This window comes from Ewingella sp. C233, assembly GCF_055407225.1.
Map to the genome: position 1 here is coordinate 57,672 of NZ_JBUZRI010000006.1, position 56,031 is coordinate 113,702.

At 53.4% G+C, this 56,031-nt stretch carries 58 protein-coding genes (2 of these 58 running past the window's edge); 35 read left to right on the plus strand and 23 right to left on the minus strand.

Annotated features, from left to right (window positions below; translation table 11 throughout):
• Together rarD and ACZRKO_RS20575 are read right to left on the minus strand one after the other, a co-directional pair.
• On the minus strand, positions 1–105 hold the 5' end (the start) of the coding sequence (gene rarD / locus ACZRKO_RS20570; protein WP_463739096.1) for an EamA family transporter RarD. 786 nt of this gene lie to the left of the window's left edge; only the first 105 of its 891 coding nucleotides appear in the window; it begins with the start codon at positions 103–105; its stop codon lies beyond the left edge, outside the window.
• A gap of 88 nt (positions 106–193) precedes the next feature.
• On the minus strand, positions 194–676 hold the full coding sequence (locus ACZRKO_RS20575) for a thioesterase family protein (RefSeq protein WP_463739097.1): 483 nt from the start codon (positions 674–676) through the stop codon (positions 194–196).
• Between the two features lie 205 nt (positions 677–881).
• Between ACZRKO_RS20575 and pldA the strand changes: the two genes are divergently transcribed.
• The 3 genes from pldA to rhtC all read left to right on the plus strand — a co-directional run bounded on the left by pldA (position 882) and on the right by rhtC (position 4,340).
• Positions 882–1,760, plus strand: a complete 879-nt coding sequence (gene pldA, locus ACZRKO_RS20580; RefSeq protein ID WP_463739098.1) for a phospholipase A — start codon at positions 882–884, stop codon at positions 1,758–1,760.
• 81 nt (positions 1,761–1,841) lie between these two features.
• A complete protein-coding gene (gene recQ / locus ACZRKO_RS20585; RefSeq protein WP_463739099.1) occupies positions 1,842–3,674 on the plus strand; it encodes an ATP-dependent DNA helicase RecQ in 1,833 nt (610 codons plus the stop codon).
• A gap of 36 nt (positions 3,675–3,710) precedes the next feature.
• On the plus strand, positions 3,711–4,340 hold the full coding sequence (gene rhtC / locus ACZRKO_RS20590) for a threonine export protein RhtC (protein WP_463739100.1): 630 nt from the start codon (positions 3,711–3,713) through the stop codon (positions 4,338–4,340).
• A 65-nt stretch (positions 4,341–4,405) separates the two neighbouring features.
• Here rhtC and rhtB read toward each other — a convergent pair whose 3' ends face one another.
• On the minus strand, positions 4,406–5,026 hold the full coding sequence (gene rhtB / locus ACZRKO_RS20595; RefSeq protein ID WP_463739101.1) for a homoserine/homoserine lactone efflux protein: 621 nt from the start codon (positions 5,024–5,026) through the stop codon (positions 4,406–4,408).
• A 104-nt stretch (positions 5,027–5,130) separates the two neighbouring features.
• On the opposite strand from rhtB, the gene pldB reads away from it, so the two are divergent.
• Both pldB and yigL read left to right on the plus strand, forming a co-directional pair.
• Positions 5,131–6,120: a lysophospholipase L2 gene (gene pldB, locus ACZRKO_RS20600; RefSeq protein ID WP_463739102.1), complete on the plus strand. Its 990-nt coding sequence runs from the start codon at positions 5,131–5,133 to the stop codon at positions 6,118–6,120.
• Between the two features lie 51 nt (positions 6,121–6,171).
• A complete protein-coding gene (yigL, locus tag ACZRKO_RS20605; RefSeq protein WP_463739103.1) occupies positions 6,172–6,981 on the plus strand; it encodes a sugar/pyridoxal phosphate phosphatase YigL in 810 nt (269 codons plus the stop codon).
• Positions 6,982–7,065: 84 nt separating this feature from the next.
• On the opposite strand, the gene glpQ is transcribed toward yigL, so the two are convergent.
• The 4 genes from glpQ to ACZRKO_RS20625 form a co-directional block, all read right to left on the minus strand.
• Positions 7,066–8,151 (minus strand): glycerophosphodiester phosphodiesterase, encoded by a 1,086-nt coding sequence (gene glpQ / locus ACZRKO_RS20610; protein ID WP_463739104.1) that lies wholly within the window; start codon positions 8,149–8,151, stop codon positions 7,066–7,068.
• Positions 8,152–8,153: 2 nt separating this feature from the next.
• On the minus strand, positions 8,154–9,506 hold the full coding sequence (glpT, locus tag ACZRKO_RS20615) for a glycerol-3-phosphate transporter (protein ID WP_463739105.1): 1,353 nt from the start codon (positions 9,504–9,506) through the stop codon (positions 8,154–8,156).
• Positions 9,507–9,890: 384 nt separating this feature from the next.
• A complete protein-coding gene (locus ACZRKO_RS20620; RefSeq protein ID WP_463739106.1) occupies positions 9,891–10,457 on the minus strand; it encodes a DcrB family lipoprotein in 567 nt (188 codons plus the stop codon).
• A gap of 167 nt (positions 10,458–10,624) precedes the next feature.
• Positions 10,625–11,296: a 7-cyano-7-deazaguanine/7-aminomethyl-7-deazaguanine transporter gene (locus tag ACZRKO_RS20625; protein WP_463739107.1), complete on the minus strand. Its 672-nt coding sequence runs from the start codon at positions 11,294–11,296 to the stop codon at positions 10,625–10,627.
• Between the two features lie 210 nt (positions 11,297–11,506).
• Here ACZRKO_RS20625 and tusA point away from each other — a divergent pair, with 210 nt between their 5' ends.
• Entirely contained in the window at positions 11,507–11,764 is a 258-nt protein-coding gene (gene tusA, locus ACZRKO_RS20630) for a sulfurtransferase TusA (protein WP_463739108.1), read from the plus strand.
• A gap of 4 nt (positions 11,765–11,768) precedes the next feature.
• Here the strand turns inward: tusA and ACZRKO_RS20635 are convergent, their stop codons facing one another.
• Positions 11,769–14,132, minus strand: coding sequence for a zinc/cadmium/mercury/lead-transporting ATPase (locus ACZRKO_RS20635; RefSeq protein WP_463739109.1), 2,364 nt, complete (start codon positions 14,130–14,132; stop codon positions 11,769–11,771).
• 143 nt (positions 14,133–14,275) lie between these two features.
• Positions 14,276–14,902, minus strand: coding sequence for a lysoplasmalogenase (locus ACZRKO_RS20640; protein WP_463739110.1), 627 nt, complete (start codon positions 14,900–14,902; stop codon positions 14,276–14,278).
• Between the two features lie 145 nt (positions 14,903–15,047).
• On the opposite strand from ACZRKO_RS20640, the gene ACZRKO_RS20645 reads away from it, so the two are divergent.
• A complete protein-coding gene (locus ACZRKO_RS20645) occupies positions 15,048–15,419 on the plus strand; it encodes a DUF2500 domain-containing protein (protein ID WP_463739111.1) in 372 nt (123 codons plus the stop codon).
• A 21-nt stretch (positions 15,420–15,440) separates the two neighbouring features.
• On the opposite strand, the gene ACZRKO_RS20650 is transcribed toward ACZRKO_RS20645, so the two are convergent.
• Complete coding sequence (locus tag ACZRKO_RS20650; RefSeq protein WP_463739112.1) at positions 15,441–15,719, minus strand: DUF1145 family protein; 279 nt, start codon at positions 15,717–15,719, stop codon at positions 15,441–15,443.
• Positions 15,709–16,338 (minus strand): 16S rRNA (guanine(966)-N(2))-methyltransferase, encoded by a 630-nt coding sequence (gene rsmD / locus ACZRKO_RS20655; protein WP_463739113.1) that lies wholly within the window; start codon positions 16,336–16,338, stop codon positions 15,709–15,711. Before rsmD ends, ACZRKO_RS20650 begins: the two co-directional genes overlap by 11 nt.
• A gap of 225 nt (positions 16,339–16,563) precedes the next feature.
• Here rsmD and ftsY point away from each other — a divergent pair, with 225 nt between their 5' ends.
• The 8 genes from ftsY (at position 16,564) to ACZRKO_RS20695 (ending at position 25,501) form a co-directional block, all read left to right on the plus strand.
• Complete coding sequence (ftsY, locus tag ACZRKO_RS20660) at positions 16,564–18,048, plus strand: signal recognition particle-docking protein FtsY (protein ID WP_463739114.1); 1,485 nt, start codon at positions 16,564–16,566, stop codon at positions 18,046–18,048.
• Positions 18,049–18,053: 5 nt separating this feature from the next.
• On the plus strand, positions 18,054–18,725 hold the full coding sequence (gene ftsE / locus ACZRKO_RS20665) for a cell division ATP-binding protein FtsE (protein ID WP_463739115.1): 672 nt from the start codon (positions 18,054–18,056) through the stop codon (positions 18,723–18,725).
• Complete coding sequence (ftsX, locus tag ACZRKO_RS20670; RefSeq protein ID WP_463739116.1) at positions 18,715–19,695, plus strand: permease-like cell division protein FtsX; 981 nt, start codon at positions 18,715–18,717, stop codon at positions 19,693–19,695. The genes ftsE and ftsX overlap by 11 nt, the downstream gene beginning before the upstream one ends.
• A 377-nt stretch (positions 19,696–20,072) precedes the next feature.
• A complete protein-coding gene (gene rpoH / locus ACZRKO_RS20675; protein ID WP_463739117.1) occupies positions 20,073–20,930 on the plus strand; it encodes an RNA polymerase sigma factor RpoH in 858 nt (285 codons plus the stop codon).
• A gap of 257 nt (positions 20,931–21,187) precedes the next feature.
• On the plus strand, positions 21,188–21,958 hold the full coding sequence (locus ACZRKO_RS20680) for an IclR family transcriptional regulator (protein ID WP_463739118.1): 771 nt from the start codon (positions 21,188–21,190) through the stop codon (positions 21,956–21,958).
• Between the two features lie 10 nt (positions 21,959–21,968).
• Positions 21,969–22,871, plus strand: coding sequence for a dihydrodipicolinate synthase family protein (locus ACZRKO_RS20685; protein WP_463739119.1), 903 nt, complete (start codon positions 21,969–21,971; stop codon positions 22,869–22,871).
• A 17-nt stretch (positions 22,872–22,888) separates the two neighbouring features.
• Positions 22,889–24,103, plus strand: coding sequence for an L-rhamnonate dehydratase (gene rhmD, locus ACZRKO_RS20690; RefSeq protein WP_463739173.1), 1,215 nt, complete (start codon positions 22,889–22,891; stop codon positions 24,101–24,103).
• A 96-nt stretch (positions 24,104–24,199) separates the two neighbouring features.
• The gene (locus tag ACZRKO_RS20695) at positions 24,200–25,501 is read left to right on the plus strand and encodes an MFS transporter (RefSeq protein ID WP_463739120.1); all 1,302 of its coding nucleotides are present in this window, start codon (positions 24,200–24,202) and stop codon (positions 25,499–25,501) included.
• Between the two features lie 42 nt (positions 25,502–25,543).
• Here the strand turns inward: ACZRKO_RS20695 and panM are convergent, their stop codons facing one another.
• On the minus strand, positions 25,544–25,921 hold the full coding sequence (gene panM / locus ACZRKO_RS20700; protein WP_463739121.1) for an aspartate 1-decarboxylase autocleavage activator PanM: 378 nt from the start codon (positions 25,919–25,921) through the stop codon (positions 25,544–25,546).
• Between the two features lie 403 nt (positions 25,922–26,324).
• On the opposite strand from panM, the gene ACZRKO_RS20705 reads away from it, so the two are divergent.
• From ACZRKO_RS20705 to ugpQ, 11 genes are all read left to right on the plus strand, one after another.
• The gene (locus ACZRKO_RS20705) at positions 26,325–27,437 is read left to right on the plus strand and encodes a branched-chain amino acid ABC transporter substrate-binding protein (RefSeq protein ID WP_463739122.1); all 1,113 of its coding nucleotides are present in this window, start codon (positions 26,325–26,327) and stop codon (positions 27,435–27,437) included.
• Between the two features lie 85 nt (positions 27,438–27,522).
• Positions 27,523–28,449, plus strand: a complete 927-nt coding sequence (gene livH / locus ACZRKO_RS20710) for a high-affinity branched-chain amino acid ABC transporter permease LivH (protein ID WP_463739123.1) — start codon at positions 27,523–27,525, stop codon at positions 28,447–28,449.
• Positions 28,446–29,735, plus strand: coding sequence for a high-affinity branched-chain amino acid ABC transporter permease LivM (locus ACZRKO_RS20715; protein WP_463739124.1), 1,290 nt, complete (start codon positions 28,446–28,448; stop codon positions 29,733–29,735). Before livH ends, ACZRKO_RS20715 begins: the two co-directional genes overlap by 4 nt.
• A complete protein-coding gene (gene livG, locus ACZRKO_RS20720; RefSeq protein ID WP_463739125.1) occupies positions 29,732–30,502 on the plus strand; it encodes a high-affinity branched-chain amino acid ABC transporter ATP-binding protein LivG in 771 nt (256 codons plus the stop codon). Before ACZRKO_RS20715 ends, livG begins: the two co-directional genes overlap by 4 nt.
• 27 nt (positions 30,503–30,529) lie before the next feature.
• Positions 30,530–31,231 carry a high-affinity branched-chain amino acid ABC transporter ATP-binding protein LivF gene (livF, locus tag ACZRKO_RS20725; protein ID WP_463739126.1) on the plus strand — a complete coding sequence of 234 codons (702 nt, stop codon included), beginning with the start codon at positions 30,530–30,532 and terminating at the stop codon, positions 31,229–31,231.
• A gap of 131 nt (positions 31,232–31,362) precedes the next feature.
• Positions 31,363–32,550, plus strand: coding sequence for an aminotransferase-like domain-containing protein (locus ACZRKO_RS20730; RefSeq protein ID WP_463739127.1), 1,188 nt, complete (start codon positions 31,363–31,365; stop codon positions 32,548–32,550).
• 203 nt (positions 32,551–32,753) lie between these two features.
• The gene (gene ugpB / locus ACZRKO_RS20735; RefSeq protein ID WP_463739128.1) at positions 32,754–34,070 is read left to right on the plus strand and encodes a sn-glycerol-3-phosphate ABC transporter substrate-binding protein UgpB; all 1,317 of its coding nucleotides are present in this window, start codon (positions 32,754–32,756) and stop codon (positions 34,068–34,070) included.
• 96 nt (positions 34,071–34,166) lie between these two features.
• Positions 34,167–35,054, plus strand: coding sequence for a sn-glycerol-3-phosphate ABC transporter permease UgpA (ugpA, locus tag ACZRKO_RS20740; RefSeq protein WP_463739129.1), 888 nt, complete (start codon positions 34,167–34,169; stop codon positions 35,052–35,054).
• On the plus strand, positions 35,051–35,896 hold the full coding sequence (ugpE, locus tag ACZRKO_RS20745) for a sn-glycerol-3-phosphate ABC transporter permease UgpE (protein ID WP_463739130.1): 846 nt from the start codon (positions 35,051–35,053) through the stop codon (positions 35,894–35,896). Before ugpA ends, ugpE begins: the two co-directional genes overlap by 4 nt.
• A 6-nt stretch (positions 35,897–35,902) precedes the next feature.
• A complete protein-coding gene (locus tag ACZRKO_RS20750; RefSeq protein ID WP_463739131.1) occupies positions 35,903–36,976 on the plus strand; it encodes a sn-glycerol-3-phosphate import ATP-binding protein UgpC in 1,074 nt (357 codons plus the stop codon).
• Positions 36,977–36,979: 3 nt separating this feature from the next.
• Entirely contained in the window at positions 36,980–37,720 is a 741-nt protein-coding gene (gene ugpQ / locus ACZRKO_RS20755) for a glycerophosphodiester phosphodiesterase (protein ID WP_463739132.1), read from the plus strand.
• Between the two features lie 74 nt (positions 37,721–37,794).
• On the opposite strand, the gene ACZRKO_RS20760 is transcribed toward ugpQ, so the two are convergent.
• Positions 37,795–38,109 carry a DUF2756 domain-containing protein gene (locus ACZRKO_RS20760; protein WP_463739133.1) on the minus strand — a complete coding sequence of 105 codons (315 nt, stop codon included), beginning with the start codon at positions 38,107–38,109 and terminating at the stop codon, positions 37,795–37,797.
• 199 nt (positions 38,110–38,308) lie between these two features.
• On the opposite strand from ACZRKO_RS20760, the gene ACZRKO_RS20765 reads away from it, so the two are divergent.
• The gene (locus tag ACZRKO_RS20765) at positions 38,309–39,208 is read left to right on the plus strand and encodes a carboxylate/amino acid/amine transporter (protein WP_463739134.1); all 900 of its coding nucleotides are present in this window, start codon (positions 38,309–38,311) and stop codon (positions 39,206–39,208) included.
• Here ACZRKO_RS20765 and metR read toward each other — a convergent pair.
• Positions 39,093–40,049 (minus strand): HTH-type transcriptional regulator MetR, encoded by a 957-nt coding sequence (gene metR, locus ACZRKO_RS20770; RefSeq protein ID WP_463739135.1) that lies wholly within the window; start codon positions 40,047–40,049, stop codon positions 39,093–39,095. The genes ACZRKO_RS20765 and metR overlap by 116 nt on opposite strands.
• 103 nt (positions 40,050–40,152) lie before the next feature.
• Between metR and metE the strand changes: the two genes are divergently transcribed.
• Both metE and ACZRKO_RS20780 read left to right on the plus strand, forming a co-directional pair.
• Positions 40,153–42,429: a 5-methyltetrahydropteroyltriglutamate--homocysteine S-methyltransferase gene (gene metE / locus ACZRKO_RS20775; RefSeq protein ID WP_463739136.1), complete on the plus strand. Its 2,277-nt coding sequence runs from the start codon at positions 40,153–40,155 to the stop codon at positions 42,427–42,429.
• A 226-nt stretch (positions 42,430–42,655) separates the two neighbouring features.
• Positions 42,656–43,255 (plus strand): helix-turn-helix transcriptional regulator, encoded by a 600-nt coding sequence (locus tag ACZRKO_RS20780; RefSeq protein WP_463739137.1) that lies wholly within the window; start codon positions 42,656–42,658, stop codon positions 43,253–43,255.
• 81 nt (positions 43,256–43,336) lie between these two features.
• Here ACZRKO_RS20780 and ACZRKO_RS20785 read toward each other — a convergent pair whose 3' ends face one another.
• The 7 genes from ACZRKO_RS20785 to ACZRKO_RS20815 all read right to left on the minus strand — a co-directional run bounded on the left by ACZRKO_RS20785 (position 43,337) and on the right by ACZRKO_RS20815 (position 47,206).
• Positions 43,337–43,678: a hypothetical protein gene (locus tag ACZRKO_RS20785; protein ID WP_463739138.1), complete on the minus strand. Its 342-nt coding sequence runs from the start codon at positions 43,676–43,678 to the stop codon at positions 43,337–43,339.
• Entirely contained in the window at positions 43,668–44,105 is a 438-nt protein-coding gene (locus ACZRKO_RS20790) for a hypothetical protein (protein WP_463739139.1), read from the minus strand. The genes ACZRKO_RS20785 and ACZRKO_RS20790 overlap by 11 nt, the downstream gene beginning before the upstream one ends.
• 86 nt (positions 44,106–44,191) lie before the next feature.
• Complete coding sequence (locus tag ACZRKO_RS20795; protein ID WP_463739140.1) at positions 44,192–44,758, minus strand: hypothetical protein; 567 nt, start codon at positions 44,756–44,758, stop codon at positions 44,192–44,194.
• A gap of 101 nt (positions 44,759–44,859) precedes the next feature.
• On the minus strand, positions 44,860–45,381 hold the full coding sequence (locus ACZRKO_RS20800; protein WP_463739141.1) for a ribonuclease: 522 nt from the start codon (positions 45,379–45,381) through the stop codon (positions 44,860–44,862).
• 33 nt (positions 45,382–45,414) lie between these two features.
• Positions 45,415–45,864, minus strand: coding sequence for a lysozyme (locus ACZRKO_RS20805; RefSeq protein ID WP_463739142.1), 450 nt, complete (start codon positions 45,862–45,864; stop codon positions 45,415–45,417).
• Complete coding sequence (locus ACZRKO_RS20810) at positions 45,857–46,474, minus strand: DUF2589 domain-containing protein (protein ID WP_463739143.1); 618 nt, start codon at positions 46,472–46,474, stop codon at positions 45,857–45,859. The genes ACZRKO_RS20805 and ACZRKO_RS20810 overlap by 8 nt, the downstream gene beginning before the upstream one ends.
• Positions 46,475–46,546: 72 nt before the next feature.
• A complete protein-coding gene (locus ACZRKO_RS20815) occupies positions 46,547–47,206 on the minus strand; it encodes a DUF2589 domain-containing protein (protein ID WP_463739144.1) in 660 nt (219 codons plus the stop codon).
• Between the two features lie 326 nt (positions 47,207–47,532).
• On the opposite strand from ACZRKO_RS20815, the gene budC reads away from it, so the two are divergent.
• Entirely contained in the window at positions 47,533–48,297 is a 765-nt protein-coding gene (gene budC / locus ACZRKO_RS20820; RefSeq protein ID WP_463739145.1) for a meso-2,3-butanediol dehydrogenase, read from the plus strand.
• Between the two features lie 173 nt (positions 48,298–48,470).
• Positions 48,471–49,328, plus strand: coding sequence for a helix-turn-helix domain-containing protein (locus ACZRKO_RS20825; protein WP_463739146.1), 858 nt, complete (start codon positions 48,471–48,473; stop codon positions 49,326–49,328).
• A gap of 17 nt (positions 49,329–49,345) precedes the next feature.
• Here ACZRKO_RS20825 and ACZRKO_RS20830 read toward each other — a convergent pair whose 3' ends face one another.
• Positions 49,346–49,690, minus strand: coding sequence for a PTS fructose-like transporter subunit IIB (locus ACZRKO_RS20830; RefSeq protein WP_463739147.1), 345 nt, complete (start codon positions 49,688–49,690; stop codon positions 49,346–49,348).
• Positions 49,691–50,158: 468 nt separating this feature from the next.
• Here ACZRKO_RS20830 and ptsP point away from each other — a divergent pair, with 468 nt between their 5' ends.
• A complete protein-coding gene (ptsP, locus tag ACZRKO_RS20835) occupies positions 50,159–52,663 on the plus strand; it encodes a phosphoenolpyruvate--protein phosphotransferase (RefSeq protein ID WP_463739148.1) in 2,505 nt (834 codons plus the stop codon).
• A 68-nt stretch (positions 52,664–52,731) separates the two neighbouring features.
• On the opposite strand, the gene ACZRKO_RS20840 is transcribed toward ptsP, so the two are convergent.
• Positions 52,732–53,571: a dienelactone hydrolase family protein gene (locus ACZRKO_RS20840; RefSeq protein WP_463739149.1), complete on the minus strand. Its 840-nt coding sequence runs from the start codon at positions 53,569–53,571 to the stop codon at positions 52,732–52,734.
• A gap of 429 nt (positions 53,572–54,000) precedes the next feature.
• Between ACZRKO_RS20840 and udp the strand changes: the two genes are divergently transcribed.
• The 3 genes from udp to ACZRKO_RS20855 all read left to right on the plus strand — a co-directional run.
• Positions 54,001–54,756, plus strand: a complete 756-nt coding sequence (gene udp, locus ACZRKO_RS20845) for a uridine phosphorylase (RefSeq protein WP_463739150.1) — start codon at positions 54,001–54,003, stop codon at positions 54,754–54,756.
• A gap of 117 nt (positions 54,757–54,873) precedes the next feature.
• Complete coding sequence (locus ACZRKO_RS20850) at positions 54,874–55,656, plus strand: tyrosine-protein phosphatase (RefSeq protein WP_463739151.1); 783 nt, start codon at positions 54,874–54,876, stop codon at positions 55,654–55,656.
• A gap of 75 nt (positions 55,657–55,731) precedes the next feature.
• Positions 55,732–56,031, plus strand: the 5' portion of a protein-coding gene (locus ACZRKO_RS20855; protein WP_463739152.1) for a DedA family protein. 228 nt of this gene lie beyond the right edge of the window; the window shows 300 of its 528 coding nt (coding positions 1–300); it begins with the start codon at positions 55,732–55,734; its stop codon lies off the right edge, out of view.

Below are 56,031 nucleotides of genomic sequence, written 5' to 3' on the forward strand. Positions count from 1 at the left end.
CGCCGGAACCTGCTTAATCAGTTTAAAATAAACCGGAGCAATGCCCCAGATAAGGTAGGCGACGAAGGCAAAAATAATGCCCTGCCGGGTGCGTTGTGCGTCCATGTTCATGCCTGATATCAGAAGAAGAGGGCGAGTTTACCTGATACTTGTCTGCGGTGTTTTGCTTTGTGATCGGTTTACTCCAGCCGGGTTATCCCACCAGATAGGTGGCGTTGGCGGTCGCAATATGCACGCCGCTGTCGTTGTGCAAATCAACGCGCGCCACAGATACTTTATTGCCTGCGCGGATCAGACGGGCATCAGCCGTAAAAACCTCACCACGTCCCGGACGCAGATAATCAACCCGTAAATCGATAGTCCCCATTTTCGCCAGACGCTGGCGCATTTCAGCTTCCAGCAGCGGGTGATCTGGCTTATCGCGGCGGATTAACGAACTGGTGACGCAGACCAGACCGGCGGCAACATCCAGCACTGCGGCGATCACGCCACCGTGCAGAATTTTTTGTGCCGCATTCCCGACCAAGCGGGTCTGATGCGTAAAGGTCAGCTCGGCTTGGTCAGTATCTAAGCGTTTGAGCTCAAGACCCAACTCGCGGTTAAACGGCATATCGTAAACGAAAATACCGCCGATCAGTTGGAGGGCGGCATCGTGGCTCATCGGTGTGGCAGACATGAGAAATTTCCTGAAGTGCAGATAAAATGTTAATAAAATGTAGATATTAGGCCGAGGAAATATTGATTTCCAGAGTACAAATGATAAATCTAGTCAATACTCAGACAGAGCACATTTTGTGTGTAAAATGTCCTGTTTTCTAAATTCGATAACTAAATAAAATCTAAGCCGTTCATGCGGCATTAAACTTTTGGGTGGACAAATAATGCGTAACAACTGGGCTGTTGGGGCAACCTTACTGGCAATGCCGGTGCTGAGCTATGCCGCAGAAGCGACAATCGAAGAAGTGCATGATCAGCCTAGTGTGCGGGGCAGCGTCATTGCCAACCTGCTGCAAGAGCATGACAACCCGTTTACGCTCTATCCTTACGACACTAACTATTTGGTCTACACCGATACCAGCGGTGTTAACAAAGACGCCATCAAGTCTTATAGCTGGGCAGACAACGCCCGTCACGACGAAGTGGAATTCCAGTTAAGCCTCGGTTTTCCTATCTGGCGTGGTATCGCCGGTGACAACTCTTTGCTCGGGGCATCTTATACGCAAAAAGCGTTCTGGCAATTATCGAACCGCGCCGAGTCTTCGCCATTTCGTGAAACCAACTATGAGCCGCAGCTGTTCATCGCCTGGGCGACAGATTACAACGTCCTTGGCTGGACCTTGCGTGAGGCCGAATATGGCGTTAACCACGATTCCAATGGTCGCTCTGACCCGACATCGCGCAGCTGGAACCGCGTCTATGCGCGCTTTATGGCACAAAACGGCAATTGGCAGGTGGATCTCAAGCCCTGGTACCGCATTCCCGAAAGCGACAAAAATGATGATAACCCGGATATCACTAAATACATGGGTTACTACCGTCTGAAAGTCGGTTATGCGCTGGGTGAAAGCGTGATCAGCGTAGAAAGCCGTTACAACTGGAACACCGGCTACGGCGGTGCTGACGTCGGCGTCAGCTACCCGATCACCAAGCATATGCGCTTCTACACCAAAGTGTTCAGCGGATACGGCGAGTCATTGATTGACTACAACTACAAGCAGACTCGCGTCGGTGTTGGTATCATGCTCAACGACATCATGTAATCGTCCGCCTGCGGGCGACGATGTACACAGCCCCGGCGGCCTTTTCAGGCCGTCGGGCGGTTTGAACAGTTGGGGAATTGAGTGTCTACGGCGGCAGTGTTAAACAAAGAAGAGCTGGCTCATCAGGTATTACGCGATACCTTCGGCTATCAGCAATTCCGACCGGGTCAGCAAACGATCATTAATACCGCCATTTCTGGGCGGGATTGTCTGGTGGTAATGCCGACCGGTGGTGGTAAATCGCTGTGCTATCAAATTCCCGCTCTGGTGATGGATGGCCTGACGCTGGTTGTTTCGCCCCTCATCTCCCTGATGAAAGATCAGGTCGATCAGTTGATGGCGGCGGGCGTTGAAGCCGGTTGCCTGAATTCGACCCAAACCCGCGAACAGCAACAGGATGTGATAGCCGGTTGCCGCACGGGCCGCATTAAGATGCTGTATATCGCACCAGAACGCCTGATGATGGGCGACTTCCTCGAACAGCTGCAACAGTGGAATCCGGCCATGCTGGCTGTGGATGAAGCCCACTGTATCTCCCAATGGGGCCACGATTTCCGCCCTGAATACCGCGCGCTCGGCCAGCTGAAACTGCGTTATCCGCAGTTGCCAGTGATTGCGCTGACCGCCACCGCCGATGAAGCGACCCGCAACGACATTGTCCGTCTGCTGGAGCTTAACGATCCGCTGATTCAGGTCAGCAGTTTTGACCGCCCGAACATCCGTTACACGCTGGTGGAGAAGTTTAAACCCCTCGACCAGTTGATCCGGTTCGTGCAGGACCAGCGCGGCAAAAGCGGTATTATTTACTGTAACAGCCGCGCTAAAGTCGAAGACACAGCCGCCCGTTTGCAAAGCCGCGGAATGAGCGTGGGCGCCTATCACGCTGGTCTGGACAACGACACCCGTGCCCGCGTGCAGGAAGGCTTTCAGCGTGACGATTTACAAATTGTTGTCGCTACCGTGGCCTTCGGCATGGGCATCAACAAGCCCAACGTGCGCTTTGTGGTGCACTTTGATATCCCGCGCACCATCGAGTCCTACTATCAGGAAACCGGTCGTGCCGGGCGTGATGGCCTGCCAGCCGAAGCCGTATTACTTTACGATCCGGCCGATATGGCCTGGCTGCGCCGCTGTCTGGAAGAAAAACCAGCGGGTGCGCAGCAGGATGTTGAGCGGCATAAGCTGAATGCGATGAATGCCTTCGCCGAAGCGCAAACCTGCCGCCGTCTGGTGCTGCTCAACTATTTTGGCGAAGGTAAACAGAACGCCTGCGGTAACTGCGATGTCTGCCTTGATCCGCCAAAACGCTATGACGGTCTGCTCGATGCGCAAAAAGCGCTGTCGGTGGTGGCACGCGTCGGGCAACGTTTTGGTCTGGGTTACGTGGTGGAAGTGCTGCGCGGATCGAACAACCAGCGTATCCGTGAATACGGCCACGACAAGCTGTCGGTGTACGGTATCGGCAAAGAGCAGAGTAACGAACACTGGACCAGCGTGGTGCGTCAGCTGATCCATCTCGGCATGATTATGCAGAACATCGCCATGCACTCTGCGCTGCAACTGACCGAAGCGGCGCGTCCGGTGCTGCGGGGTGAAATTCCGCTGCAACTGGCGGTGCCACGCATTCAGACGCTGAAGATTAAAAGCAGTGCCAGCCAGAAAAGCTATGGCGGCAACTATGATCGTAAGCTGTTTGCCAAGTTGCGTAAGCTGCGTAAAACTCTGGCAGATGACAACAACGTTCCGCCTTACGTGGTCTTTAACGACACGACGCTGCTGGAAATGGCCGAACATTTACCGATAAGCCCGAGCGATCTGCTGGACATCACCGGTGTCGGCCAGCGTAAGCTGGAGAAATTCGGACGACCCTTTATGGCGATGATCCGAGATCATATCGACAACGGCGACGAATAAACGCCGGTTCCTGAAGATAAACAGAGAGAAAAACCCATGCTGATTTTATTCCTAACCGTTGCCCTGATGCATATGATCGCGCTGGTAAGCCCCGGCCCGGATTTCTTCTTTGTGTCGCAGACGGCGGCCAGCCGCTCGCGCAAAGATGCCATGATGGGCGTGGTGGGGATCACGCTGGGTGTAGCGGTCTGGGCGGCAGTGGCGCTGATGGGGCTGCATCTTATCCTGCAAAAAATGGCCTGGCTGCACCAGATTATTACCGTCGGTGGCGGTCTGTATCTGTGCTGGATGGGCTGGCAACTGCTAAAATCAGCGCGGGCCAAAAAGCTGGCGGGTGACACTGATGAAGTGGAAATCCCCGTCGATCTGCCTGCCGGTGGCCGTACCTTTATGCGCGGCCTTCTGACTAATCTCTCCAATCCGAAAGCGGTAATTTACTTCGGCAGCGTATTCTCACTGTTTGTCGGTGATAACGTCAGCGGCGGAGAACGTGGCGGATTATTCATTATGATCGTGGCCGAGACCTTTGTCTGGTTCTCGGTCGTGGCGATGGTTTTTGCGTTGCCGACCATGCGTCGCGGCTATCAGCGTTTAGCAAAATGGATTGATGGCGTAGCAGGCGTGGTGTTTGCCGGTTTTGGTATCGCGCTCATTGTGAATCGCTGATCACAGCGTTGTGCGCATTAAAAAAGGGTCCGGTTCAATGCCGGACCTTTTTTCATTCTAAAGAATTAAACCTTTCTTGCCGAAGCCAGCAATACTCCGACCAGCATAAACAGTGAGCCGAAAATGCGGTTCAGCAGTTGCATCTGCTTGGGTGCTTTGACCCAACCGGCGATGCGCGTTGCCAGTGTCGCGTAACCAATCATCACGATGATATCGACCACCACGGTGGTCACGCCGAGTACCACATATTGCGCGGCCTGTGGCTGGTGCGGGATGATAAATTGTGGAAACAGCGCGGCCAGAAATACAATACTCTTCGGGTTAGTGAGATTGACCAGAATTGCGCGTTTGAACAAACGCCGGCGTGGCATACTGCTGGCGAGTGCGTTGAGATCGATGGCACCGGCCGCCCGCCACTGGCAGATACCCAGCCAGATAAGGTACGCCGCACCCAGCCATTTCAGCACTTCAAAGGCCATCAGGGATTGCGACACCAGCGCGCCGAGGCCAATGCCGACCAGCACGATGTGAATCGACAGTCCGAGCTGCAAACCGGCGATGGAAGCGACGGCACCGCGATAACCGTGGCTGATGCCAACGCTCATCGTATTGATTGCGCCGGAGCCCGGTGAAAGACTTAAAATTGAAGTCGTAAGCAGATAGGTTAACCACCAGTCCAACGTCATCGCGCTACTCCCTGAAAAGGCTATTTTATGGCACAATACGCTATTGTTTATGGGCCCACAATTAACTTACTTATCTTCCTGTAACACGGTTTCGGAACCCTTCCATGTCATCGAATTTTGCAAAGTGGTTAACGCGTGAGAAAGAATTTTCTGCTTTTGCGACCGGGCCATTGCTGGATTTCTGGCGTCAACGGGAAGAAGGGCAATTTGCCGGTGTGGACGACGTACCGATTCATTACGTCCGCTTTAGCGCCTTTGAACACGACAGCGTCATTTTGGTGTCACCGGGGCGTATCGAAAGCTACGTAAAATACCCGGAGCTGGCGTATGACCTGTTTCACAGCGGTTATGACGTCATCATTGTTGATCACCGTGGGCAGGGGCGTTCCGGGCGTATGCTTGATGATCCACACCGTGGGCACGTGCAGCACTTTGATGACTACGTTGAGGATTTCCACCGGCTGTATGAGCGTGAAATCGCGCCACGTCATTACAATAAGAAGTATGTACTGGCTCACTCGATGGGCGGCGCGATTGCCGCGCTGTTCCTGGCGAAGTATCCGCAACGCTTTGACGCAGCGGCCCTTTGTGCACCGATGACAGGTATTTACCTACCAATACCGGGCTGGATCTCACGGCGGATACTCAACTGGGCGGAGAATCGTCCGCTGCGCCGGGACGGTTATGCGCTGGGAACCGGTCACTGGCGGCCACTGCCGTTTGTGGTTAACCGCCTGACGCACAGCCGCGAACGCTATCGCCGTAACCTGCGTTTTTATGCCGATTACCCTGAGCTGCAGGTCGGCGGGCCGACTTATCACTGGGTGCGAGAGAGTATTGAGGCGGGGTTGCATATTCTGCAACAGGCCGAAAATATCACTACGCCCCTGCTATTATTACAGGCAAGCGAAGACCGGGTGGTCGATAACCGGTCGCATCTTGCTTTTTGTCAGGCGATGGCCGTTGTCGGACACCCTTGTGAAGGGGAAAAGCCACTGGTCATCGAAGGCGCGCGCCATGAGATCCTGTTCGAACGGGACGACCTGAGGGCACAGGCGCTCGATGCCATCATGCGCTTTTTTGCGCGGCATTAACTCGCGGCGAACTGCCGCGCACAACTCCATCAGAGGTTAGAACCTACCGCTATGTATCATGTTGTTGCTTCCGATTTAGATGGCACTCTGCTGTCACCCGACCATACCCTGAGCCCTTACGCCAAAGAGACGCTGAAGATGCTGACTCAGCGTGACGTGCACTTTGTGTTTGCCACCGGCCGCCATCACATCGATGTAGCGCAGATCCGTGACAATCTGGAAATCAGCGCGTATATGATCACCTCCAACGGTGCGCGGGTGCATAACACCGAAGGCGAGCTGATCTTCTCCCACAACGTTGACGAAGACATCGCCCGCGACCTGTTCGGTATCATGCATAACAACCCGAACATTCTGACCAACGTTTACCGCAATGATGACTGGTATATGAACCGCGATCGTGACGATCAGGACCAGTTCTTCCGCGAGTCTGTCTTCAAGTACAAACTGTATGAACCGGGCCTGCTGGAAACCGACGGCATCTGCAAAGTCTATTTCACCTGTGAAAGCCATGAAGAGCTGGTTCCGCTGGAAGATGCCATCAACGCCCGCTGGGGCGATCGCGTCAACGTGAGCTTCTCGCTGCCAACCTGTCTGGAAGTGATGGCCGGTGGTGTATCTAAAGGCCATGCGCTGGAGCACGTGGCAAAACTGATGGGTTATGGGCTAAAAGACTGCATCGCGTTCGGCGATGGTCTGAACGATTTGGAAATGCTGACCATGGCCGGCAAAGGTTGTCTGATGAGCGGCTCCTTGCCACGCCTGAAAGCGGCGATGCCGGATGCCGAAATTATCGGTTCGAACGCTGACGATGCGGTGCCGCATTATCTGCGTAAAATGTATCTCTCCGAACCGGCTTAATTTTCCGGTAGGTTGAAGCATAAAAAAGCGGGCAGGGTGAAAATCTTGCCCGCTTTTTATGGTTTCAGCGCGATGAAACGGAACTTACTTCTGTGGCTGCGTCTGCTGATGCTCTAAATAACTCACCGCTTTGTCAGGGAAGTCAGTGAACAGGCCGTCAACGTGCGCCTGCTGATAAAGGATCTGATACAGCGAATTCACGTTGGTGACGTACTTCGGCAAATCGTCTGCGCGAACGGTAAACGGATGCACCACCAGCTTGCTGGCGTGTGCCTCCGCCGTCATCGGCGTCAGTTTGATATTATTCACCGTAGAGTCCGCTTCGATCAGCATATGGTAATCAGGTCCGATGCCGTCAGCATACTGCGCGATTTGTTTCATCGCGCCCGGCTTGAACATCCAGTCATAATTGTAATTCACCCATTTCCCGTCTTTCTGCTCCTGTGTTTCATCCCACTTGGTGTAGGCGATCAACTGAACCAGTTTCAGGTCGATGCCCATCTTAGGCTCCAGCTCATTCTTGATGCGCTTAAGCTCGTTCGGGTCGAAGCACTGGACATAGACATTGCTGCTTTTACTGGTGTATCCGTACTCTTTAAGCACTTCCAGCACTTTGGCAGAAATGTCTTTGCCTTCCTGACGGTGGAACCACGGGGCTTTGATCTCGGTATAAATCCCGACGTTTTTACCCGTCGAATGATTTAGCCCCTGCACGAACTCGATCTCTTCCTGGAAGGTGTGCACACGGAAATCAGATTTACCCATCGGGAAACGCCCCGGATAGGTCTGTACCTGTTTGCCGTCTTTGATATCAAAACCTTCGGTGAACTTCAGCGATTTGATCTCAGGCAGCGTAAAGTCGATAGCGTAATAACGCCCGTCTTTACGTGCGCGGTCAGGGAAACGCTGAGCCACGTCGGTCACACGATCCAGATAGTGGTCATGCAGAACGACCAGTTGGTCATCCTTGGTCATGACCAGATCCTGCTCGAGGAAATTGGCACCCTGCGCATAAGCCATGGCTTTCGCGGGCAGGGTATGTTCCGGCAGGTAGCCACTTGCGCCGCGATGAGCAATAACCACCGGCTCGGCGGCACTGGCATAGCATGAGGCGGCAATCAGGCCGGCCAGCCGGCTGCTTTTCAGCACATTACCTACTATGTTGCGCATCCTTATGCTCCTTTAGCCAGCTGGGCTTTGTGTTTGTTTTCACTCAGCATCACCATCACCAGCAACATCACCGCCAGCACACAGCCGCCAATCATTACGATAAAGCCGCCGTCCCAACCGAAGTAGTCAACGGTATAGCCGACGATAGCACTCGCCGCGACCGAACCACCGAGGTAACCAAACAGGCCGGTAAAGCCCGCCGCCGTTCCTGCCGCTTTCTTCGGTGCCAGTTCCAGTGCGTGTAAGCCAATCAGCATGACCGGGCCGTAAATCAGGAAGCCGATGGTGATCATACAAGCCATATCAATGCCCGGATTACCGACCGGGTTCAGCCAGTACACCACGGTGGCGATAGTGACCAGCACCATGAAGAACACGCCGGTGGCGCCACGGTTGCCTTTGAACACTTTGTCCGACATCCAGCCACACAGCAGCGTGCCCGGGATCCCTGCATATTCGTAGAGGAAATACGCCCACGAGGACTTATCCAACGCGAAGTGTTTCACCTCTTTCAGATAGGTCGGTGACCAGTCGAGGATGCCGTAACGCAGCAGGTAAACGAAAACGTTGGCGATGGCGATGTACCAGAGCAGTTTGTTCGGCAAAATGTACTGCATGAAAATCTGTTTCGCCGTCAGTTCCTGCTCGGCTGACTCTTTCACGTAGTCTGGTGGATAGTCGTTTTTGTACTCTTCAATCGGTGGTAAACCACAGGACTGCGGGGTGTCGCGCATCGTAATGAATGCAAAAACAGCCAGAGCAATCGCGCCAAAAGCGGGCATATAGAGCGCCGCGTGCCAGTCGTTAAACCACGCCATACCCAACAGGAACAACAGCGGAGGAATACCGCCGCCGACGTTATGGGCGCAGTTCCACACGGAGACGATGCTGCCGCGTTCTTTCTGCGACCACCAGTGAACCATGGTACGGCCACATGGTGGCCAGCCCATTCCCTGGAACCATCCGCACAGGAACAGCAGCACAAACATGATGGCAATACTGGACGTCGCCCAGGGCACGAAGCCCATAAACAACATCACGGCTGCCGCCAGAATCAGACCGACGGGCAGGAAAACGCGCGGGTTGGAGCGGTCGGACACCGACCCCATGATGAATTTGGAGATACCGTAAGCGATGGAGATACCGGACAGCGCGAAGCCAAGGTCACCACGAGAGAAGCCCTGATCGATCAGATAGGGCATAGCTAGTGCAAAGTTTTTACGCACCAGATAGTAGGCAGCATAACCGAAGAAAATCCCCATGAAGATCTGCCAGCGAAGGCGGCGGTACAAAGGATCAACATGGTCTGCTGCCACGGGAGCCTGATGGGCTGCGGGCTTAAAGATACTGAGCATTAACGCCTCCAATGGCATTGGTCAGCTCACTCACCCTGAGTGGCTGACAAACAATAAAACCAAACTGAAATGTTCCATAACGAGCGTCATGCTAATCGAATGCGCGTTAGCGAATTGTGATAGATGACGAAATTGTTACAGTTTTATGAATCTGGAGGCGAATTTTGCGGCATTGGTTAACATTTTGAAATACGAAATTGCGCATTTTTCCCGTCACCGATCACATTTTTTGCTTTTCATTGCGATATTTTGGGGCAGTGGCGCGAATCCGTTCGTTTATGAGCGAATAAGTCCATAGAGAGGATGGTGTTTTAGTGTGTCAGGACGCGTCAGTCATGAAAAAGCGGGGCAAGCCCCGCTCGTAAAATAATCAGTACAATATAATTACTTAATTTTCAGGGTATTAATGATCGCTTCGGCATCCGTCTGCGCCTGCTGCTGATTATCCGCAGGCAGGGTGATTTGCAGGGTCAGCAGATGGCTGTCCACTTTGCCCAGAACGATAGATGAATACGCTTTCTGACCCGCGGATGAGATCACGCTGTCGTACTGTTGCAGTGTCTGGCCGTCGACCTGAATCGATTTATCCGTGACCACCTGCAGGTTGGTATCGCGGGCTTTCTGCTGTTCTTGCAGACGGGCTGTCAGCACGTCCAGCGACTCAGTGGTGTTATCACCGAGGATAACGATCACGGCTTTCTGACCGGTGCTGTCGGCATACACATGCATATTGTTTGCCTGGCTGCCCAGTTTACCGCTCTGATCGCTCATACCCTGCGGAAGGGAAAAGGTCACTTTGCCATCAAGCAGGCTGACCGGAACGCCAGCTGCAGTTGCAGAGGCCGCCGGAGCGCCTTTATCCGCTGCGGCTTTGTCGTCAGTTTTGCCATCACACGCCGCCAGACCGAGGATCAGCACGCCCATACCTGCAAATTTCACTAAATTACGCATAGTTCTTCCTTTGATGTTAACGCGCTATATCCCCGCCATTCTTCAGATTGCCGCCGTAAGCGGCGCAAAATATTTTGGGGATAGATACTTGATTTCACTGCCTGTATGGCAACCTATTCACGTTGTAAATGCAAGTCAGATTATGGCGCATTTTGTGTTAGCTGCACTCAGTGAGAATTTAGCTGAAACTGCGCGTGATCGCCGCTTTGCGAAAGACGTTTCAACAGCATATTGAGCAGTACGCCGTACATCGGCAGGAAGAACACCAGACAGATCAGCACTTTGAAAGTGTAATCTACCAGAGCGATTTCTACCCAATTGTTGGCCATAAATTCATTACTGCTTTTGTAGAACGCAATAAAGAAGAAGGCCAGCGTATCGCTGATGTTTCCAAGGAACATGGCGGCGGCCGGTGCCACCCACCAGCTGCGTTTCTGACGCAGGCGGTTGAAGACGTGGACGTCAAGGATCTGGCCGAGAACATAAGCCATGAAGCTGGCCACTGCGATACGGGCAACCATCACATTCAGGCTGCTGAGCACGGCAAACCCCTGCCATTCGGCTTCAAAATAGAGCGCGGAAATCACGTAGGAGATGAGCAGCGCAGGCATCATGACCGACAAAATAATGCGTCGGGCCAGCGGCGCGCCAAAAATGCGCACAGTCAGATCGGTGGCGAGAAAAATGAACGGGAAAGTGAACGCACCCCAGGTGGTATGGAAACCGAAAATGGAGATCGGCAACTGCACCAGATAGTTACTGGAAGTGATGATGGCAATATGGAATAACGATAGCCATACCAACGCCGCAAAGCGCTGTTGAGCAGTAAACGAATACATAGATTGTGGCCTTTTTTAGTGTTGAATTGGGGTGAGGGAACCCAATTAATGCAGAGTGAAAAATAGCGCGGAAAATACAGCGCGGCGCGCATAGTAACCGTTTGTGTCAGTATTGCAATGGTTAATTTTAACGCAATGGTTTGCGTTGGTTGCGTCACGGAATCAGCGGTATAAACTGTCGCGCATTAGCGTATGTGAGTGAGAATTGAAATGACCGATCCCTTTATCAACCCGGACCACCAACTGGACGCTCTGGGGCTACGTTGTCCCGAGCCTGTCATGATGGTTCGCAAAACGGTGCGCGCCATGAAAGACGGCGAAACCCTGCTGGTGATTGCAGATGATCCCGCCACCACCCGCGATATTCCGGGCTTCTGCCGTTTTATGGAACACACCCTGTTAGCGGCCGACACAGAACAACTGCCGTACCGCTATTTGCTGGCGAAAGGTGTAGTGAGATCTGAGTAATCGCTTACTTCGTTTTTTTACGCAACAATCTCAGCGCGTTGGCAGTGACCAGCGCGGTAGCGCCGGAGTCGGCCAGCACCGCCAGCCACAGTCCGGTCAGCCCCATCAGTGTGGTGACCAGGAAAATAGCTTTAAGACCAATTGCGATAGTGATGTTCTGGCGGATATTGGCCCGCGTTGCCCGCGACAGACTGATCATCTGCGCCAGTCCGCTCAGGCGGTTGTGAGTTAACGCCGCGTCTGCCGTTTCCAGCGCGACGTCGGTGCCACTTCCCATCGCAATACCAATAGTTGCCGCTTTCATCGCCGGGGCATCGTTAATACCATCACCCACCATCGCTGTCGGATGAATCGCATTGAGGGCCGTCACTGCCTCGACTTTATCAGCGGGCAGCAATCCGGCACGAAACTCAATGCCCAGTCGTTCGGCAATGGTTTTGGCAGCGCGCGGATTGTCGCCGGTGAGCATCACCGCAGAAATCCCCTGTGCTTTCAAATCCGCCAGCGCGCTGACTGCGTCATCACGCAGTTTGTCCTGCATGGCGATAAGCCCGATAGCATTGCCTTCCCGTAACACTACCACCACTGTTTTACCGGTGGATTCCCAGTCGGCAATTTGACGGAGATGGACTTCGGCCACCCCTTTTGCCGCCAGACGCTTCGGTGCCAGCACCTGAATTTTTTTACCGGCCACTTCTCCTTCAACGCCTGAACCGGCCAGCGCACGACGCTCCTGTGCATTGATCGGCAGAGGGTTTTCTACTCTTGCGCGGGTAATAATCGCCTGCGCCAGCGGATGATGCGAACCGGCTTCAACCGCCGCCGCAAGACTCAGCAGCTCATTTTCAGTCACACCGCTCAGCGCCAGAACGTCGGTCACTTCCGGTTTGCCTTCGGTCAGCGTGCCGGTTTTATCGAGAGCGATGGTTTGAATTAACGCCAGTTGTTCCAGTGCGGCACCTCCCTTGATTAATGCACCCTGACGTGTGGCGGCTGCCAGACCTGAGGTTATCGCCGCCGGAGTAGAAATCACCAGCGCACAAGGACAGCCGATCAGCAGCAGCGTCAGCCCGCGATAAATCCAGATGTCCCACGGCAGGCCCATCGCCAGTGGCGGGATCAAAATCACCAGCAGCGACATCAGCATAATCGCCGGGGTGTAGTAGCGGCTGAAGCTATCGAGGAAGCGCTCAATCGGGGCACGACGTTCGTCGGCTTCTTCAATCAGTTGCAGGATGCGGTCAATCGCGCTGGCACCGGGCGCGGAGGTCACGCTCATGCGCGCCACACGGTCCACACACAAACTGCCTGCCGGAACCTTCTCCCCAGGCTGACGCTCGACCGGTACGGACTCACCGGTCAGGGCGCTTTCATCGAAACTCGCAGCGCTGTCCAGCAACGTGCCATCGGTGGGCAGACGGCCACCTGCGGCCACTTCAATCACATCACCCGGACGTAAATCGGCCACAGGGACACGGGTAGAATTACCGTTCACAATCAGCACGGCGCTGTCGGGGATCAGCGCCATCAGCGCTTTGACACCGCTGCGCGCACGGTTAGCGGCGAAAGACTCCAGCCGTTCGCCGATCATAAACAGCAACAGCACCATCGCCGCTTCGGCCGTGGCACCAATAAATAATGCGCCAAGCGCCGCAACGCTCATCAGGGTTTCAATGGTAAACGGGGAACCGGCGCGTGTGGCACGGATGGCCTGCAACAGTACCGGCCACAGACCGACCAGCGTGGTGATCACGAAGGCAACTTCCCCCAGTGGCTGGCTGAACTGGTCGATTACCCAGCTTATCGCCATCAGCACGATGAGGATCAGCAGTGGCGCGTATTCCTTCAGGCGGGACGTTTCAACGACGGCTTCGACGCGTTTCTGGTCGAGTGACTGCAGGGTAAATCCGGCGCGCGTGACGGCTTGTTGTATCTCTGCGGAGAGGTCACTGTCAGCGCTGACCAGCAATTTCTCAGTAGCGAACTGGACTTTAACGCCGCTGACACCGGCGATGGTGCTGACGGCTTTTTCGATGGTACGGGCGCAGGCCGGGCAGTCCATGCCGTCGACTTTCCAGCTTAGTTGGCAGGTACCGGCAGGCGGCCCGCTGGGGTCGCTGTCGCCGTCGCCTGAACTGCCATCATCACTCTTGGTTGTTGGTGAGTGCTCACTGGATTGTATGCTGCAATGATCGGATGCACAGCACGCCGATGCGGCAAGCGGGGCTTTGTCACTGCAACAGTTCGCCGGATGCGGCTCACTGTGGGTGGGTTCAGATATTTTATTAATACGCAGCATCGTCGGTTTTGCGCATTTGCCGGATTGGCAACCGCAACCGCGGGTGGTCTGTTTATGTGGCTGAAGCATACGGACTCCTGTCGTAACAGAGTGGAATTACATTCAGTCTACAGTCTGGAGTCAACTCCAGGGTCAAGCGGAAAATGACCGAAGGTGAAAAAAAGGCGAAACCCTAAGATTTCGCCTGAGAATCGTGGTGAGTGAGCCGTGAGTTAAAGGTAGAGCGAACGGACAATCAGGAAATGACCACCGAAGTAGCAGGCGGCGACAATCGCGTCTGAGGCACGGAATTTAAAGCGGTAGCGGCTGGTCAGCCAGACCACGTTACCCATCAGCAGTAAAAACGTCCCGCACAACAGTGAAAATGCCAGATCGGTGCTGCGGGCAAAATACTGCTCCCCCGCCAGCCATACCATCAGCAGCGTCATGGCGATGTAAGTGGATACCGCCCAGCGCATCTCCGCCAGCCGCGACCAGATCACCGCCAGCAGCGCCGCGCCGATGATGATCAACGCCAGCGGCAGCGGCCAGAAGAAGGTCAGCGTCATCTGGCTGGCAAAGCTCAGCGTATAGAGCAGATGCGACAGGAAAAAGGCGCCTATGGCGTAAAGAAAACGCTCTTCCGGCAGCAGCAGCAGGCCGTCGGCCACCAGCGTTGCCGCCAGACCGAGCAAAATCAGGTAGCTGTAGACATTAAGAACCGGTGCCTGCCAGGCTAAAAGCAGCAACAGTAAAAGGGTGACGGGTTTAAACAGCCAGCGCTGCCAGCGTGGCCCGCGGTAGCTGGCATCGACGAACAGCCAGCCTGAGAAAAATACGGCAAGAAATGGCCAACTCATTGTTTATCCTTTTTAAAAATTAAACGTAAGCAAGGTTCTGCCTGTAAGGAAATGACTTCCTGCTTTCCTGGATGGTTTTCAGTGTAGGAGATCGGGCCCTTCGTCTACAATCAGAATCCCCTGTCATCCGAGATGAATGCCGAATATGAATAAACCTGCAGTGATTATTTTGCTGGTTGTGGTGGTGATTGCTCTCTTTGCGACCCGCCAGTACCTCCATCAACGTCGTGAAAATGCCGATAACGACGCCGCGCCGCCGCGCGACATCGCGGTCGAAGTCACCACCAAACGTGACTGGTTATCTCCAAACCGGCGCTCGCGTCAGCGTGAACATATTCCGGCTGAAGACCGAAAGTATGAGGCGTATTTTAAGCCGGTGAACGGCGGTGCAGAGCTCAGGCTGAAACTCGAACAGAAAGACTACGATGGCTTAGCGAAAGGGCAGCAAGGGATTTTGAGTGTGAAGGGAACGCGGTTTATGGCTTTTAAGCCGCAGGATGCTGCCCAAAAACCATAAACCAGCGTACTTAAATCGGGTTTATTTGCGGGTTGGCAGCGGCGGCTGTTTCTTCTGCCATGCCATCAATTCGAACACGCCGAACAGGAATATACGCAGCTGCAACCAGCCGCCAATTTTGGCCTGATCCTTACCCTGCGTGGCTTTAAGTAGCATCATCTGCAAACCGTGCATGAAGAACATGAAGACCATCGCCACATCCAGAAAGTATTTCGTCGGTTTTGGAAATGGATGAATGATATTGAACAGCAAGAAACCCCAGATGCACAGCATCAGTAAACGGCCAATATTAATTAACATCGTCTTGCTCCTGTTCAGAATCCTGATCGCCGGACGCCGGCGCGATATCACGGTGGTACAAACGGTAGGCAACCTGCCCGGCGACTTTCTCGCGGTGCAGGCGCCAGCTTGCCGGAACAGGGATTGCACCGTGTTCCACTTCCGCTTCGACATAAATCCAGGCTTCATCCGCCAGCCAGCCTTGCTGTTCCAGTAATGCCAGCGTCTCCTGCAAAATACCTTTTCGGAACGGCGGATCGACAAACACCACATCGAACGGTGTCCCTTTCTTCGCCAGCCAGTTCAGCGTATTAGCATTGAAAACCTTCGCGTCGCTGGCATTGAGCAGCGCCAGATTTTTCTCCAGTTGCTGAGCAACCGGACGCTCGAACTCCAGTAGCGTGGTGCTGGCAGCATAGCGTGACAGCGCTTCAAGGCCGAGCGCGCCGCTTCCTGCGAAACAGTCCAAACAGTGTGCGCCCCGGATCATGGGTGCCAGCCAGTTAAACAGCGTCTCGCGGACACGATCGGTGGTAGGGCGCAGGCCCGGGCTGTTCGGCACCGGCAGTTTGCGCCCACGCCATTTTCCACCGATGACACGAATTTGTCCCGCCGCCGGGGTGTTGGGTTTTTTAGCCATAGCTCGCTTTCATCATTCGCCACCGTTATGGCAGCGTTGCAAATCAATTAAGGCCTATTCTACCGGTGTGTCGGCCTGCGGCAAATATTTAACATTCCTGATTGAATACCCTACGCAAATCAACACGCGGGTGTGTAGGCCTTATAGGAAAGTGATAGACTGCGAAGCATTACCCTATTAATAATCCGTTCGCCCTGAATTAACGGCGAGGAGTGAAGTTGTAAAATGGCAAAAGATAAAAAACGCGGGTTTTTCTCCTGGTTTGGCCGTGGCCGTCAGGAAGAAGAACAGCAGAAACAAGAGACCAGCGTTGAGCAGCCGGTTGTAGAAGAACAGTCTCCACAAACGTATGAAACGGCGCGTACAGAAGAACCGTCCGTTGCCGCAGAACCAGCGACTGAACACGCACAAGCGCCGGGCGTACCGGTTGAGAATCATCCAGGCGAATGGGATGCCACCACCTCCGTTGAAGCCGCCGCAGAAATCGAACCCGCCTTTGAGCCGGTGCACGACATCCCTGCCGCGCCAACCGAACCCCAGCCTGTTGCCAAAGAACAGGCTTCTGTCGAGTTGGCCGAAGAGATTGTTGCCGTCACCGAACAGGTTGTAGCCGCGCAGCATGAATCTGTCGCAGAAGAGTTTGTCGAGTCAGAGGCAGAGATCGCTGCGGACGAACGTCAGGATGCTATCGATTCTATCGACGACAGCGTGATCGAAGAGCCCCTGCCGGTCGCGTTCGATCCGATTATTACCCTGCCTGCTGTTGAAACTGAACAGGAACGCCCCACCAAAGAGGGCTTCTTTGCGCGCCTCAAACGCAGTCTGGTCAAAACCAAAGAAAATCTGGGGTCAGGATTTGTCGGTCTGTTCCGCGGTAAGAAGATCGACGACGATCTGTTTGATGAACTGGAAGAACAACTGATCATCGCCGACGTCGGCGTTGAAACCACGCGTAAAATCATCACTTCACTGACCGAACACGCCAGCCGCAAACAGTTAAAAGATGCGGACGCGCTCTACGGTAAGCTGAAGGAGGAAATGTCTGAAATTCTGGCAAAAGTGGATCAGCCGCTGGATGTCAGTGGTAAAACCCCGTATGTCATTTTGATGGTTGGCGTTAACGGCGTGGGTAAAACTACCACCATCGGCAAAATGGCACGCCAGTTCCAGGCAGAGGGTAAAACGGTCATGCTGGCCGCCGGAGATACCTTCCGTGCCGCCGCCGTAGAACAGCTTCAGATCTGGGGGCAGCGTAATAAGATCCCGGTGATCGCGCAGCATACGGGCGCGGATTCCGCCTCGGTGATTTTCGATGCAATTCAGGCCGCGAAAGCTCGTAACGTTGACGTGCTGATTGCCGACACCGCCGGGCGTTTACAGAATAAAGCACACCTGATGGAAGAGCTGAAGAAGATTGTCCGGGTCATGAAAAAACTGGACGAAGACGCCCCTCATGAGGTTATGCTGACGCTCGATGCCAGTACGGGCCAGAATGCGGTCAGTCAGGCTAAATTATTCAATGAAGCCGTGGGTCTGACCGGTATTACATTGACTAAACTGGACGGTACCGCCAAGGGCGGCGTGATATTCGCCATTGCCGATCAGTTCGAAATCCCTATCCGCTACATCGGTGTGGGTGAAGGCATTGAAGATTTACGGCCGTTTAAGGCTGACGATTTTATTGAGGCACTTTTTGCCCGAGAGGATTAATACGGATGATTCGCTTTGAACAGGTCAGTAAAGCTTATCTAGGCGGGCGACAGGCGCTTCAGGGCGTCGATTTTCACATCCAGCAGGCTGAGATGGCCTTTCTGACCGGTCACTCCGGTGCGGGTAAAAGTACCCTGCTGAAACTGATATGCGGAATTGAACGCCCGAGCGCCGGACACATTTTGTTCGGCGGCCATGACATCAGCCGTCTGAAAGCGCGCGAAGTACCGTTTTTGCGCCGTCAGATTGGCATGATTTTCCAGGACCACCACCTGTTGCTGGACCGCACCGTGTATGACAACGTGGCGATGCCGCTGATTATCGCGGGTGCCAGCAGTGAAGATATCCGCCGCCGGGTTTCTGCGGCGCTGGATAAAGTAGGCCTGCTCGATAAAGCTAAAAACTTTCCGATCCAGCTCTCCGGCGGTGAACAGCAGCGCGTGGGTATTGCCCGTGCGGTGGTGAACAAACCGGCCGTTCTGCTGGCTGATGAACCGACCGGTAACCTTGACGACGCGCTGTCAGAAGGCATTTTGCGCCTGTTTGAAGAATTCAACCGCGTCGGCGTCACCGTATTAATGGCAACCCATGACATGGCACTGATCGCCCGTCGTAATTACCGTACGCTGACCTTGAGTCAGGGTCGCATGGTGGGAGGCGCGCATCATGGCCAATAGCCCGAACCCGGCCAAAACAGCCAAAAGCGCCCGCGCGGCCAAAAGTAAAGCGCTACAGGGTGGATGGCGTGAACAGTGGCGCTATGCGTGGATGAATGCTCTGGCAGATATGATGCGCCAGCCGCTGGCGACGCTGCTCACCGTGATGGTGATCGCGATCTCCCTCACGCTGCCAAGCGTCTGTTATCTGGTGTGGAAAAACGTCAGCACCGCTGCCGAACAGTGGTATCCGACACCGCAGCTGACGGTATATCTCGATAAGGCGCTGGACGACAACGCCGCTGAAAATGTCATTAAGTCATTGAAAGCGGAAGCCGGTGTCGAAAAGGTGAATTATCTGTCGCGTGACGAAGCCATGGGCGAGTTCCGTAACTGGTCAGGTTTTGGCGGTGCGATGGACATGCTGGAGCAGAACCCGCTGCCTGCCGTGGCTATCATCACGCCGAAAATGAATTTCCAGGACTCCACGACGCTCAACACCCTGCGTGACCGGGTTGCTGCGGTTCAGGGGGTTGACGAAGTTCGCATGGATGACAGTTGGTTTGCACGGCTGGCGGCGCTTACCGGACTGGTCGGGCAGGTGGCGGCGATGATCGGTGTGCTGATGATCGTCGCGGTCTTCCTGGTGATCGGTAACAGCGTGCGTCTGAGCATCTTCAGCCGTCGCGACACCATTAACGTCATGAAGCTGATTGGTGCGACCGATGGCTTTATTCTGCGTCCGTTCCTCAATGGCGGCGCGATGCTTGGCTTCTGTGGTGCCTTGCTGTCACTGATCCTTTCCGAAGCGCTGGTGTTGCGTCTGGAGAGCGTGGTGACGCAAGTGGCGAAAGTCTTCGGTACGACGTTTGATCTGCACGGTCTGGCGTGGGACGAAAGCCTGCTGCTGCTGCTGATTTCCGCGATGATTGGCTGGATTGCCGCCTGGCTGGCAACGGTACAACATTTACGGCGATTTACACCACAATAGCGATTCTTTGATATACTCTTCCCCTGCTGTACAGGATCTTGTGCACAGGGGGAGAGCAAGATGGGTTGCTCTATCACGTCGTCTTACATCTCTTCTTCCCCGAAAGCACAAATTCCCTATCCGATAGCCTGACCGTCACATAAAGTCGCTAGGCTCTTGCATTGAATAATGAACTTTATGTAAAATTCGCGGTCGAAAAAACGGCAAAAGTATGAGTCGGTACGCCGAAGCATTGGGCAGAAAAGAATTCAGTAATAAAGCAGTAAACGATGAAGGGCTCTGCGTTGTTTTGTTAGTACGCCACTAAGGTGAAGCGGTATTCACTCCGCAGCAACGCAGTATAAAACCTGCATGACGTCATACATGAGAGGCTTTGAATGACCAAAGAAATGCAAACTTTAGCTTTAGTACCCCAAGGTAGTCTGGAAGCCTACATTCGGGCAGCCAATACTTATCCTATGCTCACCGCAGAGGAAGAAAGGGCGCTGGCTGAACGGCTGCATTACGACGGTGACCTGGAGGCAGCGAAACATCTGATCCTGTCTCACCTGCGCTTTGTTGCACACATTGCCCGTAACTATTCTGGCTATGGTCTGCCACAGGCTGACCTTATCCAGGAAGGCAACATCGGCCTGATGAAAGCGGTACGCCGCTTCAATCCGGAAGTCGGTGTGCGTCTGGTCTCCTTTGCGGTGCATTGGATCAAAGCGGAAATTCACGAATACGTGCTGCGTAACTGGCGCATCGTGAAAGTCGCGACCACCAAAGCGCAACGCAAGTTGTTCTTCAACCTGCGTAAAAACAAACAGCGTCTGGGTTGGTTCAGCCACGCCGAAGTCGAGCACGTTGCCCGTGAGCTGGGTGTCACCAGCAAAGACGTTCTGGAGATGGAATCACGCATGGCCGCACAGGACATGACGTTTGACCCAACCCCGGACGACGAGCCACGCGACGGTGCTGCGATGGCGCCAATGCTTTACCTGCAGGATAAGAGTTCTGACTTTGCAGAGAGCATTGAAGAAGACAACTGGGACAAAGACGCGACTGACAAGCTGAGTTATGCGATGGAAGGCCTGGACGAACGTAGCCAGGACATCATCCGCGCCCGCTGGCTGGACGATGACAACAAGTCCACCTTGCAGGAGCTGGCCGACAAGTACGGTGTCTCTGCAGAACGTGTCCGCCAGCTTGAGAAAAACGCCATGAAGAAACTGCGTCTGGCGATTGAAGCCTGATAATACGGGGTTCTCAAAGTAAAAAAGCGACCTTTAGGGTCGCTTTTTTTATGCCTGAAATTCCCTACTGAACGCCAGTATTCATTCCAGAATGCCGGAATTAGTCTGATTTTTTTCCCTTCTAAATCATCTAGTTATTCCAGTATGTTGGAATATTCAACTTTATAGAGAACTCAATCACAGAGGCTCACAAGCGTTCTGTTACCTGCTCATTTTTGCCTCTATAACTTGTCCATCTCAACAGAATGGATTCTAGCATGATGGAATTAACCGCTAAATCAAAAGTCCCGGCATTGACGCGCGCTGTCGCCATTCTCGACATTATTTCCCGGCTGGGACAGTGCAACGCCAATCAGCTGGTCTGTGAACTGGGGATGCCCAAAAGCACCGTGTATGTGTTGCTTGAGGAACTGAAAAATCAGCGTTTAGTTACCCAGTCAAACTCAGGTAACTATCGCCTCGGGCTCAGATTGCTTGAGCTGGGCAGTCAGGTTTCCCGCCAGCTCGATTTACGCAATGTCGCACTCCCGCATCTGAAAGCGCTGATGCACGACACCGGGCTGCTCTGCCATCTCGGTGTGTTGGATGGGGATACGCCGATTTATCTGATCAAAGTCGAAAGCCAGTCGAATATTCAGGTTCGTACCTGGGAAGGAAAACGTTTATCGCTTTGCCGTTCTTCGCTGGGCAAATGTCTGCTGACCTGGTGCGACCGGGAACGTCAGGACGCGCTGATTGCCGCACTGGAATTCAGTCCTGTATTGCCCAATTCGCTGACCAGCGCTCAGCAGCTACACACGGCGTTATACCAAATCCATCAGCGCGGATGGGCCTTCGATGATGAAGAGGATGTGGCGAATATCCGCTGTATCAGCGCGCCCGTGTTCAATGCGGCGCATTGCGTAACGGCAGCGATTTCCGTCGTGGGCACCACCTTGCATGTCATGCCAGAAAATATCGATGCACTGGCTGGCAAGGTAAAAAAAACCGCCTGGGAAATCTCCAGGGATCTGGGCTACAAAGCATAAGGAATCAATGATGTTACGACCTTCAGGAGTCATCAGTGCCATGTTAACCCCCTGGAAAGCAGGGAAGCCGGACATGGATATGTTGCGCAAAATTGCCGATTTTCAGATAGCGGGTGGCCTGAGTGCTTTATTCCCGGTGAGTTCGGTGGGCGAAGCCGGTTACATGGACGTTGAGCAAAAGCGCACCGTTGTGGCCACGGTGGTTGAACAGACTGCCGGACGCGTACCGGTGTGGGCGGGGATCCCGGCGACTACGCCGGATGAAAGTATCGCACTGGCACATGCGGCAGAACGTGCCGGAGCCAGTGGGGTTGTCCTGATGCCACCTTCGTTTTATCACTACGATGCTGCGACACTGACCGCTGTTTTCCGGCAGGTTGCCAGCGCGGTGAACCTGCCGTTATGCCTGTATAACATCCCGTTTTTTGCCGATCCGTTAAGTGCCGAAAGTGTCGCTGAACTGGCAGGCCATCCGAATATTGTGGGGATAAAAGATTCCAGCGGCGACGCGGTGGGCATGATGAAAATGCTGGCCTGTTGCCCGCAGGCAGATGCAGATTTTGCCGTGATGACGGGGCGGGAAGAATTTTTCTTCTCCGCATTATGCGCCGGAGCCACCGGCAGCGTGACAGCGACCGCAGGCGTTTTGCCGGAAGTGATGCGTAAAATTTATGATCTCTTCAGCGAAGGGAAAATGGAACAAGCAAAGGCTTTGCAATTTGCTGCATTACCGGTGATGTCGATGATGGCGTCATTGCCTTTTCCGCTGGGATATAAACTCGGCATGTCATTACGCGGCTTCCCGTTGGGCGAAAATAAAATTCCGCTTTCAAAGGATATTAAGCAAAAGATAGATAATTTTAGTTTTTCCCTGAGTCAAGAAATAACCTCTCTACTTACCCTGATAAAATAAACGGAGTTTATATTATGATGGAATCAAGATTATTACCTAAGATTAAAGAGATCCGTGCATATTTTATGGGCGGCGCGACAGCAGAAAAAGGCAGTGGCGGTGCGGATTATCATGACCAGCCGGAAAAACACTGGATCGACGATAAAGTATGTACGCCGATGAGTAAATATAAAGAATATGAACAATCCCGTCAGTCATTCGGTATTAATGTATTAGGGACGTTGGTGGTTGAAATAGAAGCAGATAACGGCGTCACCGGTTTTGCGGTATCAACGGCGGGTGAGATGGGCTGCTTTATTGTCGAAAAACATCTCAACCGCTTTATTGAAGGGCGCTGTGTCTCGGAAATTAAACTGATCCACGATCAGATGATGCGTTCCACCATGTTCTATGCGGGCAGCGGCGGCCTGGTGATGAACACGATATCCTGTGTCGATCTGGCGCTGTGGGATCTGTTCGGTAAATGTGCACAACTGCCGGTATATAAACTGCTTGGCGGCGCGGTGCGCGACGAAATCCAGTTCTACGCTACTGGTTCACGTCCGGATCTGGCAAAAGAAATGGGCTTTATTGGCGGTAAAATGGTCACGCATTTTGGTCCGCATGATGGTGACCACGGCGTACGCGAAACGGCCGCTATGGTCGCGGATATGCGCGAGAAATGTGGCCCGGATTTCTGGCTGATGCTTGACTGCTGGATGTCGATGGACGTCAATTTCGCCACCAAAGTAGCGCATGCCTGTGCCCCGTATAATCTAAAATGGATTGAGGAATGCCTGCCGCCGCAACAGTATGACGGCTACCGCGAAATCAAACGCAATGCGCCTGCCGGGATGATGGTGACAACCGGTGAACACCACGGGACACTGGAGTCTTTCCAGACCCTGTCAGAAACTGGTGTTGACATCATGCAGCCTGACGTGGGCTGGTGTGGCGGGCTCACCACACTGCTGGAAATCGCCGCCATCGCCAAGGCGAAAGGGCAGTTAGTGGTGCCGCACGGTTCCTCTGTGTATTCGCATCATGCGGTGATTACCTTCACCAATACGCCATTCAGCGAGTTCCTGATGACTGCACCTAACGCGGACCACACCCGCGCACAGTTTGCGCCAATCCTGCTCGATGAGCCGGTGCCGGTGAACGGACGTATTCATAAATCGGTACTGGATAAACCCGGATTTGGGGTGGAATTAAATCCTGAGTGCAAATTAACCCGTCCTTATCAGCATTAATTTCGCAACAGACTATTTATCCGAACGCTTACTTTGGCCTGTTATTTATATTCTTTGTTTAACTAATAACAGGCCGATCATAAATAGGTTCATATTATGACGATGATATTAAATAAAGCCGTTGAGAAAACCCGCTGGCGTCTTATTCCTTTTATGCTTTCGTTATATATATTGGCTTTTCTGGATCGGGCGAATATTGGTTTTGCGAAAGAGTCTTACCAGATTGATACCGGATTAAGTAATGAAGCTTTTGCGATGGGGGCAGGAATATTTTTTGTCGCTTATGCCTTTCTCGGGGCTCCGGGAAATTTATTAATGAAAAAGTTCGGTGCCAAACAGTGGATTGGGTGTACCACGCTGGTCTGGGGCATTCTCTCTTCTGCGATGGCCTTTGCCGACACGGAATTCAAATTCCTGCTGGTACGTTTTTTACTCGGTGCTGCCGAGGCAGGATTCTTCCCCGGCATGATTTACCTGACATCCCTGTGGTTCCCGGCCAAAAACCGGGCGTCAGTAATGGGATTATTTTATATGGGCGTTCCGTTGGCGCTGACTTTTGGCAGTCCGCTTTCCGGTGCGTTGCTGGAGATGCACGGTTTTTCCGGTCATCCGGGCTGGTTCTGGATGTTTATGATTGAAGGGGCGCTGGCGGTGATTGCCGGTGTCTGGACGTTCTGGTATCTCGACAATGGCCCGGCGACGGCGCGTTTCTTATCTGCGGAACAAAAACAGGCGCTGATTGGTGAACTGGCGAAAGAAGAGAAACTAAAACAAAATTCACGGCTGCGTGATGCCTTCAGTATTCCTGCGGTCTGGCACCTCGGGCTGGTTTACCTGATTATTCAAATTGGCGTTTATGGGCTGATTTTCTTCCTGCCGACGCAGGTCGCCAGTTTGCTGGGCACAAAAGTGGGTTTCAGTGCCTCACTGATCGCGTCTGTTCCCTGGGTGGCGGCGATGTTTGGTACCTTCTTTATTCCGCGCTATGCCGATAAAACCGGCCACCTACGCTCGATAGCCGGGGTGACTTTACTGGCGGCGGGGTTGGGGATTGGGGGCTCGGCTTTGGTTGCCAGTCCGGCGCTTGCGATAGGTGCGTTGTGTTTTGCAGCTGTTGGGTTTATCGCCGTACAACCGGTGTTCTGGACCATTCCGACCACGTTGCTCAGCGGTAGCGCGCTGGCGGCCGGGATCGGTTTCATCAATATGTTCGGCGCGATTGGCGGATTCCTGGCACCACAAATCCGTGTGGCCGCAGATAATCTGTTCTCGAATAATATTGCTGGATTGCTCGCACTTTGCGGTATCACGCTGTTTGGCGTGGTCGCGATAGCGCTTCTCAGGGCAAAGTCTGAAACCCCTCAGTTGCCGGAGAGCAGCCTGAAAATCAGCCAGTAACAGGGAAAATCAGGCGACCTAGGGACTGGTCGCCTTTAGCACTTATTTGCGCCAGACTCCCTTTTCATTGCGAAATCCGCACGCCTGCATAAACGCATCCAGCACGGGTTCCGGTTCCGCCTTCATCGTCCAGCTTTTCACCTGCGGCAGTTGTGCCTGCAAATCTTCCATCAGATATAATCCGACACCGCGACGGCGCGTCACTTCGCGCACCAGCAGATCGCTGAGTTCACCCCGATTGCCATCGAGCCTAATTTTTACTGCGCCCAGAATGCGTTCATTAAACACCGCGGCAAACAGCGCGCAGTCATTTCGCAGGCTGGCTTGCCAGTCGCTTTCGGTTTGCTTCGGCCAGATTTTTGCCAGGTCGATGAGATCCTGCGCGCTGAGTGATGCCAGTTTTTGGATAGTTAATTTCATGATGCGGAAGGTCAGAAAAAGGAGGCGTTTAGTGTAGCGGATCGTTCTGCCGAACGGGCGTAACTTTTTTTGTACAGTAACAGGTCGAAAAGTTTTTTGGCGATCTCTGCATAAGCGATAAATGTTGGCTTTAATCAATAAAGCCAGTGTTAACGACTGGTTGTTTAAATCCTCGCCGCCTTTTCACCCAAATAAAATTCTGTTTACACCTCTTGTTTCTGATTGACTCATTTGATTTGCAGCAGAAAATTCCTGTTTAATGATATGAATTATAAAGTCTTATTCTGAAATAAGACAAAATAAGCCGGTAACTCGTTATTACTTATAACAAATTTCTTAAGTGATGATGTTTTGAACAGGCACAAAAAAAGCAAACCACAACACACATCAACGGGGTAATTGGATGAAAGTAACTAAGGGTAAGATCTGGCTGGCAGGGTGTATCGCATTGGCAATGGGCCACGCAGCAGTTGCAAAAGATATTAAAGTGGCCATCGTCGGTGCAATGTCAGGCCCGGTCGCACAGTATGGCGACATGGAGTTCACCGGTGCCAAACAGGCTATCGCTGACATCAACGCCAAAGGCGGCATCAAAGGCGACAAACTGGTTGGCGTTGAATATGACGATGCCTGTGACCCGAAGCAGGCGGTTGCGGTAGCCAACAAAGTCATTAACGACGGTATCCGTTATGTTATCGGTCACCTGTGTTCCTCTTCCACTCAGCCTGCGTCTGACATCTATGAAGATGAAGGCGTGCTGATGATCACCCCTGCGGCCACCAACGCAGATCTGACCACCCGCGGTTACAAGCTGGTCATGCGTACCACCGGTCTGGACTCCGACCAGGGCCCGACCGCTGCCAAATACATCCTCGATACCATCAAACCAAAACGCATTGCCGTGGTGCATGACAAACAGCAATACGGTGAAGGTCTGGCGCGCTCGGTGCAGGACAGCCTGAAGAAGAACGGCGGCAACGTGGTGCTGTTTGAAGGTATCACTGCGGGCGACAAAGATTTCTCTACTCTGGTGGCGCGTCTGAAGAAAGAGAACGTGGACTTCGTGTACTTCGGCGGTTACTACCCGGAAATGGGCCAGATCCTGCGTCAGTCTAAACAGGCCGGTCTGAATGCTAAATTTATGGGCCCTGAAGGCGTGGGCAACTCTTCACTGTCGAACATCGCCGGTGACGCGTCCGAAGGCATGCTGGTCACCCTGCCAAAACGCTATGACCAGGTTCCGGCTAACCAGCCCATCGTTGATGCGCTGAAAGCCAAGAAACTGGACCCAACAGGGCCATTCGTCTGGACCACCTACGCCGCTTTGCAAGCGCTGACCACCGGTATGGAACGCAGCGGCAGCATGGAGCCGGCCGATATTGCTAAGAATCTGAAATCTGCACCAGTGAACACCGTAATGGGGCCGCTGAGCTGGGATGAGAAGGGCGATCTGAAAGGCTTCGAATTCGGTATCTTCGAGTGGCATAAAGACGGCACTTCAACCCCTATAAAGTGAGTTTTTCAGCCTCAATTTCTCCCCCTGCCAAGGGGGAGTTTAATGCAGCACCGTATTCAACCCCCTTGATGTAAAAGGATAGGGTATGTCAGAGCAGTTCTTATATTTCCTTCAGCAGATGTTCAACGGCGTGACGCTGGGCAGCACCTATGCGCTGATTGCCATCGGCTACACCATGGTTTACGGCATTATCGGCATGATCAACTTCGCCCATGGCGAGGTGTATATGATCGGCAGCTATGTCTCCTTTATTGTGATTGCCGCTCTGATGATGATGGGTATCGATGCCAGCTGGTTGCTTATCGGTGCCGGATTCATCGCCGCGATTGTCATTTCCAGTGCCTACGGCTGGAGCATTGAGCGCGTGGCGTACAAGCCGGTGCGCAATTCCAAGCGCCTGATTGCGCTGATCTCCGCCATCGGGATGTCGATATTCCTGCAAAACTACGTCAGCCTGACGCAGGGCTCGCGCGATTTAGCGCTGCCAAGCCTGGTCACTGGCCAGTGGACGCTCGGCGTGGCCAACGGTTTTGCCGCCACCATCTCCACCATGCAGCTGATCATCTGGGTCGTCACCTTTGTCGCCATGCTGGCGCTGACGCTGTTCATCCGATACTCCCGCATGGGCCGCGCCTGCCGCGCCTGCGCTGAAGATCTCAAAATGGCGAGCCTGTTGGGCATCAGCACAGACCGCGTGATCTCTCTGACCTTTGTCATCGGTGCTTTAATGGCCGCCGTGGCCGGCGTTCTGCTCGGCCAGTTCTATGGCGTGATTAACCCGTACATCGGCTTTATGGCGGGCATGAAAGCTTTCACCGCCGCCGTTCTTGGCGGTATCGGCAGTATTCCGGGCGCGATGATCGGCGGGTTGATTCTGGGCGTGGCCGAAGCGCTGACTTCCGCCTATCTCAGCACCGAATACAAAGACGTGGTCTCCTTCGCGCTGCTGATAGTGGTGCTGCTGGTATTGCCTACCGGGATCCTGGGCCGTCCGGAGGTTGAGAAAGTATGAAGCGCCTCAATCTGTTCAATGCGCTGCTTTCAGCCTTTGTTTTACTGGTGTTGGCCTCGTTTATCATGGGCCTGCAACTCGGCCTCGACGGCACCAAACTGGTGGTCAACGGCGCCGGTGAAGTGCGCTGGATGTGGATCGGCATCGGCTGCGCCATTGTTTTCGTCTTCCAGCTGTTCCGCCCGCTGGTCAGCAGCGGTCTGAAAAAAATCTCTGGACCGGGCTGGGTTCTGCCAAGTTTTGACGGATCCACGCCAAAACAAAAATGGCTGGCGCTGGTGCTGATTATCGCCGCCATCGCCTGGCCGTTTATTGTCTCGCGCGGCACCGTGGATATCGCCACGCTGACGCTCATCTACATCATGCTCGGCCTCGGCCTGAACGTGGTGGTCGGGCTGTCGGGGTTGCTGGTGCTGGGTTACGGCGGCTTTTATGCCATCGGCGCCTACACCTACGCGCTGCTCAACCACTATTACGGCTTGGGTTTCTGGGAAGCGCTGCCGCTGGCCGGTCTGGTGTCTGCCGCGTTTGGTTTCCTGCTCGGTTTCCCGGTGCTGCGGTTGCGGGGCGACTACCTCGCGATTGTGACCCTCGGTTTTGGCGAGATCGTGCGTATTTTGCTGCTCAACAACACCGAAATTACCGGCGGGCCGAACGGCATCAGTCAGATCCCCAAACCGACGCTGTTCGGGCTGGAGTTCAGCCGAACGCCGCGCGATGGCGGCTGGGACACCTTCAGCCACTTCTTTGGCGTTAATTACGATCCGAGCGACCGCATTATCTTCCTTTACATGGTGGCGCTGCTGTTGGTTATCGCCACGCTGTTTATCATCAACCGTCTGCTGCGGATGCCGCTTGGCCGTGCCTGGGAGGCGCTGCGTGAAGATGAAATCGCCTGCCGTTCGCTGGGTCTGAACCCGACGCGCATCAAACTGACCGCGTTCACCATCAGCGCCGCATTTGCCGGTTTCGCAGGTACGTTGTTTGCTGCGCGTCAGGGCTTTGTCAGCCCGGAATCCTTCACCTTTGTGGAGTCAGCCTTCGTGCTGGCTATCGTGGTGCTGGGCGGTATGGGCTCACAGTTTGCCGTGATTCTGGCGGCGATCCTGCTGGTGGTATCCCGTGAACTGATGCGTGATTTGAACGAATACAGCATGTTGCTGCTTGGTGCGCTGATGGTATTGATGATGATCTGGCGTCCGCAGGGTTTACTGCCGATGAAGCGTGTCCATCTCAAACTGAAGCTGTCAAAAAGACAAATCGCTGATAAAGGAGAGCAGGCATGAGCACGCAACCTCTCTTAGCCGTTGAAGGCCTGATGATGCGCTTTGGTGGTTTGCTGGCGGTGAATAATGTCGCGTTGAATCTGAATCAGGGCGAAATTGTTTCGCTGATCGGCCCGAACGGTGCCGGTAAAACCACGGTATTTAACTGCCTGACCGGTTTCTATAAGCCGAGCGGCGGCACCATCAAACTGCGCGACCAGTATCTCGAAGGTTTACCGGGGCAGAAAATTGCCCGTATGGGTGTGGTGCGCACTTTCCAGCACGTGCGCTTATTCCGGGAAATGACGGTGATTGAAAACCTGCTGGTGGCACAGCATCAGCATCTGAAAAGCGGCGTACTGGCCGGGCTTTTCAAAACACCGGGCTTTCGACGTGCCGAAGCCGATGCACTTGACCGTGCTGCCGACTGGCTGGAACGCGTCGGTTTGCTGGAACTGGCAAACCGTCAGGCGGGCAATCTGGCGTACGGCCAGCAACGTCGTCTGGAGATCGTGCGCTGCATGGTTACCCGGCCTGAAATCCTGATGCTCGACGAACCGGCTGCGGGCCTTAACCCGCGTGAAACCGAAGAGCTGAACCAGCTGATCGCCGAACTGCGTAACCAGCACAACGTATCTGTCCTGCTTATTGAGCACGACATGAAACTGGTGATGGGGATTTCCGACCGTATCTACGTGGTCAATCAGGGAACGCCGCTGGCGCAGGGTACTCCGGCAGAAATTCGTAACAATCCGGATGTGATCAGTGCCTATTTAGGCGAAAGTTAATGGGCGAAGGATAAGGGACAGAACACGATGTTGTCATTCAATCAGGTATCCGCCCATTACGGCAAAATTCAGGCGCTGCACGACGTCAGCCTGCACATTAATCAGGGTGAAATCGTCACGCTTATCGGGGCGAACGGTGCGGGAAAAACCACGCTGCTCGGCAGTTTATGTGGCGATCCGCGTGCGTCCGGCGGTTCAATTCTCTTTGAAGGTCAGGACATTACCCAGTGGCCGACGGCGAAAATCATGCGCGGCGATATCGCGATTGTGCCGGAAGGTCGCCGGGTGTTTTCCCGTATGACGGTGGAAGAGAATCTGGCAATGGGCGGTTTTTTTGCTACCCGCGACCAATATCAGGCGCGGCTGGTGAAGGTTTTTGAACTGTTTCCGCGTCTGAAAGAGCGTCGCGCTCAGCGCTCCGGCACGATGTCCGGCGGCGAACAGCAGATGCTGGCGATTGGCCGTGCGCTGATGAGCCAGCCGCGCCTGTTGCTGCTCGACGAGCCGTCGTTGGGTCTGGCACCGATCATCATCCAGCAGATTTTCGACACTATCCAGCAACTGCGCGAAGAAGGGATGACCATCTTCCTGGTCGAGCAAAACGCCAATCAGGCGCTCAAACTCGCCGACCGTGGCTATGTGTTGGAGAACGGCCGTGTGGTGCTGGAAGATACGGGTGCGGCGTTACTGGCGAATGAAGCGGTGCGCAGTGCCTATCTTGGGGCGTAAAAACCGGCGATAATCAGTCGCAGATCGCATCATTTAAAAAACCGCACGGCAGGCGCTTTGCGGTTTTTATTTTTGGTTTAAATTACTTTAATTAACATTTAATTAAATTTTACGCATCATTTGGAGCAGCAATGAATACAGAGGGTTTACTCGCCAACCGCATGGCCCGGATCAAGAGTTCGGCCATCAGGGAGTTACTGAAACAAAGCAAAATGGAAGGCGTTATTTCACTGGCGGGTGGTATTCCTTCGGCAGCGCTGTTTGATTTCGAAGGGCTGAAACTGGCTACGCAAATGGCTATCACCGAACAGCCTGAGCACGCTTTCCAGTACGGGCTTACCGAAGGCAGCCATACGCTGCGTCAGCGCATTGCCGAATTGTGCGCCGATCGCGGTGTTCTGGCTTCGGCGGAAGATATTGTCGTCACCGCCGGGTCTCAGCAGGCGCTGGATCTGGTAATGCGTGCGATAGTCAATCCAGGTGATGTAATGGTCGTGGAGAGCCCGACCTATCTGGCGGCGTTACAAACGCTGGAACTGGCTGAAGCGAAAATGATGACCGTCGGGTCGGATGCCGATGGAATGCGGGTGGACGAACTGGCTGAACTGCTGGAAACGCAAACAATCAAAGGCGTTTACCTGGTGCCGACCTTTGGCAACCCGAGCGGTGTGACACTGAGCCGCGCCCGTCGCGAGCAACTGGTGAAACTGGCGGTGAAACACCACTTCCTGATCATCGAAGATGATCCTTACGGCGAGCTGCGCTTTACCGACGAACGTCAGCCGACGCTGTATCAGTTGGCGCATGAGATGTACGAGCACGCTGACAACGTCATCTACACCTCGACCTTTTCTAAAATTCTGGCCCCCGGCCTGCGTCTGGGTTGGGTGATTATGCCCGCCTGGTTGCTGTGTAATGTGGCGATCATCAAACAGGCTGCAGACTTGCACGCCAGCGCGCTGTCGCAATCGGTGGCTGAATGTTATCTCGGTCTGAACCGCATGGCGGCGCAGGTCGAAAAAATTCGCGCCGCCTACAAGAAAAAATGTGAGGTTCTGGCACACCTGCTGGAAAGCGAACTGGGTGACGTACTGACGTTCGAATACCCGAAAGGCGGCATGTTCCTGTGGGCTAAATTCCGCGAGCCGCGCAGTTGCAGCGAATGGCTGAAAAAGACGCTGGAACAGGGTGTGGTGTTTGTTCCCGGCGAATATTTCTTTGCCGAAAATCCTGATCACTCTACCTTCCGCTTGTCCTTCGCCACGGCCACGGAAGAACAAATGCAGGAAGCCGTTGCCCGCCTGAAACGCGCGTTATAGTCCCGAAGGCGTATTGCGCCCGCAATACGCCTTGTTCTCCTCCAGTAAACGTTGCCATCTCCCCGTCACCTGCACTTCATGTTTCTGTAACCTTAATGTCATTTAACGGTTATTTTTCTGTCATTTACGCATGTCATCTTGGCTCCCGAATCAGAAAGTCTTTATCACACTGACATCACACCAGCCCTCTTCAGGAGACAAGCATGCTTAAGCACGCTGTTACAAAAACGACACTTTGCATCGCACTGGCATTCGCGTTCAGCACCCAGGCGATGGCGGTTACGGAAATTCCTTTCTGGCACTCAATGGATGGCGAATTGGGTAAAGAGGTGAATTCTCTGGCCGACCGTTTTAACCAGACCCACCCGGACGTCAAAATCGTGCCGGTATTCAAGGGTAAATATGATGAAAGCCTGGCAGCGGGCATCGCCGCGTACCGTACCGGCAAGGCTCCGGCTATTTTGCAGGTATATGAAGTCGGCACGGCGACCATGATGGCCAGCAAGGCGATTAAACCGGTTTATGAAGTGTTCGCCGATGCGGGCATCAAAGAGGACGTTTCCCAGTTCGTACCGACCGTTTCCGGTTACTACTCAGATTCTAAAGGGCGTCTGCTTTCGCAGCCGTTCAACAGCTCCACGCCGGTGTTGTACTACAACAAAGACGCTTTTAAGAAAGCCGGTCTGAACCCGGATCAGCCACCAAAAACCTGGCAGGACATGGCGGCTTACACTGAGAAGCTGCGTCAGTCAGGCGTGAAATGCGGTTACGCCAGCGGCTGGCAGGGCTGGATCCAGATTGAGAACTTCAGCGCCTGGCATGGTTTGCCAATCGCGACCAAAAACAATGGATTCGATGGCACTGACGCGGTTCTGGTGTTCAACAAACCCGAGCAGGTTAAGCACATCCAGATGCTTGAAGACATGAACAAGAAAGGTGACTTCACCTATCTTGGCCGTAAAGACGAGTCCACCGCCAAGTTCTACAACGGCGACTGCGCCATGACCACCGCCTCTTCAGGTTCACTGGCAGATATCCGCCAGTACGCCAAATTCAACTACGGCGTAGGCATGATGCCTTACGACGCTGACGTGAAGGGCGCGCCACAAAACGCCATCATCGGCGGTGCCAGCCTGTGGGTGATGAACGGCAAAGACAAAGAGACATACAAAGGCGTGGCAGAGTTCCTGCAATTCCTGACAACACCGGCGATCGCCGCAGAATGGCATCAGAAAACCGGTTATCTTCCGGTCACGACAGCCGCGTATGAGCTGACGAAACAGCAAGGTTTCTACGACAAGAATCCGGGGTCTGACGTCGCCACCCGCCAGATGATGAACAAACCACCGTTACCGTTCACCAAAGGTCTGCGTCTGGGCAACATGCCACAGATTCGTACCATCGTGGATGAAGAGCTGGAAAGTGTGTGGAGCGGTCAGAAGACAGCTCAGCAGGCTCTCGACTCCGCGGTGCAGCGCGGGAATCTTCTGCTGCGTCGCTTCGAAGCTTCTACTAAGTAAGTTGGCTCCCCCTGTTGAGGGGGAGTGCAGTTTTGCTCCCTCCTCCTTCGAAGGGGGAGGAGCCAAACCCGTCATCGCATCAATGAGTAAACCAATATGAGTTCACACCGCCCCGGTTTTGGTTGTAGCTGGCTGCCCTATGCGTTAGTGCTGCCACAACTGCTGATCACGGCAATTTTCTTTTTATGGCCCGCCGGTCAGGCGCTGTGGTATTCGGTCCAGACGCTTGATCCCTTCGGTTTATCGAGCCAGTTCGTGGGCCTGAGCAACTTCGAGCAGCTGTTCCAGGACCCGTATTACCTCGCCTCTTTCTACACCACACTGAAATTCAGCTTTCTTGTGGCCTTTATCGGCCTTGCTGTCTCCCTGTTTTTTGCCGCGCTGGTGGACCATGTAGTCCGCGCCAGCCGGCTTTATCAGACGTTGATGATTTTGCCCTACGCCGTGGCTCCTGCGGTTGCCGCCGTGCTGTGGATGTTTCTGTTCAGCCCTGGCCTCGGCCTTATCACCCATTTTCTTGGTTCGATTGGCTACAACTGGAACCATGCACAAAACAGCGGGCAGGCGATGTTCCTGGTTGTACTGGCATCGGTATGGAAACAGGTCAGCTACAACTTCCTGTTCTTCCTTGCAGCGCTGCAATCTATTCCTAAATCGCTGGTGGAAGCGGCGGCCATTGACGGTGCAGGCCCGGTACGGCGCTTCTTCAACCTTGTGCTGCCACTGATTTCACCGGTCAGTTTCTTCCTGCTGGTGGTGAATCTGGTGTACGCCTTCTTCGACACCTTCCCGGTGATCGATGCCGCGACTGGCGGCGGTCCGGTACAGGCTACCACCACACTGATTTATAAAGTGTACCGCGAAGGTTTCGCCGGTCTGGATCTCTCCAGCTCCGCCGCGCAGTCGGTGGTATTGATGATGCTGGTGTGCGGCCTGACGTTTATTCAGTTCCGTTTCGTCGAACGTAAGGTGCGTTACCAATGATTGAGAACCGCAGAGGGCTGGATATTTTCAGCCACATTATGCTGATCCTTGGCGTGCTGGTGATCCTGTTTCCGTTGTACGTCGCATTTGTCGCTGCCACGCTGGATAACAAACAGATCTATGAAGTGCCGATGAGCCTGATCCCCGGTACCCACCTGTGGGAGAACATTCGCGCCATCTGGTCACAGGGCGTAGGCGACAACAGCCCGGCGTTTGGCCGCATGCTGATCAACAGTTTTATCATGGCGATGGTGATCACTATCGGGAAGATTTCGGTGTCGATGCTCTCTGCATACGCCATCGTCTATTTCCGTTTTCCGCTGCGTAACCTGTTTTTCTGGCTGATTTTCCTCACCCTGATGCTGCCGGTCGAAGTCCGTATTTTCCCGACTATTCAGGTGATCGCTAATCTGAATATGCTCGACAGCTACACCGGCCTGACGCTGCCGCTGATGGCGTCGGCGACGGCGACGTTCCTGTTCCGCCAGTTCTTTATGACGTTGCCGGATGAATTGCTGGAAGCGGCACGCATCGACGGCGCGGGCCCTATGCGCTTTTTCTGGGACATCGTGCTGCCGCTGTCGAAAACTAATCTGGCGGCGCTGTTTGTCATCACCTTTATCTACGGCTGGAACCAATACCTGTGGCCGATCCTGATCACCAGCGATGCCTCAATGGGTACGGCGGTGGCCGGAATCAAAAGCATGATCTCTTCCGGCGACGGTTCTACCCAGTGGAATCAGGTAATGGCAGCGATGATTTTGACTTTATTGCCCCCGCTTGCGGTGGTGCTCCTGATGCAGCGCTGGTTTGTGCGCGGTCTGGTAGACAGTGAGAAGTAATGCGAAATGGCTAATTTAAAATTACAGGCAGTGACCAAATCCTACGACGGTAAAAATCAGATTATCCAGAGCATTGATCTGGACGTCGCAGACGGTGAATTTATAGTGATGGTTGGCCCGTCAGGCTGCGGAAAATCTACGCTGCTGCGCATGGTTGCCGGGCTGGAGCGCACATCCAGCGGCGATATTTACATTAACGATCAGCGCGTCACCGAGATGGAACCGAAAGATCGCGGTATCGCGATGGTCTTTCAGAACTACGCGCTCTATCCACACATGAGCGTGTTTGACAACATGGCCTATGGCCTGAAAATTCGCGGATTCGGCAAAGCGCAGATCCACGCGCGAGTTGAAGAAGCAGCCCGCATTTTGGAGCTTGGCCCGCTGCTCAAACGCAAACCGCGTGAGCTGTCCGGCGGCCAGCGACAGCGCGTCGCCATGGGCCGCGCGATAGTGCGCGAACCGGCTGTATTCCTGTTCGATGAACCGCTGTCGAACCTTGACGCCAAGCTGCGCGTCCAGATGCGCCTTGAACTGCAACAGCTGCACCGGCGTCTACGCACCACCAGTTTGTACGTGACGCACGATCAGGTCGAAGCCATGACATTGGCGGAGCGGGTGATCGTGATGAACAAAGGCGTCGCCGAGCAGATCGGCACACCGTCAGAAGTTTACCGCCGGCCGGCCACGCTGTTTGTCGCGAGTTTCATTGGCTCACCGGCCATGAACCTGTTACCGGGCACGCTTGCCAGCGATGGTACGTCGCTGGTGATGGAAGGCGGCTTCGAGCTGCCGCTCAGCAAACCGCGCCCGGAGTGGGGCGGGCGTGAGCTGACCGTTGGCATCCGGCCGGAGCATATTCAGCTGTCTGAAGATCGGGACACCGGCATTGGGCTTAATCTCACCACGCTGGAACTGCTCGGTGCCGATAACCTGGCGCACGGCAAATGGGCGGGCAGTGGCGTGGTGGTTCGGCTCAATCACGAAGTTTGTCCGGAGCCGGGCACACAGTTACGTTTGGTTTTGCCGACGAACGCGCTACACTTTTTCGATTCACACAGCGGATCACGAATGGAGTAAAACATGTCAGTCTGGCCTTATCCACGGATTGTGGCGCACCGCGGCGGCGGTTCGCTGGCCCCAGAAAATACCCTTGCCGCCATCGATATGGGCGCGAAATACGGCCATACCATGATTGAGTTCGACGCCAAACTGGCGCAGGACGGCGAAATTTTCCTGTTGCATGACGACACACTGAACCGCACCAGCAATGGCTGGGGTGTGGCGGGTGAGCTGAGTTGGGACAAGCTGCACGAACTCGACGCAGGCGGCTGGTATAGCGCGGCATTCAAAGGCGAGAAACTGCCGACACTGGCTCAGGTAGCTGAACGTTGCGCGCAGCACAACATGATGGCGAACATCGAAATTAAACCGACCACGGGCACTGACACGGAAACAGGTACTCAGGTGGCGCTGGTGGCCCGTGAGCTGTGGAAAGGGATGGAGGCGGCCCCGCTGCTTTCCTCGTTCGAGTTTGACGCACTGGTCGCTGCTAAAAAAGCGGCGCCGGAGCTGCCACGCGGATTACTGATGGATGCGTGGCGTGACGACTGGAAAACCCTGACCGACGAACTGGAATGCGCATCGCTGCATCTCAATCACAAAGTGCTGACCGCAGAACGGGTTAAAGAGATCAAAGACGCAGGCCTGCATATTCTGGTTTATACGGTGAATAATCCGGCGCGCGCCCGCGAATTACTGAGCTGGGGCGTGGACTGTATTTGTACCGATAAGATTGATGTGATCGGGCCGGATTTCGTCTGAGATTGGTCTCCCCTTGCAAAAATAATATACAAGGGGAGTTCAGTGAGTGAGGGAGAGGCTAAGAGCCTGCGAGGTCAGGGCGTCTGTTTCAAATTCTGCTGCAACTGCTGATTGTTCTGGTTCAACTGTTGGGTTTGCAGTCGCTGCTGATCGTTTTGAATTTGTGAACGCAGCCTGAGCTGTTGCTGCTGCTGGCTGTTATTGATTCCCTGCTGCAACTCGCGCTGTTGCATCTGTGAGTTATTCTGCTGCTGTTGCTGCATCCGTTGTTGCGAAGGGTTATTCAACAACTGCTGCGGGCGATCCGGCGGCGGGATCGTATCGGCCGAGGCGGCCTGTACGGCGAAAATCAGCGGGAAAACGGCTAAAAATCCATAAGAACGTTTCATCAGGTCATCCTCCTTTCAGTCATTCTTTCAGTCTACGCCATAGAACGAGACAGCGTCGCCTGAAGCAGCACGGAACGCTTAAAGCGTGTGTTGGCTCTCGTTTGGTTTAAAATTGACCATACGTCAACCACCTTTGCCCGCAAGCTCTTTCCTACTTCAGTTACAATCAGCCATCTTCCTCATTTTCGGGCTGAACTCTGTGCCGTTACTTATTATTACCACCATTTTGTGGGCCTTTTCTTTCAGCCTGATTGGTGTCTATCTGGCCGGTCAAGTTGACAGCGTTTTCTCCGTGCTGGTGCGTCTTGGGCTGGCGGCGTTGGTCTTTCTGCCGTTCTTGCGCTGGAAAGGCTATCCGCTGAAAACCCTGTTGATGTATATGGCGGTGGGCGCGATGCAGCTCGGCATCATGTATCTCATCAGCTTCGAGGCCTATCTGTACCTCTCGGTGCCAGAATTCCTGTTGTTTACGGTAATGACTCCGCTCTATGTCACGCTGATTTATGACCTGATCAGCGGTCAGAAAATCCGTAAAGGCTACGCACTGAGCGCGCTGCTGGCGGTGGCGGGGGCGGCGATCATCCGTTACGACCATATCAGCGAACATTTCATCATTGGTTTACTGCTGGTTCAGGCGGCCAATCTCTGTTTTGCGCTCGGGCAGGTTGGCTACAAGCGGTTGATGGAAACCCATCCGATGCCGCAGCACACGGCTTTTTCCTGGTTTTACATCGGTGCGCTGATCTGTGCCGTCGTGGCGTGGTTCCTGTGGGGCAATCCGCAAAAACTGCCCACCACGAACCTGCAATGGGGCATTTTGATTTGGCTGGGCGTAGGGGCGTCGGCGCTGGGCTATTTCATGTGGAACTACGGCGCGACGCAGGTGGACGCGGGAACGCTGGGTATTATGAACAACTTTCACGTCCCGGCCGGGCTGCTGGTTAACCTGGCTATCTGGCAACAACAGCCGCACTGGCCGAGTTTTATTGTGGGTGCGGCAGTGATAATGGCTTCACTGTGGGTACACCGGCGTTGGGTCTTTGCGCATCGCGCACAAACGGCAGATGGTCACACGCGTGCTGCCGGGTCGAACGAATAAAGGCCTCCACCACCGGTTGACGCTGCTCACCATCGCGCACGGCGGCGTACAACCGACTCCATAACCCGACACCCAGCGTTTTGGTCACAACCAGGCCCTGACGCTCAAAACTCTCCACCACCCAATGTGGCAGCGCCGCAATGCCCATCCGCGCGGACACCATCTGGATCAACAGCAGCGTGTTATCGACGTTTTTCAGCGCCGGGCTGACGCCAGCCGGTTGCAGGAAGTGTCGCCAGATATCCAGCCGCTGACGCTGAACCGGGTAGATCATCAAAATTTCGCTGCTTAAATCTTCCGGTGTGATCACGGCTTTATTGGCCAGCGGGTGATCCGGCGCCAGTACCAGCCGCACTTCAAAATCAAACATTGGCGAATAGTGCAGACCGCTGCGCGGCAGGATGTCTGACGTCAGCACAATGTCCAGCTCACCCTGTTGCAGCGCGGGTTGCGGGTCAAAAGTGACGCCGGACTTGAAGTCCATCAGCACCTGCGGCCAGCTGATGCGGAAGCTGTCCAGCGCCGGGGTGAGCCACTGAATACAGCTGTGGCACTCAATCGCGATGCGCAGTGATGCCTGATGCGGCTCATTGCAAGCCTGAAGCGCCTGCTGGATTTGCGGCAATACCTGCTCCGCCAGATTCAGCATGATCTCACCCTGCGGCGTAAAACGCAGCGGCTGGCTTTTACGCACGAACAGCCGGAAACCCAGACGTTGCTCAAGGTCACTGAATTGGTGCGACAGGGCGGATTGCGTCTGGTGCAGCTGCGAAGCAGCGGCGGCCAGTGATCCGGTATTGCGAAGTGCCTGCAGCGTCCTAAGGTGTTTCAGTTCGATCATGAGAGTCCTTCACTGTGTCATGAATAATTTGCGCTTGTGGAATATACAGTACCTGCTGATTATGGATGTGTAAACATCTGGACGGCTAAACAGGAATTTAAAGATGACCATATTGAATCATATCCTCGGTTTCCCGCGTGTCGGTCTGCGTCGTGAACTGAAGAAAGCACAAGAAAGCTACTGGGCGGGTAACTCTTCGCAGGAAGAGTTACTGGCAACGGGCCGCGAACTGCGTGCCCGTCACTGGAAACAACAGGAAGACGCGGGCGTGGATTTGGTGCCAGTTGGCGATTTCGCCTGGTATGATCATGTACTGACCACCAGCCTGCTGCTCGGTAACGTGCCAGCCCGCCATCAAAATGCTGACGGTTCGGTCGATCTTGATACTCTGTTCCGTCTGGGACGCGGTCGTGCGCCAAGCGGCAAACCGGCGGCAGCGGCTGAAATGACCAAATGGTTCAACACCAACTATCACTACATGGTGCCGGAATTCGTGAAAGGTCAGCAGTTCAAATTGACCTGGACCCAGTTGCTGGATGAAGTAGACGAAGCGCTGGCGCTCGGCCACAAAATTAAACCCGTCCTGCTTGGCCCTCTGACTTATCTGTGGCTCGGTAAAGTGAAAGGTGAACAGTTTGACCGTCTGACGCTTATCAACGACATCCTGCCGGTTTACCAGCAGGTGCTGGCCGAACTGGCAAAACGCGGCATCGAATGGGTACAAATCGACGAGCCTGCGCTGGTGCTGGAATTACCGCAAGCGTGGCTGGATGCTTACAAACCGGCTTACGAGCAGTTGCAGGATAAAACCAAATTGCTGCTGACCACCTATTTCGACAGCGTCGGTCACAACCTCGACACGATTCGTCAGTTGTCGGTTCAGGGCCTGCACATCGATGCCGTCGCCGGTCGTGATGACCTGCAAAGTGTGATCAACGCACTGCCAAAAGAGTGGCTGCTCTCTCTGGGCGTGATCAACGGGCGTAACGTCTGGCGTGCAGACCTGAGCAGCTGGTTCGACCGTCTGAAGCCGCTGGTGGAAGGGCGCAACGTGTGGATCGGCAGCTCCTGTTCGCTGCTGCACAGCCCGATCGATTTAAGCGTCGAAACCCGTCTGGATGACGAAGTGAAAAGCTGGTTCGCGTTTGCCCTGCAAAAATGTGCCGAGCTGTCGCTGCTGACGTCAGCACTGAACAACCCGACGGCTGAAGCGCAGCAGAAACTGGCGCAATACAGTGCACCAATCCGTGCCCGCCGTGAATCGACCCGCGTGAATAACCCCGCAGTCGCTAAACGCGTCGCCGCGATAACCGCAGCCGATATTGAACGTCCAAACGTTTACACCCAGCGTGCTGTCGCCCAGCGTGCGCGCTTTAATCTTCCCGCGTGGCCGACCACCACCATAGGTTCATTCCCGCAAACCACCGAAATCCGTGGCCTGCGTCTGGATTTCAAACAGGGCCGTCTGGACAACGCTAAATATCGCACCGGTATCAGCGAGCACATTTTGCAAGCCATTAAAGAACAGGAGCGTCTGGACATCGACGTGCTGGTTCACGGTGAAGCCGAACGCAATGACATGGTGGAATATTTCGGTGAGCATCTGGACGGTTTCGTCTTCACCCAAAATGGCTGGGTACAGAGCTACGGCTCCCGCTGCGTGAAACCGCCGGTGATTATTGGTGACGTCAGCCGCCCTGAAGCTATCACCGTTGAGTGGGCGAAATATGCCCAGTCGCTGACCGAAAAACCGGTCAAAGGCATGCTCACCGGCCCGATCACTATCCTCTGCTGGTCCTTCCCACGTGAAGACGTCAGCCGCGAAACCATTGCCAAGCAAATTGGTCTGGCACTGCGTGATGAAGTAGAAGATTTGGAAAAAGCCGGAATCGGCATCATCCAGATTGACGAACCGGCACTGCGCGAAGGTCTGCCGCTGCGCCAGTCCGAGTGGAATGCTTACCTGCGCTGGGCCGTGGACGCGTTCAAACTGAATGCCGCGATTGCCAAAGATGACACGCAGATCCACACCCACATGTGTTACTGCGAATTCAATGACATCATGGATTCCATTGCCGCGCTGGATGCTGACGTGATCACTATCGAAACCTCGCGTTCAGATATGGATCTTATCGAAACCTTCAAGGAATTCGATTACCCGAATGAAATTGGACCCGGCGTTTACGATATTCACTCACCTAACGTACCAAGCGTTGAGTGGATTGAGAACCTGTTGCGTAAAGCCGCTGACAGCATTCCGGCAGAGCGTCTTTGGGTTAATCCGGACTGCGGCCTGAAAACCCGTGGCTGGCCGGAGACCCGCGAGTCGCTGGAAAACATGGTGAAAGCGGCTAAACGTCTGCGCGCTGAAAAAATCTAACGCTGATTTTGTGTTGTATTGCAGTAACCTTAAGGGCACTCCGGTGCCCTTTTTTTATTTTCATTTCTGCCGCTTTTCTATCTGCTTTGCCGTCAAAACAGGCTATCCGTAAATCGTCATATGCCGAATGACTTCTCCGTTTTTTATTTATTACAGCAATACTCATAAAGCGAAGGATTTCCTTCCGCGACTGCACACAATCAGGTTTTATACGGAGAGTTTTACAATGAATGTACTTATTGTTGATCAACTATCCATTTTCATTCAGGGTATGTCGGCGGGTCTAAAAAATATAATGCCGGAAATTGGTGTGAACGGCGTCAATAGCTTAGATGCAATATGGCATGCTCTGGACGAAAATAATATCTCGGTGATTTTACTGGATGGTGAAATGGACCACGAAGCTTGTGTTCCTGTTCTGGATGAAATTTCACTGTCCCATCCGGATATTCGGGTTGTTATTATGCTAATGAAAATTAAAAAGAGCGCTCTGCAATTTTATCTCAGGCATCATGCTATTGCCGTTGTGTCTAAAAATGCATCGTTAGAAACGATTGGCCAGGTATTAAAAACAGCCTCGTGTGGAATGGTCTGTGTGCCGGATGAGCATTATGAAGATATTGGCGAAGAGCAGTCATTAACCCGGCTTAGTCAGCGGCAGAGGGAGATATTGAAATTGATTGCTGCCGGTGAGTCAAATAAGCAGATTAGCCGCCTGCTAAATATCAGTGCGGGAACCGTGAAGTCACATCTGGAATCTATTTACCGGCGGCTGAATGTGAAAAACAGAACTCAGGCCGCCATGCTGTTATCACTTGACCAATAATATCCGGTAAGAAACCCCATTTTTACTCTGCTTTATTTCACCAGGGATACTTCATTGCTGATGCGCACTGGCGGCGCTGTCTTACTTGCCGACGCCATTTTTATTACGTGGTGTCAGACGTGTTCCCAGTTTTCGTTTATCCCGGATAACTTGCCAGAAATAGTGGCAGGCTACCATGGCAATGCCGACATCTTTCAGCGCCCAGAAGGGCAGGGCGTGGGCATAAAGTTGTATGTCAAACAGCAGATATGGCAGGTTTAAACCGCCCTGAGCGGCAAAGCCGAATGCAGCGGCGATCAACCCTATTTTGTACCAAGCAGGTAGCAGCAACATGCGCTCATTCAGCGCGCAGAAAAAGATAATCAGGGCTGTGGCGATATCGATCAGCGTCAGGGCTAAAAAGCCCCACCATTCAATGTTCATCGTCGTTATCTCCGGTAGGTTTTTTGATCACGCGTGGGCGCATGCGTGGCTTAGATACACCGCGTGCGGCGCGTTTGAGTTCTCCAGCGATTTCAAGAATGTCGTCGTCTTCACGGCGGTTAAAGAAGTTTGCCAGCCAGGCAATGACTCCGACGCTTACCGCGCCCAGCACATAGCCAAGGCCCATCGCAGTGTCGGCTTCCCTAAAATTCATGCCGAGCCAGCGGGAGACAATGCCGCCAAGAGCAAAGGTGGCACCGACGCTGATGCTGCCAATGATCAGGCCAGCAGAAAACCGGCCATGACGGTGCAACTTTCTAGGCTGCCAGAAGAAAGAGATGCTCAGGCCACCTAATAATCCGGCAAAGGCGGCGAGGATCTGGCTGATAAAAAAATGACTAACGGGATCGACGATCGCGGCTGTCATAGTCTCTCCTTGTTGCGTAAACAGTGCCACTGACGGCGTGGCACTCTAAGGAATACTCTGTTTTAACGCGGTAGATCCGCAGGCTGTCAGAAGCAGATCAAAATGCCGGAGAACACATAGTTCTGCGCGTTGAACGTTAGCGTATCTCCAACCAGACCCGTCGGGATCCCGTGTTGCCCGGTTGCCGGGTCATACATATAAAACCCGTGGGCATCCCGACCGAGTGCGACCCAGTGTGTTCCGCCCGCCACCAGCGCCAGGTAATAACCGGCGGCCTGCACCATTCCCTGCAAGTGGGCCGCGCTGTTAATCACGTTGGCGGTATTACCAATCAGTGCTTGTTGCGGAGCGATTAAAGGATTCATCGCACCCGGTAAGGCGGGCGTCACCATCACCTGCACGCCATCATTAAAGCCACCTTGAATGCCGAGGTGGACCAGTGACGAAGGCAGGGAGAGCGGTACGGCATTGGTGAACTGCGGAGGATATCCTGCCAGACCCGCCTGAAGGTTGATAACGGCATTGTAGGTGTTATTCCCATGCGGAGTATTCGCGGGATTTCCCAGATTACGGGCGTTAATTAATGCGCTGAGTGCATAAGCACCACATGAATTACTTCCAACGGGCTGCTGAAGATTGTAATTTTGGAACATAATATCACCTCAATAATAATTGATAATAGCGACGGGGTTATTAAACGCCGCAAGTAATAACGGCGTTCAATTTATAGAATAAAGGCGTGGTATAATAATATTTACTCACAGGCGGGTATTTTTACCCATGACTGATAATAATCAGTGGTTAAATATCTGGTCTGCGTTTGCGGAGAATAGACCAGCTGCTTTGGACTGCGATAACCGCGAACAGATTCAATATCGGCGCTGTACCATTTATAATGCCCCGGCAACGCTTTGTTTTCGAACACATCGCCGCCAATAGCTTTATTATTAAGTACCCAGACATTCCATAATGACTCATTTCCCTTTCCGCTCCAGCCAAGTTCTTTGGCTTTATGTGTAGTGATATAGCTCGGCGGTAATACGTCATCCCGGTTCAGTGTTTCCAGTAATTTCACCAGCCCTTTCTCGTTCCGGATGGGTCTGTCTTTTCGTTGCTGTAATTCCTGATTGGCGGTACTAACGGCAGCAGTGCAGGCAATGACTTCTGCAGCATTGGCGGGATATAGCGGCACCAAAGCGGAGGACACAATGGCGAAGGTCAGTAGCGTGAATGCCCGCTGGCGCTTTATTACTCGGGGTAGTGTATTCGTTTTCATTGCAAGATCCTTAGTCGGGACAGTTTTCAGGGTTCAGGGAAGTAAAAACAGTGCACGTTCTGCGATCCTGCGGCGGGTCAGGCCGGAAACCTCTTTACCCCCCGCTTTATTCCAGCGTAAAAATTGATCAGCGGCCGCCTGTAACTGACCCTGATTCAGCACTTTGAGCAGCGTTGAGTTTTGCAAATTTCCGACGCCCAAATTGAAGGTAAATGAAACCAACGCGTCGAACTGGTTTTGCGTTAGTACCATGCTGACCCACTTGTTTACCCCCGCCTCGCTGATGGCCAGGTCCTGACGCAGTAATGCATCTGCCTGTATTTCATTAATGGGAAGCGGGTAACTTTCGGTCGGTAAAATCAGATGGCCGTAGCCAATGGTCCATTTGCCAACCACATCCTTATACTTCTCCAGCCGTTTGCCTTCGAACTCTTTGATTAGCGCCAGGCCTTTCGCGCCGATGGTTAACATGACATTACTCATCTGTTGACTCCTTGACGTTAGGCATCGGGATCACGCGATTGGTGTACTCATCAATCAGTCGCATGACGCTTTCCGGTGGTTCCAGCACCGTGAAGTGCATTTCAATGTCCACATGGCGGCTGTCGCGGCCCTCGCCATCTTTACTGGCCGGGGACATGCTGACGTGAAAGCGGCTAACATTATCCTGCCCGCTGTCCATGCCAGCGGGCATCTGTTCAACGCCGTCGGTGCGCACGGTCAGGTGGACTTTCATCTTCTCCAGCATCAGGCCGCGTGGAGTGGCTAGCGCGACCAGCGGCAGCTCAAAATGATTTTTCTCATCAAGCTGCATAATCAGGGTGCGTGGCATTAGGCTGCCGTCGTCCATATGCTCAAAAAATGGATCCAATGCTTGCATATATTGATGTGCAATCAGCTGGTTAGCTGATGTTGCCGCCAGTTGCATGCCACGGGTGATCTCTTCCAGCGTAACAGGGAGTAGCGGGCCGCTTGCTACCGTAGCGTTAAGTGGGGGATCGGGCGGCAGCTCGTTGAGGGGAGGCTCATTGGGTGTATCGGGTGGACCCTCAGGTGGACGCTTCCCACCGCTAAACCAATTTTTCAATGACATAACTGACTCCTGAAGAAAGGCCGCCGCTTGCACGGCCTTCGGTTTACATTGCCTGCCACTAGGGGAGAGACATCAGTTCACTTTCTCAGGCTCTTTGGCTGGCGTGGTTGCCGGACCGGTCGTTACGGTTTCCGGGAAAGCGTCGAGCTTTTTGTCATCCAATTTTTTGGCTTCTGCTGGCAGAACGGCCGGTTTAGTGGCGGCGTCGGTGAGGAAATCAATTACGCGCATCAGTGCTTCCGGCGGTTGCTGGCGTTTGATTTGGGTATGAATACTGTATTTTGCTCGGGTATCGGATTTACGAGTCTGTTCCGCTTTGTGCGAAACGCGACCGGAGACTTTCACTTTTACCGGACCCCAGCCGAGCGTTGCTTCAAAGGATCCTTCTGCATCGTCTGAACTTGAGCTGGCTTCGCTTTGAGTGACTTCCAGCTCGAAATCAATTGTCCCTTCTTCGATACAAATGATCGGGTGAGTGATTGCCGCCAGCAGCGGAATGCGCATGGTTTTTTTGACCACGCCCTGAATCACACCTTGTTGATCGACCACCGTTTCGTCGTAATCAAACTGCACGGCTTCGGCCTTACCATCCTTGATACAGACAGAAAGCAAAAAATCAGCATAGGCTTTGCTGGCCTGAACCTGGGCCTTGATCATGGCCTGCAGCGGGCCACCAATCATATTTTCTAAGGGCAGGGCATTGATAACGGAACCAATAAATTGTGTATCCATAATGCGTACTCCTGTGAAGGGAAAGTGATGACGAAGTGCGAGCTCGCAGGAGAAACAATAGAGGGCATCGGTGGCTGAAAACATCCGCTTAGCGGCGGGGGAAAAGGTTACGAATGGCTGGGGGTCTATCAGGTATATGGCAGATGGCACGACGCGAAAATTCGGCCCATTTGTATTTTGTAACGAGTTTTTTATTCTTTCCTATGGGCGTGTGCGGCGGCCTGAACGGCTCTGCGAGGGGAGTTTTCCGGGCAATTATTCCTGTCTCTGTTTTTTTTACCACTAGGCTTAAAGCAGGCTTCACTGACGCAATCAAAGGAGAAAATATGAACCGATTCACAGATAAGGTCGTCGTTGTGACAGGGGCTGGCTCAGGCATGGGAGCTGCAACGGCCAGACGTTTCGCAAAAGAGGGCGCGATTGTGGTACTGGTCGGGCGCACCAAAGAAAAACTGGAGAAAGTTGCTCATTCCCTTGAAAGTACACAGTATTACATTCATCTGGCGGATGTCTCGAAAGCGCAGGACGTTGAGCGTATGGCGGCGGTGATCAATGACAAGTTTGGCCGCGTGGATGTGCTGGTGAACGGTGCCGGTATTGCGGTGCAGGGCAAAGTCACGCAAGCGAGCCTTGAGGACTGGCATAAAGTGATCGAAATCGATCTTAGCGGTGTGTTCTATTGCACGCGTTTCTTTATGCCCGCGCTGATTGAGAGTAAAGGCAATATTGTGAATATTTCATCGGTGTCCGGAATGGGCGGCGACTGGGGGATGAGTTTCTATAATGCCGCGAAAGGCGGTGTCAGCAACTTCACCCGATCGGTCGCCATGGATCACGGTAAAGATGGTGTACGCGTTAACGCGGTTTGCCCGTCACTGACTTTCACCGAGATGGCCGCCGATATTAAGAAAAATCAGCCACTGCTGGATAAATTTGCCGAAAGGATCCCCTTGGGGCGTGGCGCTGAACCGGAGGAGATCGCTGATGTGATTGCTTTCCTCGCCAGTCACGACGCGCGCTTTGTCACCGGGGTGAATTTGCCGGTAGACGGTGGATTAATGGCCTCGAACGGCCAGCCGCAGCAGGCCTGATTAGCTTCGTTACTTGCGACGTTCCTGAAATAAACCCTCCACTGCCCGCATTGCTTGTGCGGGCAGCAATCCTTCCCTGATTTGTCGATCTTTCTCGCATTCCCGGCGAGCGGAATAAAGGTTCAGACTTACTTTGGTTATGATGAACCGATCATTTCTAAAGGTAGCCCGTAATGAAAACCCCTCTGCATACCGCACTGACGCCGATGCTGGAAAACCCGAAAGGCATCGGACAGGTAAATTTCGCCGGTAATCAGCATCCTGCGCCGCCGCTGGCTTATGACGTGAATTTCCCACGGCTGGAGCTGGTGCTGTCGGGTCAACAGGAGATGGAGTGGGGGGATCCGCAGGGACATCATCAGGTGCAGACGATGGCCACCGGTGATGTTTTGTTCGTGCCCGCGCATGGCTGGAACAATCCGCGCTGGAGTTCGCCGGTAACGACCTTGAGTATTCTTTTTGGTAAAAAGCAGATGGGTTTCAGCCAGTTACACTGGAACGGGGAGGCGTTTCTGGCAGGGGGAAAAGGTAACGTGGCCCGGCGGGGGTCGAGAGTTGGCGCATTTATGTTACAGGCGTTGAACGAACTGGCATGGCAACCGGAGGAACAGCTGACCGCGCACTTTCTGGTGAAAGGGCTATTGAGCCATGTGTCGGATCTGTTTGGGGCTTCTGCGTTAACCCCCTCCCGCAGCCAGACGTTATTCACTGTGATCCGTGAATATCTGGAAGAGCATTACCACAAGCCGCTGACCCGCGAATCCGTTGCCAGCGTGTTTTATATCTCACCAAACTACCTGTCGCATCTGTTTCAGAAATCAGGCGGTATCGGTTTTAACGAATACCTTAATCATGTGCGGCTGGAGCAGGCTAAAAACTTGTTAAAACGTTATGACATGAAGGTCAAAGAAGTAGCGCACGCCAGCGGCTTTCCGGACAGCAATTATTTCTGCCGACAGTTTCGTAAAAGTACCGCACGGTCACCTTCGGAATACCGCAGCCAGTATCGCAGCCAGCTGACCGGCAGTTGAGAGCCGCGTGCGTACGGCTACTCCAGCCGGATCAGGGTTTGCCGTGGTGAGCGTGCGACTTTGCGCACAGCGCCAATCACCTGCTCGCTGTTGCTTAAAAAGCCACGAATGCTGACTTGTACCCCACGCTGTTGGGTAAAACGTTCACTCTCTTCCAGCATGATATCGGCAATCAACAGTACGACATCAGCCTGAGCAATATCTTCTACGGTGAGACGGTTCTCAACACCGAGGGCGCCCTGAGTTTCCACTTTGACCGTCCATTTTTCCTGCGCGCAAAGTTTCTCCAACTTTTCGGCGGCCATATACGTATGGGCTACGCCGCTGATACAGGCTGTTACCGCCACCAATTTTAAAGGCATATTCCCACTCTCCCTGCGGTTGCTGGTGTATGGATTTTATTCACTCAACCACCTCTGCGCACATCATAGCCTGCGCTGAAAGCGACTGTACGAAAACGCGCATTTTCTGCGGCGTCTGGCACAGGAACGTGCCGTAGCAGGGCATAGGTAGTCTCACCGTACTGATGGGTTATTGATCTTTACGATAGACCAGGATGGCGGGACCTGACAGGAGACAAATTTGTGTTTTACTGGATTTTTGTAATCTAAAAACAAAAATGCGAGCAGGTTCGAATAATCGATGTATCTCGCCCATATGGCTTAACTCTGTACCTGTGAGATGCCTCGCAAAAAATCCACCAGAGTACATTTGTCCAGCATTTGGCTTTTTTGTCTCATATTCATTGCGGCGATTTGTCTGCAAGCTAGAGCAAACCGGAATGACTCGCTGTCATTTGAATGAGAGCGTAATTGGATGAGGATGTATAAATGGCCCAAAAACTGACCTTCACCTGCATATTACCCAACGGCGTACATGCCCGGCCTGCCACTCATATCGAGACGCTGTGCAACCGTTTTAGTGCCCGGTTCGAATGGCACAACCTGCGAAGCGGCCGGACAGGAGATGCGAAAAGCGTGTTGTCGCTGATTGGTACGGATACGCTCTCAGGCGATGAGTGCCAAATCACGATAGAGGGCGCAGATGAGGCGCTGGCGCTGGCGGCACTCAGTCACTTTATTGAACATGAGTTCGCGGGTTGTGATGAAGCGCTGTCGCAGGAGGGCGAAGGCATTGGTGCCGAACCTCTCCCTGAGTCATTAAGTCATCTTTCACCGACCATTTTCCGGGGCAATTCCGTCAGCATGGGCTGCGCCAGCGGTAAGCTGATAAGCCTGATGAGCGTAGATCTGAATGCCTTGAGCTCACTGCCTGCGGCGGGTTCGCTAGATCACGAAAAATCGCAGCTTACTGCCGGGATAAGCCGCTTTACCAAGGTGTTGGAACTCCGGCTGATGGAAGGCAATTCCACGACGACAGCAGTACTGGAAGCTCATCAATCCCTGCTGCGCGACTCTGCATTTCGTGACCAGCTATCGTTATACATTGAGGCGGGCAAGAGCTGCGCGGAAAGTATTGTCGGCACCGCTGCACATTTCGGCCAGCAGTTTGGCCTCTCCTCCAGCGCTTATCTGCGCGAACGTCAACTGGATATCCGTGATGTCAGTTTTCAGCTGTTGCAGCACATCTATGGTGAGCAGCAGTTTGCTTCCCATCGGGCGCTGAGCGAACCCAGTATTTGTCTGTTGGATGAGCTGACGCCAAGTCAGTTTATTGAGCTGGATAAACGTTTTCTGAAAGGACTGTTGCTCGGCAGCGGAGGCAGTACATCCCACACGGTGATCCTTGCCCGTTCTTTTAATATTCCGACGCTGGTAGGCATCAATACGCAGGCGTTACAGCCTTATCTCAACCAGACGGTGCAAATTGATGGCGATCTCGGTGTAGTGGCCTGCGAATTAAGTGAATCCGTGCTGCGCTATTACCAACAAGATCAGTGGGTTGCAGAGAAACTTCGGCAGCAGCAAAGCCACTATTTGGATAAGCCGGGCTATACCGCTGATGGTGTCAGGCTTGAGATTGCAGCCAATATTGCTCACTCGGTTGAGGCTCAGGCGGCATTTGCCAGCGGGGCTGAGGCAGTAGGGCTTTTTCGCACGGAAATGCTCTATATGGACCGTACGAACGAACCCTCTGAAGATGAGCTTTATAATATTTTCTGTCAGGCCAGCGACGCCGCGAAAGGGAAACCCATTGTCGTTCGCACCATGGATATCGGTGGGGATAAACCTCTCGATTACCTGAATATACCTGCTGAGAAGAACCCTTTCCTCGGTTATCGCGCAGTGCGTATTTATCAGGAATATCTGCCGTTATTCCAGACCCAACTACGCGCCATTCTGCGCGCCTCGGCGCATGGCGCACTGAAAATCATGATCCCGATGATCTCTTCTATGGAAGAGGTATTGTGGGTGAAGGAAAAATTAGCAGAAGCCAAACAATCACTGCGTACAGAACAGATCCCTTTCGATGAAAAGATCCCTTTGGGCATCATGCTGGAGGTCCCGTCGGTGCTGTTTATTATTGACCAGTGCTGTGAAGAGATTGATTTCTTTAGTATCGGTAGTAATGACCTCACGCAATATCTGCTGGCCGTGGACCGTGATAACGCCAAGGTAAGCCGCCATTACAACAGCCTGAATCCGGCATTTCTGCGTGCTCTGGATCACGCGGTGCGCGAGGTGCACCAGCATGGGAAATGGATTGGTTTATGCGGTGAGCTGGGCGCGAAAGGTTCGGTGCTACCGTTGCTGGTAGGACTCGGATTGGACGAAATCAGCATGAGCGCCCCTTCTGTTGCCGTGACCAAAGCGTATCTGGCGAAACTCGATAGCCGCGAGTGCCGTCAGTTGCTCAACAGCGCGATGGCTTGCCGTACCTCGCTTGAAGTCGAGCATCTGCTGGCGCAGTTCCGTAAGGAAGTCAATGACGCACCGTTAATCACACCGGATTGTATTGCACTCGACACTGACTGGCGTAGCAAAGAAGAGGTCATTAAAGGCATGGTGGATAACCTCATGCTTGCTGGCCGTTGCCGTTATCCCCGTAAGCTTGCCGCAGATCTGTGGGCACGGGAAGCGGTGTTTTCAACCGGTCTGGGGTTTGGTTTTGCCATTCCTCACACCAAGTCAGAGCATATTGAGCAGTCAACAATCAGCGTCGCCAGGTTACTTCACCCGATAGCCTGGGGAGACGAACAGGCCGATTTTATCATTATGCTAACCCTGAACAAGCACGCAGCAGGCGATCAGCATATGCGTATTTTTTCCAAACTGGCGCGGCGCATCATGCATGAAACTTTTCGTGATGCATTGGTTAACGCGGGCTCTGTGCAGCAGGTAGAATCTCTGCTCAAACAGGAGCTTGAACTCTGAAATTAATAGGTCAAGAAGCCCCGCAGGTGCTACAGCCCCGGGGCATCTGATAGCAGAGGCACGTTGTATTATTTGACGCCATATTTCTCGAACCATTCCAGCATGCGTTGCCAGCCATCGGCAGCGGCTTCGGGATTGTAGCTGGCCCGGTAATCGGCATTAAAAGCATGACCGGCTTCCGGATAAACGATGATTTCTGCCGTGGCATTCGCGGCGCGGATAGCCTGACGCATGGTCTCCACACTCTCGAGCGAAATGCCTGAGTCCTGGCCGCCATATAAACCGAGTACCGGTGACGTCAGATCGACCGCTTCATCCACGGGGTGTGTCGGGCTGGTCAGCGTTTTGTCACCCACTAACTTGCCATACCAGGCCACACCAGCTTTCAACTGCGGGTTGTGCGCGGCATAAAGCCAGGTAATACGACCACCCCAGCAAAAACCGGTGATAGCCAGTTTTGAGGTATCTCCGCCGTGCTGTGACGCCCAGTGCGCCGTGTGGTCAAGATCCGAGAGCACTTGTTGGTCGGGCACCTTGCCCACGACTTTACCGATGATATCGCTGATTTCTGTGTAATCGCGTGGGTCACCTTGGCGGAAGTAGAGTTCAGGCGCGATAGCCATATATCCCTGTTTCGCCAGCCGGCGGCATACATCCTGAATGTGTTCATGCACCCCGAAAATTTCCTGCACCACCAATACTACGGGCAATTTCCCGGTGTAATTCTCCGGGCGCGCAAGATAGGCTGGCATATCCTCACCTTGAGACGGGATGGTCGTCTGTCCGGCGTGCAGGCCTTCAGCATCAGTATGTATCGTGGTACTGGCGACAGGAGTAACAGCCGGTGCAAAGCTGGTCGGAGCCTGTTTTACTTGCGGTGTAGGTACAGGTAAGTCGTCATTCTTCATTTCGGTCTCCATACTTTTCTTATGCTATAAGTCGCGCTGTTGTTTTTAAACTATAGCCATAAAGTCACTACGGCAAGACACAAGACATATCCTATAGTTAGGCTACGTCTAAAAAAGTCGTAAGATTCAGGCTCAGAATGAAGGCGTTATTCGCCTGAGTGTAAAAACGACCTCTCACGTTTTAAAACAGACATCGGCCCGCACAGGTCGATATCTGTACCGTTTTCGAAGGGCAATGAGAGAATTTTAACCAGTATAAAAAAACGCCAAATAAGGCTTTTATTGTGAATTTGATCACGTTTTAAATGTACGTCGTATTTTTGTTGTTACGTCATAGTGACGTTCGTCACGAAATAACGGCACAATGATCAGTAGAGTAGCCGGGTGTCCTCCTGCGAAAATATGACCTTAAATAAAGAGGAGTTTGTTATGTCTGACGTTTTCCACCTTGGCCTGACCAAAAAAGATTTAAATGGCGCGACGCTGGCTATCGTTCCTGGTGACCCTGAGCGCGTTGAAAAGATCGCCAAACTGATGGAGAACCCAGTGCGTCTGGCTTCTCATCGCGAATTTACCTCATGGCGCGCAGAGCTTGATGGCAAATCTGTCATCGTTTGTTCTACCGGTATCGGTGGCCCGTCTACCTCTATTGCCGTTGAAGAGTTAGCCCAGCTCGGTATCCGTACCTTCCTGCGCGTGGGAACAACCGGCGCAATTCAGCCACACATCAATGTGGGCGACGTTCTCGTTACCACGGCGGCTGTGCGTCTTGATGGCGCAAGCCTGCATTTCGCCCCGATGGAATTCCCAGCGGTCGCTGATTTTGACTGTACAACGGCGCTGGTTGCCGCAGCGAAGGCCGTTGGCGCTGAAACGCACATTGGTGTGACGGCCTCTTCGGATACCTTCTATCCGGGTCAGGAGCGTTATGACACCTACTCTGGCCGCGTGGTTCGTCGCTTTAAAGAGTCGATGAAAGAGTGGCAGGAAATGGGCGTGATGAACTATGAAATGGAGTCTGCGACGCTGTTGACCATGTGCGCAAGCCAGGGGCTGCGTGCCGGTATGGTCGCGGGCGTTATCGTTAACCGTACCCAGCAAGAGATTCCTAATGCTGAGACGATGAAAAAAACCGAAAGTCATGCGGTGAAAATCGTCGTAGAAGCCGCGCGTCGCCTGATCTAAAGGTTATCGCTTTGCTTTCTCTGATGAAAAACGGGCTACTCAGGTGGCCCGTTTTTTATATTACAACGTGAATCTGTTAAGGTCTGAGGATAGATAATTCAAGGAAAAGGACCTTTTATGACAGCAACTATTTTGCTCCATCCCTCGCTGACTCCTCTTGAAGGTGGCATTAATTTCCGCGAATTAGGCGGCAACAGTGCTGCCGACGGACGCCGCATCAAACGCGGCTGGTTGTATCGCTCCGGTTCGCTTGATGCGCTGACACCCAAAGATGGTGACTATCTGAGTAAAGTCCCTGTCGCGCATATTCTCGACTATCGTGATACGGATGAAGTCGCCGCCAAGCCCGATGTTCTTTGGCACGGTGTGCAGTATCACCATGCGCCTGCTAATCCTCTGAGCCATGAAGTTAACGCTAATCTCGAAAAGCTGACTGAACACACCATCAACGCCTTTGAACCTGAAGCTTTTATGCTCGAGCTTTACCGCCGCCTGCCATTTAACAATGCGGCATACCAGCAACTCGCAAACCTGCTGATGCAACCAACCGGCGGTGCGATAGTGCAGCACTGCGCAGTGGGTAAAGATCGCACGGGTATTGGTTCTGCGCTGGTGCTTTTTGCGCTGGGTGCTGACCGGAATACCGTGCTGGAAGACTATCTGCTGACTGACACTACGCTGGCCCCTTTCCGCGAACAAATGCTCGATAAAATGTCCATCCGGCTCAACGAAAAAGCGTTGGAAAAATTTGCGTATGTTCTTTCTGTGCGTGAAGCATTTATCGACACCGCGCTAAAATCTATCGACGACCTATACGGTTCCACCGATCTGTGGCTGGAAAAAGAGTATGGCCTGGCGGCAGAGCAGCGTGAGAGTCTGCGCGAGCGCTACCTTGAGTAGTATTTGTCTGCAGGAAGCACGGTTTGCCGTTAATCAAAATCTCTGATTTTAAAGCCTGTTTTACGAGGAAATCTTTTGACCCTTAACGACGTTATTCACCTCACTACCGAGTTTGTTCGTGCACATGAGGTCTGGGCTGTACCCATTGTTTTTTTCCTCGCGTTCGGTGAATCGCTGGCATTTATCTCACTGCTGCTTCCCGCCACCGTGATTTTGTTAGGGCTGGGCGCACTGATTGGCGAAAGTGGTATTCCCTTTTGGCCTATCTGGGCAGCCGCAGCCGCTGGTGCCTTCTTCGGTGACTGGTTTTCTTACTGGGTTGGCGACCATTTCAAAGACCGTGTTGGTAATTTCTGGCCGTTTTCAAAACATCCG

Excerpts from the sequence above, each read along its gene's own strand:
- ACZRKO_RS20785 (WP_463739138.1), bottom strand. The coding sequence starts at position 43,678 with ATGAACATTGAATGGTGGGGCTTTTTAGCCCTGACGCTGATCGATATC.
- rhtC (WP_463739100.1), top strand. The coding sequence starts at position 3,711 with ATGCTGATTTTATTCCTAACCGTTGCCCTGATGCATATGATCGCGCTG.
- ACZRKO_RS20810 (WP_463739143.1), bottom strand. The coding sequence starts at position 46,474 with ATGTCATTGAAAAATTGGTTTAGCGGTGGGAAGCGTCCACCTGAGGGT.
- ACZRKO_RS20800 (WP_463739141.1), bottom strand. The coding sequence starts at position 45,381 with ATGAAAACGAATACACTACCCCGAGTAATAAAGCGCCAGCGGGCATTC.
- ACZRKO_RS20620 (WP_463739106.1), bottom strand. The coding sequence starts at position 10,457 with ATGCGTAATTTAGTGAAATTTGCAGGTATGGGCGTGCTGATCCTCGGT.
- yigL (WP_463739103.1), top strand. The coding sequence starts at position 6,172 with ATGTATCATGTTGTTGCTTCCGATTTAGATGGCACTCTGCTGTCACCC.
- ptsP (WP_463739148.1), top strand. The coding sequence starts at position 50,159 with ATGGCCCAAAAACTGACCTTCACCTGCATATTACCCAACGGCGTACAT.
- ACZRKO_RS20840 (WP_463739149.1), bottom strand. The coding sequence starts at position 53,571 with ATGAAGAATGACGACTTACCTGTACCTACACCGCAAGTAAAACAGGCT.
- ugpA (WP_463739129.1), top strand. The coding sequence starts at position 34,167 with ATGAGTTCACACCGCCCCGGTTTTGGTTGTAGCTGGCTGCCCTATGCG.
- ACZRKO_RS20830 (WP_463739147.1), bottom strand. The coding sequence starts at position 49,690 with ATGCCTTTAAAATTGGTGGCGGTAACAGCCTGTATCAGCGGCGTAGCC.
- tusA (WP_463739108.1), top strand. The coding sequence starts at position 11,507 with ATGACCGATCCCTTTATCAACCCGGACCACCAACTGGACGCTCTGGGG.
- livH (WP_463739123.1), top strand. The coding sequence starts at position 27,523 with ATGTCAGAGCAGTTCTTATATTTCCTTCAGCAGATGTTCAACGGCGTG.
- ftsY (WP_463739114.1), top strand. The coding sequence starts at position 16,564 with ATGGCAAAAGATAAAAAACGCGGGTTTTTCTCCTGGTTTGGCCGTGGC.
- livG (WP_463739125.1), top strand. The coding sequence starts at position 29,732 with ATGAGCACGCAACCTCTCTTAGCCGTTGAAGGCCTGATGATGCGCTTT.
- ACZRKO_RS20575 (WP_463739097.1), bottom strand. The coding sequence starts at position 676 with ATGTCTGCCACACCGATGAGCCACGATGCCGCCCTCCAACTGATCGGC.
- ACZRKO_RS20780 (WP_463739137.1), top strand. The coding sequence starts at position 42,656 with ATGAATGTACTTATTGTTGATCAACTATCCATTTTCATTCAGGGTATG.
- ACZRKO_RS20825 (WP_463739146.1), top strand. The coding sequence starts at position 48,471 with ATGAAAACCCCTCTGCATACCGCACTGACGCCGATGCTGGAAAACCCG.
- ugpE (WP_463739130.1), top strand. The coding sequence starts at position 35,051 with ATGATTGAGAACCGCAGAGGGCTGGATATTTTCAGCCACATTATGCTG.
- ugpB (WP_463739128.1), top strand. The coding sequence starts at position 32,754 with ATGCTTAAGCACGCTGTTACAAAAACGACACTTTGCATCGCACTGGCA.
- ACZRKO_RS20625 (WP_463739107.1), bottom strand. The coding sequence starts at position 11,296 with ATGTATTCGTTTACTGCTCAACAGCGCTTTGCGGCGTTGGTATGGCTA.
- ACZRKO_RS20650 (WP_463739112.1), bottom strand. The coding sequence starts at position 15,719 with ATGTTAATTAATATTGGCCGTTTACTGATGCTGTGCATCTGGGGTTTC.
- metE (WP_463739136.1), top strand. The coding sequence starts at position 40,153 with ATGACCATATTGAATCATATCCTCGGTTTCCCGCGTGTCGGTCTGCGT.
- ACZRKO_RS20805 (WP_463739142.1), bottom strand. The coding sequence starts at position 45,864 with ATGAGTAATGTCATGTTAACCATCGGCGCGAAAGGCCTGGCGCTAATC.
- ACZRKO_RS20640 (WP_463739110.1), bottom strand. The coding sequence starts at position 14,902 with ATGAGTTGGCCATTTCTTGCCGTATTTTTCTCAGGCTGGCTGTTCGTC.
- ACZRKO_RS20795 (WP_463739140.1), bottom strand. The coding sequence starts at position 44,758 with ATGTTCCAAAATTACAATCTTCAGCAGCCCGTTGGAAGTAATTCATGT.
- ACZRKO_RS20730 (WP_463739127.1), top strand. The coding sequence starts at position 31,363 with ATGAATACAGAGGGTTTACTCGCCAACCGCATGGCCCGGATCAAGAGT.
- ACZRKO_RS20705 (WP_463739122.1), top strand. The coding sequence starts at position 26,325 with ATGAAAGTAACTAAGGGTAAGATCTGGCTGGCAGGGTGTATCGCATTG.
- ACZRKO_RS20760 (WP_463739133.1), bottom strand. The coding sequence starts at position 38,109 with ATGAAACGTTCTTATGGATTTTTAGCCGTTTTCCCGCTGATTTTCGCC.
- udp (WP_463739150.1), top strand. The coding sequence starts at position 54,001 with ATGTCTGACGTTTTCCACCTTGGCCTGACCAAAAAAGATTTAAATGGC.
- rhtB (WP_463739101.1), bottom strand. The coding sequence starts at position 5,026 with ATGACGTTGGACTGGTGGTTAACCTATCTGCTTACGACTTCAATTTTA.
- budC (WP_463739145.1), top strand. The coding sequence starts at position 47,533 with ATGAACCGATTCACAGATAAGGTCGTCGTTGTGACAGGGGCTGGCTCA.
- rsmD (WP_463739113.1), bottom strand. The coding sequence starts at position 16,338 with ATGGCTAAAAAACCCAACACCCCGGCGGCGGGACAAATTCGTGTCATC.
- ACZRKO_RS20695 (WP_463739120.1), top strand. The coding sequence starts at position 24,200 with ATGACGATGATATTAAATAAAGCCGTTGAGAAAACCCGCTGGCGTCTT.
- ACZRKO_RS20715 (WP_463739124.1), top strand. The coding sequence starts at position 28,446 with ATGAAGCGCCTCAATCTGTTCAATGCGCTGCTTTCAGCCTTTGTTTTA.
- metR (WP_463739135.1), bottom strand. The coding sequence starts at position 40,049 with ATGATCGAACTGAAACACCTTAGGACGCTGCAGGCACTTCGCAATACC.
- ACZRKO_RS20645 (WP_463739111.1), top strand. The coding sequence starts at position 15,048 with ATGAATAAACCTGCAGTGATTATTTTGCTGGTTGTGGTGGTGATTGCT.
- panM (WP_463739121.1), bottom strand. The coding sequence starts at position 25,921 with ATGAAATTAACTATCCAAAAACTGGCATCACTCAGCGCGCAGGATCTC.
- rhmD (WP_463739173.1), top strand. The coding sequence starts at position 22,889 with ATGGAATCAAGATTATTACCTAAGATTAAAGAGATCCGTGCATATTTT.
- glpT (WP_463739105.1), bottom strand. The coding sequence starts at position 9,506 with ATGCTCAGTATCTTTAAGCCCGCAGCCCATCAGGCTCCCGTGGCAGCA.
- livF (WP_463739126.1), top strand. The coding sequence starts at position 30,530 with ATGTTGTCATTCAATCAGGTATCCGCCCATTACGGCAAAATTCAGGCG.
- ACZRKO_RS20635 (WP_463739109.1), bottom strand. The coding sequence starts at position 14,132 with ATGCTTCAGCCACATAAACAGACCACCCGCGGTTGCGGTTGCCAATCC.
- rpoH (WP_463739117.1), top strand. The coding sequence starts at position 20,073 with ATGACCAAAGAAATGCAAACTTTAGCTTTAGTACCCCAAGGTAGTCTG.
- ACZRKO_RS20680 (WP_463739118.1), top strand. The coding sequence starts at position 21,188 with ATGATGGAATTAACCGCTAAATCAAAAGTCCCGGCATTGACGCGCGCT.
- pldB (WP_463739102.1), top strand. The coding sequence starts at position 5,131 with ATGTCATCGAATTTTGCAAAGTGGTTAACGCGTGAGAAAGAATTTTCT.
- ftsE (WP_463739115.1), top strand. The coding sequence starts at position 18,054 with ATGATTCGCTTTGAACAGGTCAGTAAAGCTTATCTAGGCGGGCGACAG.
- pldA (WP_463739098.1), top strand. The coding sequence starts at position 882 with ATGCGTAACAACTGGGCTGTTGGGGCAACCTTACTGGCAATGCCGGTG.
- ACZRKO_RS20850 (WP_463739151.1), top strand. The coding sequence starts at position 54,874 with ATGACAGCAACTATTTTGCTCCATCCCTCGCTGACTCCTCTTGAAGGT.
- ACZRKO_RS20790 (WP_463739139.1), bottom strand. The coding sequence starts at position 44,105 with ATGACAGCCGCGATCGTCGATCCCGTTAGTCATTTTTTTATCAGCCAG.
- ACZRKO_RS20685 (WP_463739119.1), top strand. The coding sequence starts at position 21,969 with ATGTTACGACCTTCAGGAGTCATCAGTGCCATGTTAACCCCCTGGAAA.
- ACZRKO_RS20815 (WP_463739144.1), bottom strand. The coding sequence starts at position 47,206 with ATGGATACACAATTTATTGGTTCCGTTATCAATGCCCTGCCCTTAGAA.
- ftsX (WP_463739116.1), top strand. The coding sequence starts at position 18,715 with ATGGCCAATAGCCCGAACCCGGCCAAAACAGCCAAAAGCGCCCGCGCG.
- glpQ (WP_463739104.1), bottom strand. The coding sequence starts at position 8,151 with ATGCGCAACATAGTAGGTAATGTGCTGAAAAGCAGCCGGCTGGCCGGC.
- ugpQ (WP_463739132.1), top strand. The coding sequence starts at position 36,980 with ATGTCAGTCTGGCCTTATCCACGGATTGTGGCGCACCGCGGCGGCGGT.
- ACZRKO_RS20750 (WP_463739131.1), top strand. The coding sequence starts at position 35,903 with ATGGCTAATTTAAAATTACAGGCAGTGACCAAATCCTACGACGGTAAA.